The organism is Shimia fortis, assembly GCF_040225985.1.
In the GTDB taxonomy this organism is placed as follows: Bacteria; Pseudomonadota; Alphaproteobacteria; order Rhodobacterales; family Rhodobacteraceae; genus Shimia.
Map to the genome: position 1 here is coordinate 1 of NZ_JBBPEU010000011.1, position 57,671 is coordinate 57,671.

Annotated in this window: 53 protein-coding genes, 2 pseudogenes and 1 riboswitch (1 of these 56 running past the window's edge); of the genes and pseudogenes, 25 read left to right on the plus strand and 30 right to left on the minus strand. The window is 57.8% G+C overall.

Translation table 11 applies throughout. The features are described from left to right. Window positions 1-77 precede the first annotated feature (77 nt). A complete protein-coding gene (locus WNE31_RS15105; protein ID WP_349980783.1) occupies window positions 78-755 on the minus strand; it encodes a ParA family protein in 678 nt (225 codons plus the stop codon). Between the two features lie 87 nt (window positions 756-842). On the opposite strand from WNE31_RS15105, the gene WNE31_RS15110 reads away from it, so the two are divergent. The 4 genes and pseudogenes from WNE31_RS15110 to WNE31_RS15125 form a co-directional block, all read left to right on the plus strand. Continuing rightward, entirely contained in the window at window positions 843-1,094 is a 252-nt protein-coding gene (locus tag WNE31_RS15110) for a helix-turn-helix domain-containing protein (RefSeq protein WP_349980784.1), read from the plus strand. Between the two features lie 173 nt (window positions 1,095-1,267). After that, on the plus strand, window positions 1,268-6,373 hold the full coding sequence (locus WNE31_RS15115) for an NACHT domain-containing protein (RefSeq protein ID WP_349980785.1): 5,106 nt from the start codon (window positions 1,268-1,270) through the stop codon (window positions 6,371-6,373). 299 nt (window positions 6,374-6,672) lie between these two features. After that, the gene (gene dsr1, locus WNE31_RS15120) at window positions 6,673-10,410 is read left to right on the plus strand and encodes an anti-phage defense-associated sirtuin Dsr1 (RefSeq protein ID WP_349980786.1); all 3,738 of its coding nucleotides are present in this window, start codon (window positions 6,673-6,675) and stop codon (window positions 10,408-10,410) included. 453 nt (window positions 10,411-10,863) lie between these two features. Further along, a pseudogene (locus tag WNE31_RS15125) lies at window positions 10,864-11,028 on the plus strand (transposase); the annotation flags it as partial. 68 nt (window positions 11,029-11,096) lie between these two features. Here WNE31_RS15125 and WNE31_RS15130 read toward each other — a convergent pair. The 11 genes from WNE31_RS15130 to WNE31_RS15180 form a co-directional block, all read right to left on the minus strand. Further along, on the minus strand, window positions 11,097-12,212 hold the full coding sequence (locus WNE31_RS15130; protein ID WP_349980787.1) for an alanine racemase: 1,116 nt from the start codon (window positions 12,210-12,212) through the stop codon (window positions 11,097-11,099). Window positions 12,213-12,217: 5 nt separating this feature from the next. Beyond that, entirely contained in the window at window positions 12,218-13,372 is a 1,155-nt protein-coding gene (locus WNE31_RS15135; protein ID WP_349980788.1) for an amidohydrolase, read from the minus strand. Between the two features lie 10 nt (window positions 13,373-13,382). Further along, window positions 13,383-14,558 carry a thiolase family protein gene (locus WNE31_RS15140; protein ID WP_349980789.1) on the minus strand — a complete coding sequence of 392 codons (1,176 nt, stop codon included), beginning with the start codon at window positions 14,556-14,558 and terminating at the stop codon, window positions 13,383-13,385. A 10-nt stretch (window positions 14,559-14,568) separates the two neighbouring features. Then, window positions 14,569-15,861 carry an ArgE/DapE family deacylase gene (locus tag WNE31_RS15145; RefSeq protein ID WP_349980790.1) on the minus strand — a complete coding sequence of 431 codons (1,293 nt, stop codon included), beginning with the start codon at window positions 15,859-15,861 and terminating at the stop codon, window positions 14,569-14,571. A gap of 8 nt (window positions 15,862-15,869) precedes the next feature. Then, on the minus strand, window positions 15,870-16,502 hold the full coding sequence (locus WNE31_RS15150) for a 3-oxoacid CoA-transferase subunit B (protein WP_349980791.1): 633 nt from the start codon (window positions 16,500-16,502) through the stop codon (window positions 15,870-15,872). Between the two features lie 7 nt (window positions 16,503-16,509). Continuing rightward, a complete protein-coding gene (locus tag WNE31_RS15155; protein WP_349980792.1) occupies window positions 16,510-17,202 on the minus strand; it encodes a CoA transferase subunit A in 693 nt (230 codons plus the stop codon). Next, window positions 17,199-18,551: an aminotransferase family protein gene (locus tag WNE31_RS15160; protein WP_349980900.1), complete on the minus strand. Its 1,353-nt coding sequence runs from the start codon at window positions 18,549-18,551 to the stop codon at window positions 17,199-17,201. Before WNE31_RS15160 ends, WNE31_RS15155 begins: the two co-directional genes overlap by 4 nt. Next, on the minus strand, window positions 18,545-19,315 hold the full coding sequence (locus WNE31_RS15165) for an amino acid ABC transporter ATP-binding protein (protein WP_349980793.1): 771 nt from the start codon (window positions 19,313-19,315) through the stop codon (window positions 18,545-18,547). Before WNE31_RS15165 ends, WNE31_RS15160 begins: the two co-directional genes overlap by 7 nt. 15 nt (window positions 19,316-19,330) lie before the next feature. After that, a complete protein-coding gene (locus WNE31_RS15170; protein ID WP_349980794.1) occupies window positions 19,331-19,987 on the minus strand; it encodes an amino acid ABC transporter permease in 657 nt (218 codons plus the stop codon). An 18-nt stretch (window positions 19,988-20,005) separates the two neighbouring features. Further along, window positions 20,006-20,653, minus strand: a complete 648-nt coding sequence (locus tag WNE31_RS15175) for an amino acid ABC transporter permease (protein ID WP_093093685.1) — start codon at window positions 20,651-20,653, stop codon at window positions 20,006-20,008. A gap of 184 nt (window positions 20,654-20,837) precedes the next feature. Continuing rightward, a complete protein-coding gene (locus WNE31_RS15180) occupies window positions 20,838-21,614 on the minus strand; it encodes a transporter substrate-binding domain-containing protein (RefSeq protein ID WP_349980795.1) in 777 nt (258 codons plus the stop codon). 136 nt (window positions 21,615-21,750) lie between these two features. Here WNE31_RS15180 and WNE31_RS15185 point away from each other — a divergent pair, with 136 nt between their 5' ends. After that, window positions 21,751-22,713 carry a LysR family transcriptional regulator gene (locus WNE31_RS15185; protein WP_349980796.1) on the plus strand — a complete coding sequence of 321 codons (963 nt, stop codon included), beginning with the start codon at window positions 21,751-21,753 and terminating at the stop codon, window positions 22,711-22,713. A gap of 358 nt (window positions 22,714-23,071) precedes the next feature. On the opposite strand, the pseudogene WNE31_RS15190 reads toward WNE31_RS15185, so the two are convergent. Next, window positions 23,072-23,237 (minus strand): annotated as a pseudogene (locus tag WNE31_RS15190) (integrase); the annotation flags it as partial. Window positions 23,238-23,743: 506 nt separating this feature from the next. Then, window positions 23,744-23,946, plus strand: a riboswitch (cobalamin riboswitch). A gap of 148 nt (window positions 23,947-24,094) precedes the next feature. Between WNE31_RS15190 and WNE31_RS15195 the strand changes: the two are divergent. From WNE31_RS15195 to WNE31_RS15235, 9 genes are all read left to right on the plus strand, one after another. Continuing rightward, entirely contained in the window at window positions 24,095-25,960 is a 1,866-nt protein-coding gene (locus WNE31_RS15195; RefSeq protein WP_349980797.1) for a TonB-dependent receptor plug domain-containing protein, read from the plus strand. A 7-nt stretch (window positions 25,961-25,967) separates the two neighbouring features. Further along, window positions 25,968-26,822, plus strand: a complete 855-nt coding sequence (locus WNE31_RS15200; protein ID WP_349980798.1) for an ABC transporter substrate-binding protein — start codon at window positions 25,968-25,970, stop codon at window positions 26,820-26,822. Next, complete coding sequence (locus WNE31_RS15205) at window positions 26,822-27,802, plus strand: FecCD family ABC transporter permease (protein ID WP_349980799.1); 981 nt, start codon at window positions 26,822-26,824, stop codon at window positions 27,800-27,802. The genes WNE31_RS15200 and WNE31_RS15205 overlap by 1 nt, the downstream gene beginning before the upstream one ends. Continuing rightward, a complete protein-coding gene (locus WNE31_RS15210) occupies window positions 27,799-28,554 on the plus strand; it encodes an ABC transporter ATP-binding protein (protein WP_349980800.1) in 756 nt (251 codons plus the stop codon). The genes WNE31_RS15205 and WNE31_RS15210 overlap by 4 nt, the downstream gene beginning before the upstream one ends. Continuing rightward, a complete protein-coding gene (locus WNE31_RS15215; protein ID WP_349980801.1) occupies window positions 28,554-29,213 on the plus strand; it encodes an adenosylcobinamide amidohydrolase in 660 nt (219 codons plus the stop codon). The genes WNE31_RS15210 and WNE31_RS15215 overlap by 1 nt, the downstream gene beginning before the upstream one ends. 96 nt (window positions 29,214-29,309) lie before the next feature. Then, complete coding sequence (locus WNE31_RS15220) at window positions 29,310-29,915, plus strand: MotA/TolQ/ExbB proton channel family protein (RefSeq protein WP_349980802.1); 606 nt, start codon at window positions 29,310-29,312, stop codon at window positions 29,913-29,915. After that, window positions 29,915-30,292 (plus strand): ExbD/TolR family protein, encoded by a 378-nt coding sequence (locus WNE31_RS15225; protein WP_349980803.1) that lies wholly within the window; start codon window positions 29,915-29,917, stop codon window positions 30,290-30,292. The genes WNE31_RS15220 and WNE31_RS15225 overlap by 1 nt, the downstream gene beginning before the upstream one ends. Then, on the plus strand, window positions 30,289-30,678 hold the full coding sequence (locus WNE31_RS15230) for an ExbD/TolR family protein (RefSeq protein ID WP_349980804.1): 390 nt from the start codon (window positions 30,289-30,291) through the stop codon (window positions 30,676-30,678). Before WNE31_RS15225 ends, WNE31_RS15230 begins: the two co-directional genes overlap by 4 nt. After that, a complete protein-coding gene (locus WNE31_RS15235; RefSeq protein WP_349980805.1) occupies window positions 30,675-31,448 on the plus strand; it encodes an energy transducer TonB family protein in 774 nt (257 codons plus the stop codon). Before WNE31_RS15230 ends, WNE31_RS15235 begins: the two co-directional genes overlap by 4 nt. A 16-nt stretch (window positions 31,449-31,464) precedes the next feature. On the opposite strand, the gene WNE31_RS15240 is transcribed toward WNE31_RS15235, so the two are convergent. Genes WNE31_RS15240 through WNE31_RS15265 form a run of 6 tightly spaced genes read right to left on the minus strand, consistent with a single transcriptional unit; the run spans window position 31,465 to window position 36,860 of the window. Then, window positions 31,465-32,910 carry an aldehyde dehydrogenase family protein gene (locus tag WNE31_RS15240; protein WP_349980806.1) on the minus strand — a complete coding sequence of 482 codons (1,446 nt, stop codon included), beginning with the start codon at window positions 32,908-32,910 and terminating at the stop codon, window positions 31,465-31,467. Further along, window positions 32,907-33,650: a sulfotransferase-like domain-containing protein gene (locus WNE31_RS15245; RefSeq protein ID WP_349980807.1), complete on the minus strand. Its 744-nt coding sequence runs from the start codon at window positions 33,648-33,650 to the stop codon at window positions 32,907-32,909. The genes WNE31_RS15240 and WNE31_RS15245 overlap by 4 nt, the downstream gene beginning before the upstream one ends. Next, entirely contained in the window at window positions 33,643-34,464 is an 822-nt protein-coding gene (locus WNE31_RS15250; protein ID WP_349980808.1) for a hypothetical protein, read from the minus strand. Before WNE31_RS15250 ends, WNE31_RS15245 begins: the two co-directional genes overlap by 8 nt. Continuing rightward, window positions 34,461-34,904, minus strand: a complete 444-nt coding sequence (locus WNE31_RS15255; RefSeq protein WP_349980809.1) for a GFA family protein — start codon at window positions 34,902-34,904, stop codon at window positions 34,461-34,463. Before WNE31_RS15255 ends, WNE31_RS15250 begins: the two co-directional genes overlap by 4 nt. After that, complete coding sequence (locus WNE31_RS15260; protein ID WP_349980810.1) at window positions 34,897-35,976, minus strand: aromatic ring-hydroxylating oxygenase subunit alpha; 1,080 nt, start codon at window positions 35,974-35,976, stop codon at window positions 34,897-34,899. Before WNE31_RS15260 ends, WNE31_RS15255 begins: the two co-directional genes overlap by 8 nt. Continuing rightward, window positions 35,973-36,860 carry a MurR/RpiR family transcriptional regulator gene (locus WNE31_RS15265; protein ID WP_349980811.1) on the minus strand — a complete coding sequence of 296 codons (888 nt, stop codon included), beginning with the start codon at window positions 36,858-36,860 and terminating at the stop codon, window positions 35,973-35,975. Before WNE31_RS15265 ends, WNE31_RS15260 begins: the two co-directional genes overlap by 4 nt. 69 nt (window positions 36,861-36,929) lie before the next feature. Between WNE31_RS15265 and WNE31_RS15270 the strand changes: the two genes are divergently transcribed. The 6 genes from WNE31_RS15270 to WNE31_RS15295 are packed head-to-tail and all read left to right on the plus strand — an operon-like array spanning window position 36,930 to window position 45,105. Further along, the gene (locus WNE31_RS15270) at window positions 36,930-39,380 is read left to right on the plus strand and encodes an FAD-dependent oxidoreductase (protein WP_349980812.1); all 2,451 of its coding nucleotides are present in this window, start codon (window positions 36,930-36,932) and stop codon (window positions 39,378-39,380) included. Further along, window positions 39,377-40,459 (plus strand): alcohol dehydrogenase family protein, encoded by a 1,083-nt coding sequence (locus WNE31_RS15275; RefSeq protein ID WP_349980813.1) that lies wholly within the window; start codon window positions 39,377-39,379, stop codon window positions 40,457-40,459. The genes WNE31_RS15270 and WNE31_RS15275 overlap by 4 nt, the downstream gene beginning before the upstream one ends. Window positions 40,460-40,511: 52 nt before the next feature. Further along, a complete protein-coding gene (locus WNE31_RS15280; protein WP_349980814.1) occupies window positions 40,512-41,618 on the plus strand; it encodes a mandelate racemase/muconate lactonizing enzyme family protein in 1,107 nt (368 codons plus the stop codon). Next, window positions 41,615-42,721: a mandelate racemase/muconate lactonizing enzyme family protein gene (locus tag WNE31_RS15285; RefSeq protein WP_349980815.1), complete on the plus strand. Its 1,107-nt coding sequence runs from the start codon at window positions 41,615-41,617 to the stop codon at window positions 42,719-42,721. The genes WNE31_RS15280 and WNE31_RS15285 overlap by 4 nt, the downstream gene beginning before the upstream one ends. Beyond that, on the plus strand, window positions 42,718-43,821 hold the full coding sequence (locus tag WNE31_RS15290) for a mandelate racemase/muconate lactonizing enzyme family protein (protein WP_349980816.1): 1,104 nt from the start codon (window positions 42,718-42,720) through the stop codon (window positions 43,819-43,821). The genes WNE31_RS15285 and WNE31_RS15290 overlap by 4 nt, the downstream gene beginning before the upstream one ends. Window positions 43,822-43,824: 3 nt before the next feature. Then, window positions 43,825-45,105, plus strand: a complete 1,281-nt coding sequence (locus WNE31_RS15295; protein ID WP_349980817.1) for an aspartate aminotransferase family protein — start codon at window positions 43,825-43,827, stop codon at window positions 45,103-45,105. Between the two features lie 5 nt (window positions 45,106-45,110). Here WNE31_RS15295 and WNE31_RS15300 read toward each other — a convergent pair whose 3' ends face one another. Then, window positions 45,111-46,031, minus strand: a complete 921-nt coding sequence (locus tag WNE31_RS15300; RefSeq protein WP_349980818.1) for a LysR family transcriptional regulator — start codon at window positions 46,029-46,031, stop codon at window positions 45,111-45,113. 102 nt (window positions 46,032-46,133) lie between these two features. On the opposite strand from WNE31_RS15300, the gene WNE31_RS15305 reads away from it, so the two are divergent. Further along, window positions 46,134-47,369, plus strand: a complete 1,236-nt coding sequence (locus tag WNE31_RS15305) for a urate hydroxylase PuuD (RefSeq protein ID WP_349980819.1) — start codon at window positions 46,134-46,136, stop codon at window positions 47,367-47,369. A gap of 28 nt (window positions 47,370-47,397) precedes the next feature. On the opposite strand, the gene WNE31_RS15310 is transcribed toward WNE31_RS15305, so the two are convergent. After that, on the minus strand, window positions 47,398-48,336 hold the full coding sequence (locus WNE31_RS15310; protein WP_349980820.1) for an ABC transporter transmembrane domain-containing protein: 939 nt from the start codon (window positions 48,334-48,336) through the stop codon (window positions 47,398-47,400). A gap of 170 nt (window positions 48,337-48,506) precedes the next feature. Between WNE31_RS15310 and WNE31_RS15315 the strand changes: the two genes are divergently transcribed. Both WNE31_RS15315 and WNE31_RS15320 read left to right on the plus strand, forming a co-directional pair. Beyond that, window positions 48,507-49,340, plus strand: a complete 834-nt coding sequence (locus WNE31_RS15315) for a universal stress protein (protein ID WP_349980821.1) — start codon at window positions 48,507-48,509, stop codon at window positions 49,338-49,340. 45 nt (window positions 49,341-49,385) lie between these two features. Then, the gene (locus WNE31_RS15320; protein ID WP_349980822.1) at window positions 49,386-50,129 is read left to right on the plus strand and encodes a YbaY family lipoprotein; all 744 of its coding nucleotides are present in this window, start codon (window positions 49,386-49,388) and stop codon (window positions 50,127-50,129) included. A 16-nt stretch (window positions 50,130-50,145) separates the two neighbouring features. Here WNE31_RS15320 and WNE31_RS15325 read toward each other — a convergent pair whose 3' ends face one another. After that, on the minus strand, window positions 50,146-51,114 hold the full coding sequence (locus WNE31_RS15325) for a YheT family hydrolase (RefSeq protein ID WP_349980823.1): 969 nt from the start codon (window positions 51,112-51,114) through the stop codon (window positions 50,146-50,148). A gap of 179 nt (window positions 51,115-51,293) precedes the next feature. Between WNE31_RS15325 and WNE31_RS15330 the strand changes: the two genes are divergently transcribed. Then, window positions 51,294-51,671 carry a DUF983 domain-containing protein gene (locus tag WNE31_RS15330; RefSeq protein WP_349980824.1) on the plus strand — a complete coding sequence of 126 codons (378 nt, stop codon included), beginning with the start codon at window positions 51,294-51,296 and terminating at the stop codon, window positions 51,669-51,671. Between the two features lie 88 nt (window positions 51,672-51,759). Here WNE31_RS15330 and nqrM read toward each other — a convergent pair whose 3' ends face one another. The 3 genes from nqrM to WNE31_RS15345 all read right to left on the minus strand — a co-directional run bounded on the left by nqrM (window position 51,760) and on the right by WNE31_RS15345 (window position 53,313). After that, entirely contained in the window at window positions 51,760-51,996 is a 237-nt protein-coding gene (gene nqrM / locus WNE31_RS15335) for a (Na+)-NQR maturation NqrM (protein WP_349980825.1), read from the minus strand. Window positions 51,997-52,014: 18 nt separating this feature from the next. After that, window positions 52,015-53,043, minus strand: a complete 1,029-nt coding sequence (locus WNE31_RS15340) for an FAD:protein FMN transferase (protein ID WP_349980826.1) — start codon at window positions 53,041-53,043, stop codon at window positions 52,015-52,017. 84 nt (window positions 53,044-53,127) lie between these two features. Continuing rightward, window positions 53,128-53,313, minus strand: a complete 186-nt coding sequence (locus WNE31_RS15345) for a hypothetical protein (RefSeq protein ID WP_349980827.1) — start codon at window positions 53,311-53,313, stop codon at window positions 53,128-53,130. A gap of 104 nt (window positions 53,314-53,417) precedes the next feature. Between WNE31_RS15345 and WNE31_RS15350 the strand changes: the two genes are divergently transcribed. Then, window positions 53,418-53,939 (plus strand): CBS domain-containing protein, encoded by a 522-nt coding sequence (locus WNE31_RS15350; protein WP_349980901.1) that lies wholly within the window; start codon window positions 53,418-53,420, stop codon window positions 53,937-53,939. Between the two features lie 141 nt (window positions 53,940-54,080). Here the strand turns inward: WNE31_RS15350 and nqrF are convergent, their stop codons facing one another. The 5 genes in view from nqrF to WNE31_RS15375 are tightly spaced (at most 12 nt apart) and all read right to left on the minus strand, a layout consistent with a single transcriptional unit that may run on beyond the window. After that, window positions 54,081-55,304: an NADH:ubiquinone reductase (Na(+)-transporting) subunit F gene (nqrF, locus tag WNE31_RS15355; RefSeq protein ID WP_349980828.1), complete on the minus strand. Its 1,224-nt coding sequence runs from the start codon at window positions 55,302-55,304 to the stop codon at window positions 54,081-54,083. Between the two features lie 12 nt (window positions 55,305-55,316). Next, window positions 55,317-55,925, minus strand: a complete 609-nt coding sequence (gene nqrE, locus WNE31_RS15360) for an NADH:ubiquinone reductase (Na(+)-transporting) subunit E (protein ID WP_349980829.1) — start codon at window positions 55,923-55,925, stop codon at window positions 55,317-55,319. Then, window positions 55,925-56,578: an NADH:ubiquinone reductase (Na(+)-transporting) subunit D gene (locus WNE31_RS15365; protein WP_349980830.1), complete on the minus strand. Its 654-nt coding sequence runs from the start codon at window positions 56,576-56,578 to the stop codon at window positions 55,925-55,927. The genes nqrE and WNE31_RS15365 overlap by 1 nt, the downstream gene beginning before the upstream one ends. Beyond that, window positions 56,578-57,393, minus strand: coding sequence for a Na(+)-translocating NADH-quinone reductase subunit C (locus tag WNE31_RS15370; RefSeq protein WP_349980831.1), 816 nt, complete (start codon window positions 57,391-57,393; stop codon window positions 56,578-56,580). Before WNE31_RS15370 ends, WNE31_RS15365 begins: the two co-directional genes overlap by 1 nt. After that, window positions 57,386-57,671, minus strand: the 3' portion of a protein-coding gene (locus WNE31_RS15375) for an NADH:ubiquinone reductase (Na(+)-transporting) subunit B (RefSeq protein ID WP_349980832.1). The gene runs 923 nt beyond the window's last position; only the last 286 of its 1,209 coding nucleotides appear in the window; the start codon falls outside the window, past its right edge; the stop codon is at window positions 57,386-57,388. Before WNE31_RS15375 ends, WNE31_RS15370 begins: the two co-directional genes overlap by 8 nt.

Below are 57,671 nucleotides of genomic sequence, written 5' to 3' on the forward strand. Positions count from 1 at the left end.
TACCGCCCGCCGGCGCCGGAAACCATCATCCCGATGGAACCCAGGCCAATCATGCACTAACATTCAAACTGGACCACTTAGGTGGGGCTGATCACTTCGGAGTAGGCGGCATGCGCCGCGCGATAGCGTGCATATCCCGGTTGGCCGGACTTGCAGGCCAGCATCGTGGTGAAATGTGCGACATCGCCATGCAGAATCTGTTCAGCCAGCGCTTCGGAGGCAGAGAGCTCTGAGTGGAATACGGGAAGAGCGCCAAAAGCTGTGCGTATCTCAGAAGCTTCGGCAGCACCGTGACGATGGCCGGTGATCAGGCCAATGATGTGTTCGGGGCAGTCAAATTGTTCATTGATGCTCTGTGATGAGAAGCCCGCCTCTATCGAACCTGTAGCGGGCACGACAATCAGATCAGCCTTCGCAAGTGCCATCGACAAAGCGTCTTCAGGATAGGCCTGTGTATCGATCAGGACGATGTCAAAGCCGCGTGTCACGGCAGCAGCCAATGCATCCTCTACGCGCTCGTCTCTTGAACATTCCGCCAATTCCAACTGATGTGGCCGGAACCGGCAAGCCGCCATCGCAGCCAGCCATGTCTGTAATGTGGAAGGGTCGTGACACTTGGGGCCCCTGCAGGCTTGACTGGTGCAATCCATCACCATCACACGCTTACCCAAGGCCAGAAATCCCGACGCCAACGCCATAACTGCCGTCGTTCGACCGGACCCGCCCTTAGCTGCATGAATGGTGATGGTGTGCATACTGCATGTCCTCGTTAATTCACAGAATACTTCATTATTCATAAAATACTTCATGGTTGCAATGGGTCAATTCCTGACCCTTGCGTTATGAAGAACGAACTTGAAAATGATGCTCTGTTGGACGCGTTCAGCCGTGAACTGAGACGAGCGCGAACCGAAGCGGGGATTTCACAAGAAGAACTGGCTCATCGCGCCGGTAAGAGTATCCGGTACATTTCCTTGCTGGAAAGCCGTAAACATCAGCCGAGCTTGGCGACGCTTAAAAGTGTTTGCGAGGGGTTGGGTGTTTCGATGTCCGCGTTCGTTGCCAAAATCGAGGCTAATCTGAGTTCAAACTGATAGTGCTCAATCGCTCGTCAAAGCTCTGCTAGGACAGCACGTGCACGGAGTTATCTGCTCATGATACTTATTTCTGCAGCTATCGCGTTAGTGCTGGTCTTGAGTTTATTCTTTTGCGATAGTTCGACTTAACTTTTATTATTTAAAAATAGTTACTTATTGGAGGCGGCTTGATGGCGTCTTACACTTCTACGGGGCCAGCAGGTGTCGATGCTGAGATGACCTTCTCTGCTGTGATGGCGGCACACCTGATATCAGAACAAACTCACCCTATACTTCCGTATGGAGCGATCCCAGCCACGATTTCTCTCCAGAGGCGCGATGGCCCAGCTGGCTTTGATGACCTGGTCATCGAGTGGGTTCGAGGTGACGATTCTGGAGTTGTTTACGTTCAGTCAAAGCGTCCCATCGCCATCGGTAACAATTCAACATTCCGTTCATTGGCCCGTGCGTTGGCAGAATACGACTGCGAAGGAGAATGGTCCGCCGCAATTGTTGCTACTTCCATCACGCCAAATCTGGAGGACGTTCAGGCGCTCCTTGAATCTTCGAGATTGGCAACAAGCCACAGCGAGTTCACTTCTAGGTGGTCAGAGCCTGGCGTTCTCAATGATGCGAAGCGAACTGTGTTAGAGGGTTTTGAGTCCGCCACTGACGGCCTGAATGAAGACGCTGTGTGGAACGCTATGCGTCGCCTCAGAGTTTTTGAACATGACTTAGCACTTGGTACATCGCGTGACCGTTCGATGTGCATCCAAATGCTATCGCAACGATTAGCCAACCCTTTTGATGCTGAGGCTAGCTTTGACGCAATCCGGGCCAAGTTTCTCGCTTCCGCACATCTTTCGCCCACCTATGATCGGGTAAAGCTGGCCTTGGAAGTCCCAACTCTTGTGGTCCAGCCACGAGAACGCGACCTTAAGGCAATCGACAAAATTCATGCGGAATCCAGTAATTCAATAGTTGCAATAGATGACCGGATTGAAGGGGCTGGATGTTCAATATCACTGTTGCGTCCAGAGATTTTAAGAACACTCGAACAGTCTTTCGCTTCCCATAAAACAGTTCGACTACAAGGTGATGCAGGTTCGGGGAAATCGTCACTGCTCAAACGATACTCAGCTACTTCTAGTAAAAGCAAACTGGTGCTGAACGAACGGCGGGTTTCAGGTCGAACTTGGTCGGAAGTGACCGCTAAATGGGGGAGTTCGATATCAGCACAAGAAACAATAGATGCAATGTCTTTGTCTGGGGATTGTTTGTTGGCAATTGATGGTGCTGATCGAATGCTGCTGGATCACCGCCGTGGCGTCGTAATGGACTTGTTTCGTGCTATCGCTGGGTCACCCTTTAGAGAACGCTGGTCAATAATTACCAGCGCTCGCGACTTTGGCCCACAGGACATCATCCACAACGCCCTTTCAGAAACGAACCTCGAAACAGGTAAGGTGATCACAGTTGGGTCTCTTAAAGAAGAAGACTTAGATGCTGTTGCGAAGGCCTTTCCCAACATAGGTGCACTAGTAAAACGTTCTGATCTGGCGGGCCTCAATAACAATCCCTTCATGCTTGGGCAGTTGCTGGCAACAAAAGATGTATCGAAGGCATTGACGGAGGTTGAATTAGCGGAAGCTTGGGCCACACGTGGCTCAACGTCCACGCCGGCAGATCATCGCCGAGACCGGGCCGTAGCCCAACTCGCAGCGTCTCGCCTCTCAACGCCAACAATTGTTGCTGGTAGCGCTGATTTAGATGCGGAAGGTGTTGCGACGCTCATTGCCGAGGGAACCGTGCAGCGTCAAGTTCTGAGTGGTGGCATACAATTTTCCCATGATGTCTTTGACGATTGGGCTTTGGCACGTGAGATGGCTCGTGATTGGAGATCTTTACCAACGTTATTGAAGAAAGCCGATGAACCCTTGTGGTGGCAACGCGCGGTGCGACTTGTAGCGCTAATCAAGCTCGAACAGGGTTTGTACGATGAATGGGGTACACTCCACTCGATACTAAAGAGCGAAAAAGATCTGGACCCCGCTTGGGCACGAATTGTGCTTGCAGCGCCTTTGCATTCCGAAAGATCCGGGGAACATTTATTGAACCTAAACTCGATGCTTATGGATCAGCAAGGTAAACTCCTATCGGAACTTTTGGAAACCTTAAGGATCTTCGAAACTCGCATTGATCAGAACTACCTTGGGTCGCCTGTATTCGTAGACATGACCGAAGCCGAGCGCTTGCAAATGGCCAGCTATTTCAAAGAACCTGTTTTGCGTCCCTGGCTTGCATTTTTTCGCTGGTCGATCGGTGATTGGACAGAATGGCCCGAAAATCACATTCCGGCTCTTGTCGAAGTGTCAACGATTTGGACTCAGCACTATGAAAGACTCCCCAATTGGATTTCTAAGCGTATCGGAACTCTGATCAAAAACTGGCTATTAGCTGTTGAAGATTATGAGCACCCGAAGGGGCGTTGGCGCTATGACGCGGAGAGAGAACCTCCGTTTGCCCTTGAGCTCAGGTATGACGGCTGGGAAAAGCTTGAACGTGATCTTCAGCGAACGCTCACAATGTGTGCGGCTTCAGCCCCTGACATCCTAAAGTCTTATCTCTGTCGCTTAACAACCAACCAACATCTTCGAGCACCTCGCGAACGATTGTTGGAAGCGCCTCGGCAGCTTCCAACACTTATGCCGGAAGAATGGGTGGACATGCTGAGTGCCTCCCTTCTTCGCAGAGAGCGGCAGCGTCGAGAAGGGATTCTAGGTCCGTCTAGCTGCTTCGAATCGCCAACGTCATTTCACGACGCCGGAATCAGTGATGAATACCGTTTTTCCAACAGTTCCCCTCATCAACTGGGATGGGATCAACTGTTTGCCAACAACCCTGAAATAGCTCTAACCATGATGCATCGCCTTGAGATGCGAGCGGCCGTTTACTGGCGCAATCGAGAGAAACGGAGGGAAGGACGAAAACCGCGCCCGCTCATACTTCACCTTAATGGTGATAGGCTGCAGCTCTGGGGAGATGAAACGGTTTACAGGTGGTCAAGAGCAATACTCGGTCCTCATTCATTGGGTTCAGCATATCTTGCGTTGGACAACTGGCTTCATGAACAACTTGGAAAAGAAACCGATCTCAAAGAGCTTCTGCCGAAAATATTTCAAAACAACGGCCTTGTTTCTACAGCCGCTCCAGTGATCAACGCCGTCGCCCATTATCATAACAACCGTCCCGCACTGTCGGCTATTGCGCCGCTGTTGGCAGCTCCACGCCTTTGGAATTTCGACATTCGCCGTCATATGGATGATCGTAGCCCTACGCATCGCATCGGAGGGTTTGGGGCAGGTCAACATCATCAAGAAGCCACCGAGGAAATCTGGAAAAGATACCACGACAGAGAACCTTTTCACCTCCAACTTCTCCTGCCGTTCCACCTTATGGCGGATCAAGAAGCCCAAGCCTTTTTGCAAGAACGCCGTGTTCGTTGGGCCCTCGACGATCTAGCTGATTTCGAACACGAGCTCGAGAGTGAAATCTGGCGAGCTGAAACTCAAGGAACACTTGAACGATATCTGAGTGATGCAGACCCAAAGTCTGTTCGCGTTGATGAAACCCACGAAGCTGACAAAATTGTTGTTCGGTTGGAACCTCCGAAGGATGTTGCCGCAGAGCTAGAGACACAAAATGTTGAGCATGCACGTGCCAACTCGCTAAGCGAGTTAGCAGTTTGGGCCGAACGCTCAGCAGAAGCTGGGGAGGTTGACGATGCGTTTGAGCTTCAGGAGGCAGTAGATCGCCTAAATGAACTCGTGTCTGAAGAAGATGCACTAAGAACTGACTTCTCTGGCCGGATGATACAGGCGGCATCTGCTGGTGTAGCCTCTGTTCTGGCAACACTTGGCCCATCCGATATGATTCAAGTCGATACCGACTGGGTACGTGATCGTCTACTTAACGCGATACATCGGGTTCGGCCGAATGAGGAGGCAATGTTTCTTGTTCCAGAATCGTTGATGTCATTTGACCCACAAACGATTGCCGCGAGCGGCATTGCCGCCCTTGCTTCACGTGGGTTTGCCACGGATCTGGATACGATCGTTGCTGAATTGGCGACTCATCAACTGCATGCTGTGGAAGCTGCTACTTTAAAAGGGCTTGATTGGGATCGGCGACCTGATTTTTCTTGGCGTTGTGTAGTCGCTGCACTGGACACTTGTGTTTTCAATTCAAGCTATGAATGGGATTCTCCCAGACGAAAAAAGCGCGCGCAGAGATCAAATATTCGGCGTCACAAAAAGGCAGTTAGGTTTGTGATCGGTCGCCGGCAACTTCGTGGCCCCGTTTTGCCTCCGAAGCCCTTTCACACCCGCTTAGTTCGAACCCGGAAGGCTTGGCCTCCCGTTACCAATGCAAGATTTAGGGTTCAGACATACTATCACTGGGGAAAATTTAAGACGCTGGTCGAAACTGTTCCCTTCGATAAGTTGGGGGAACCGGAAAAAGGCTTTCTCTTCGAGTATTTCCTGGGATTGGTTGAGTGGGCACGATTGCTAAGAGATGAAGATGAGAAGCCAGGCGGCTACAGAAGCGATTTTCCTCACGAATTGGTGCACACGCTAGCCAAACAGATCGGCCGGCTTGCCGCAGTTTCGCCTGATAACGATGCTTGGAAGGCACTAACAGACCTAGAAAGATGGCAGTACAAGGGTGATTTGATCGGAACCTACCTTGATGCGGTTACCCATGATCTCATTGCAAGCGAGCGCGCCCCAGACGATCGCTTTTGGAGAGCTTGGCAGCCTGCAGCGGACTGGGTTTTGCGTAATCTTGTTCCAGAGCGCAAAAATGATGGCAGGCAAAGCTTGGGGGACGCGGTGAGAGCAGCGGGGTTCGTGGGTCCGTATATAACCCCAATTCCACCGAATTGGCCGCATTTGGAACTCCTTTTGCCGAGGATAGACGGCTGGGTAAAGGTCACGAAGCACAATGCATCGGCCGCCAATGCCGTGCTCTCAATATGCGAGCGCATGTCGTTAACTCAACTAGAAGAGTGGTTTGTTCCCTGGCTGGCATTGTATAATCATGAGCATGGGAGCGATGCCGACTTTTGGCTGTACGCTGGTTTCTCCGACAAGGCCGCTGGGTTGCTGGCCCTACTGGAAGGCCAATCCAACGGCACACGGATTCAGGTTAGAAGAATTCTATCTGTCATGGCCGATTCTGGATCAATAGCGGCACGGGAAGTATTGCCTCGATTTGCATCTCAAAGACCGCGTTAAAGGTATGATTTTAGTAAGATACAATGGCCATTAGAGGTGTTTCGCCAGGTGCACTGCGAATGTGGGCGAAGCAGACCAAAAATGCGGCATACTGACCAGGTAATTAAGCGCTGTTTTGCGCCAAAAACGTGGGGGGTTTAGATAAAAGATGGCAGCCCAATCCGGCCTTTTAGCGCTTCGCATTCCAACGTCCGTTACCAGGTTTTCTACCTGACACAATACCTACGCATCCACTTGCCATACAACCATGACGACACTACGACTGCTGTAGTCCAATCCCGATTATTTTTGAGTTTTCCATGCAGTACATTGCCAATGGCCCAGATATTCCCGAAGCACTTCTTGAAGCCCACGAAGACGGAAACGTCGTGTTCTTTTGCGGTGCCGGAATATCTTACCCAGCAAAGCTGCCAACCTTCTACGGTTTGGTGAAAGCTGTATACGACGAACTTGGGGAGGATCACGATAGCGCCGAAGCCGAAGCAATGAAGGCGTACAAATATGATACAACTCTTGGCTTACTGGAACGAAGGCTGCCTAAAGGGCGTTTGAGAGTGCGTGAAGCAATTGCTAGCGCGCTTCGACCAAATTTAGCTGGGAAGAAAGCGACGCAGACACATGAGGCGCTCCTTCGGCTTAGCAAGACACGCTCCGGCGCCACGCGGCTCATAACGACGAACTTTGATCGGGTTTTTGAAGAAGTCATAGAGACGAAAAAGACCAATACACCAACTCACGCTGCCCCACTGCTTCCAGTTCCAAAGAACAGGTGGGATGGGCTGATCTACCTTCATGGCCTTTTGGACGGCACGGGTTCCGAAGCGAACCTAAACAGTCTCGTTGCCACAAGTGGTGATTTTGGCTTGGCTTACCTCATTGAGAGATGGGCTGCGCGCTTTGTGTCTGAACTGTTTCGCAACTATACAGTCTGTTTTGTTGGGTACAGTATCAACGATCCCATTCTCCGCTACATGATGGACGCTTTGGCAGCCGATACCATGATGGGTGAAAAGACCCGAGTCGCATATGCGTTTGGAAACTATACACCAAGCAAAAAGGATCAAACCGAATCCGAGTGGGCAACCAAAAACGTAGTTCCCATCCTCTATAAAAACCGCAGCCATCACTATTACCTGCACGAAACGCTTCATGCATGGGCCAACAGCTATCGAGATGGCATCAATGGCAAGTCAGCCATTGTGGCGCGTCATGCACACCACAAACCAAGTGGAAGCACAGTGCAGGATGATTTCGTGAAGCGGATGGTTTGGGCGCTAAGCGATCCAACAGGTCTACCCGCGAAGCATTTTTCTCAACTCGATCCTGTCCCACCAATCGATTGGTTAGAGGAGTTCTCCAAACGGAGATTTGGCATTGATGATCTCCCGCGATTTGGTGTGCCAAGGAGTGATCTCTTCAACACAAGCCATAACCCAGAGTTCAAATTCAGCCTTCTGTCCAGACCTTCCCCATCCCATTTAGCCCCTCCAATGTCGCTGGTTGATCCCAATGCTGGACGTGGACCCGATTGGGACAAGGCAATGGATGCTCTAGCGAGGTGGATGGCAAGGCACCTGGAACAACCCGAAGCCCTTTTCTGGGTTATTGGACAAGGTAGCAATCTAAGCCCGCGTTTCGAATGGCACCTTAAGAGAGCTTTGGAGAATGCAAACCACCTTAACCCGACCATGCGAAAGCTTTGGGAATTTGTAGTTTCAGGGTACGCCCGATCACGCCACTACAATGGCGGTCTTTTCGGGTGGGAAGATCGCTTGAAGAAACACGGGAACACACCGTTTGTAAGGCAGGAGTTCAAGGAGGCACTGCGCCCCTCACTGAAGATATCACGTCCATATTCTTTCAGAACAGATCCTTCAGGAGATACTAGTGAAAGGATTTCTACGATTGCCAACGTTGAAGTGGCGCTGGCATCCGATCACGTTCATTCAGCATATGAGCGCATTCTGAAAATCGAACAATTCGAAGGATTTTTAGCACATATCTTGACCGACATGTCGGAGCTGCTGTCAGAAACGCTCGGGCTTATGTGCGAAGCTGAGATTTCATCCGAGCTTGACGACTACAGCTACATTCAACTCCCGTCGATTTCAGACCATGATCAAAACAAGGACTACAACGACTGGACACTCTTGGTGACCCTGTGCCGCGACGCTTGGTTGGCGACCGCAGATCAAAACAGCGAAAATGCGAAAGCGATGCTAACGATCTGGGCAAGTTCCAAGCATCCAGTATTTCGTAGGCTGGTCTTTTTTGCGTTGGCACAGAGACCTGACCTAGTTTCGTTCGAGACATCGCTGTCGTGGCTCTTGGATGACGGCGGACATTGGCTTTGGGCAACCTCCACAATGCGAGAGGTGATGCGCTTGCTGGTTGCATTCGGTCCAACTTTGACTGCTGGTCATATGCAGAGGCTCCAGGGAGCAATAGTCGAAGGACCTCCTAGGACGCGGTTCAGAGATGATATTAGCGACGAAGATTTTGAACGTTTTTCAGATCGCATGCGCTGGTTGAGATTGAAAAAACTCCTTTCAAATGGAGGAACCGCAACAGAAAACGCGGACGCTTTCATCGCGTCGGTAGAAGCGCGCTATCCTGAATGGCAATTGGCGCGTGATGACCGCGATGAATTTCCTATGTGGAGTTCCAATGGTGAAGAGCAACCAATCGAACAATCACCTAAGAACATAAAGAAGCTGGTTGAGTGGCTTCGAAACAACCCTTCATCAGAAAGTGCTCTCACCGGAGACAACTGGCCTGAGAGATGTCGCCACGACTTCAGGCGTTCGTTCTTTGCCTTAAAGAAACTGGCAAGCGAAAAGGTGTGGCTCCCTCAACGATGGGCTGAAGCCTTGTACGCATGGTCTAGTGATGAGCTTCTAGATCGTTCATGGAAACATGCTTCCTCCGTTATTGTGGGAATGCCAGACGAGTACTTTGTTGATGCTCTGCACGCGATTGCGTGGTGGGTAAGTCGAATATCAAAAAACGTTGGGCGGCGTGAAGAGGCGTTCTTTGCGATTGTTGATCGAATAATAGAAACTGGGACCAAAACCGTCGAAGCTTCTGAAGATTTTTCGCTCAATCACGCTTTAAACCACCCGGTTGGCCATGCCGCAAGTTCACTCTTGAACTGGTGGTTCTTGCGGGAGCTGGAAGATGATCAGGGACTTCCAGATGAGCTGAAGGGGCGATTTGCAGAGATGTGCAATGCTGATAATCAGCCCCTTTGGATCGGCTCGGTTATTCTTGCGCAACAAATTATCCCGTTACTGCGTGTGGATCAGGATTGGACCAAAGAGTACTTGATACCAGCGTTTGAATGGGATGCCGACGTTACAAAGGCCGCCGCGATGTGGGATAGTTTTTTGCATGCCCCGCGAATCTACCTACCACTGCTTGAATTACTAAAATCGCCATTTCTAGCAGTTCCTGACCACATTGGTGTTCTGGAAGAACCGTGCCTAAAGCAATACACGAGGTTCCTAACCTACATTGCTCTAGGCGAAGCTTCGGTCTTTAGTCCCACGGAACTTAAGGACGTATTTTCCAAGCTTCCTGCCGAATACCTCAATACTGTCGCTGAGACTTTGTTCCGTGCCTTGCAGGGAGCGGGAGATCAACAAGCTGAGTACCTGAAAAATCGAATTATTCCATTTATGAAAAGGTTTTGGCCTGGCAAACCGGAAGCACGAACACCGGAGACCTTTCGATATTTTGCGCAAATATGCGCTATTTCTGCGGGTGAGTTATCGTCAGCCTTTGAATGCTTTAGAGATCACCTGGGGCAAACAGATCACTTCGGATATCTTCTTCACCTTCTAACCGAAGGTGGTGTCGCTTCGGATTATCCTAGTGAAGTCTTGAATATTTTGAACGCCACGATTCCACAGCAGATCCAGTATTTGCTCGATGATCTGAAGCCACTTTTGGACGCGATACAGCTGGCTAGCCCGGCCCTCGCAGAAAATCCACAGTTCATTCGGCTGTCGATCCTTTCTCAACAACACGAAAACTAGAACAACAAAGGCGGCGCAACGCAGCTATATGAAGCGGCCGCAGTGAATGTCAGCTGCCCATCCAAACATGCGAGTACGGCTGGAAAGTACACAGATCAAAGCGCGTGTTTTAATGAAACACAAATCACGGTACTGCCGCTCGCCTCAGGCCTTACAGTCGACAATGAGGTATGAAGTGAGGTATGTTTTTATGTTTTTTGAAAAATATTAATAAATAACAATAAATTATAGAATTAGATATACTCCCTTCGTCTCCGCCACCCACAACTGTTTGGTTATAGATTTTCAATTAGAAATGGGCACTGGCACAATTTCGTTCCCACACATATTCCAACACCTTGCGTTTGTATCTTTTTGATCAGTCGTCCAATACTGAGCCACCCCCGAAATTCGGACACTGACGCAAACTACGATTTGTTGTCTGCTGATCTTCAACGAAGTGGAAATCAGCAGATGTCGAAACGGAAGAACCATTCGCCTGAGTTCAAGGCGAAGGTGGCGCTGGAAGCGCTGAAGGGTGAGCGGACGGTTGCTGAACCAGCAAGCCAGTTGGGCGTTCACCCGACGATGATCCACAGCTGGAAGCGTGCGCTGCTTGAAGGCGCGTCTGGCGTTTTCGAGCGTGGCGGCAAGAAAGCCCCAGAGATCGGCATCCTGCGGGTGGTTGTTCGTTGCGCTAACACTTGTCAGCGGTACACCCGATGATTACGCTGTCCCCAGTCCGTGTAGAGGTCTGCCATGATAGTTCGGAACTGTGTTTCCGCCTGCTTGGGCGGGATGTCTGCGGTATCACCTTCTCCGAACACTCCGACGATATCACCAACAGCGACATCCTTGATGCCGGTCACATCCGCTACGATGGCATTCATAGAAACCTTTCCCAAAACGGGCGCCAGTGTATCCCGGATCGCAACAGTACTGCCCTCGTGCGCGAGGCGTCTGAACCCGTTTTCATAGCCAATCGAAATACAGGCCAGACGACAATCCCTTTCCAGACGGTGCGCTCGGTCATAACCAACCGTCATTCCCCGCGGATAGTCCTGCAGGCTGACGACGCGGGCCTCGAGATCCATTGTCGGTCGAAACCCCAGATCAGGCCGCAAAATCCCGTAAAGGATCGCACCACAGCGATACATGTCGGTCGCAACATCCACTTCTGAGATCAGCGACAGGGAGCTGCCCGCATGAATCAGCATTTCACAGCGTTTCAGATCACTGTTTTCAAAGACCCACGCGGCCTGTTGCTGAAACTGATCCGAACTTTGCTTGAGATGTGTGGGATCATTGGATGGAAAATGCGAACAAATCCCATGAATATCCGACCCCAGAGTGGCAAGGATTTCGTGGCATGTGTTCTGCCCGTCCGCCGTCGAAATCTCCAACGCGTCGCGCGACATGCCCGCTGTATTCAACGCCAGATGGGCACCGGTGCGCAGTTTTCCTGCATCCAAAAGGGCGCGCAGCTGCTGCGCGGTGGTGACTGAGGCGACCTGTTCTTCGACACGATCAGCCAGCGCGCCCTCGATTTCCTGCAGTGTCGCTGCGCGCAAACGGATCAACGTGCCGTCGAACCCTGCGTCCCGAACAGCACGCGCTTCGGCATTAGATGTAATGCCGACTGTCTCTACTCCCTGCTCCCGGATCAAGGGCATGACTTGCGCAATGCCATGCCCATAGGCATCTGCCTTTAGCACCGCACAAAACCTGCGGCCGCCAGGGACAAGACCCAGCGCGATCTCCAGATTTCGCGAAATCCGGTCGCGGTGAATGGTGCACCAGGAGGTCGGGCTTGCGTCGCGCATGGTGACTACGTCTCGGACCCCAGCATGTCCTGCACAACTTGGCTGAACAGATCTACCGCGACAGGGACGAGGGCATCGGGGAAATCATAGTCGGGGTTGTGAAGTTGGGGGATATCTTCGCCAGCCCCAAGATAGAGCAAGGCAACTTTGGCCCCATCGTCGCCAAACCGCCCGAAATCTTCGGACCAGCGCATGGGTGTCGGCATCTCATGGCAGCGCTGCCCCAAGGCCCCGGCTGCGGTGCGGGCAATGCCGATGGCCTCGACATCATTCACCACGGCGCGAAACACATCATGCCACAAGATATCGACGGAAAGCCCCTCAGCGTGTTTTTCAACTATGTGCAGCGCCTCTTGCATCAGCGCGTCCATGCGCTCATTGGTCATCGACCGCAGTGTCACGCGCAACTCGCCATCCGCCGGGGCGATGCCAAAGGTTGGTTCGCCCAGATTGGCATGGGTCAAGGTCGCCAGCGAGAACGCCTCATCCCCGATGGTGCCAAAGCTCAGTTCGGGTAGGCAGTTCATCAGAGCCGCCATAGCTGGCCCCGGCGACACGCCATCCTCGGGTGCAGCGGCGTGTGAGCTTTTGCCCTCAAGAAGGATCTGCATGCCGCGTGAGGCACAATTGCCGGGCCCTTCGCGAAGGCCCACTTCTCCCATCGGACGACCGGGCACGTTGTGATAGGCAAAGGCAAAGTCGGGCCGAATTTCTGGCCAGCGTGGATCATCTATCACCGCCTGAGCACCAGCACCGGTTTCTTCGGCGGGCTGGAACAGCAGAATGACGCGCCCCTTTTGCGGACGTGTCGCCAACCGTGTCGCGACGCCCAACAACGACACCATATGGCCATCATGCCCGCACAGGTGCCCCTTACCGGGAATGGTCGATTTGTAGGGCAGGTCCGAAATCTCGCGGATGGGCAATCCGTCCAGCTCACATCTCAAGAGAACCGTTGGGCCTTTCTCGCGCCCAGCAAACTCAGCAGCAACACCATGCCCGCCCAGCCCGCGCCAAAGCCGATCTGCCCCCAGTTTGGTGAGTTCTGCCGCGATGCGCTCTGCTGTCTGAACCTCTTCACCGGACACTTCGGGCGATTGGTGCAACGCGTAGCGCAGGGCCACAAGATAGTCTAACTGTTCAGATGAAAGAGCCTGCACCTGTACGACCTCAGAAAATCTCAACCAGGCCAGCGGCGCCTTGCCCACCGCCGACACACATGGACACCACGCCCCATTTCGCGCCACGTCGGCGCCCTTCCATAAGGATATGACCCACCATGCGTGCACCGGACATGCCATAGGGGTGACCGATGGAAATCGCGCCGCCGTTGATATTCAGCAGGTCGTCAGGAATACCCAGACGATTGCGGCAGTACAGCAGTTGCGCGGCAAAGGCTTCGTTGATCTCCCACAGATCAATATCCTCCATGCGCAGTCCGTTGCGCTCTAAAAGACGGGGCACCGCGACGACAGGCCCTATGCCCATTTCGTCAGGCGCAACGCCCGCCACGGCAAATCCGCGCAAGGCGCCGAGCGGCGCAAGGCCCCTGCGGCTAGCCTCATCAGCCTCCATCACAACCAGCGCGGCCGCACCATCCGAAAGCTGACTGGCATTGCCTGCGGTAACGGTCATGCCTTCGCCCCGCACGGCAGCGAGACTGGCCAGCCCCCCTGCCGTAGTGCCCGGGCGATTGCATTCGTCGGCGGTCAGCGTGATGGTTTCCTCGAAGGTTTCCTTGGTGGTCTTGTCCGTAGAGGTCTTTGTGGCCGTGACTGGCACGATTTCATCGTCAAGCAGACCATCAGCTTGCGCTTTGGCGGTGCGAATCTGGCTCTGCAGGGCATAGGCATCCTGCGCCTCACGGCCGACCCCATATCGCTCTGCCACCAATTCGGCGGTATCCAGCATAGGCATGTAATAGGCCTCTGCCACCGACGGATCGTTATAGCGATACCCGTTCCAATGCGCGTTCTGCACAAGCGAGATGCTCTCCAGCCCTCCGGCGAGCGCGACATCCACTGCTTCGCCCTGCACCATATGCGTGGCGATGGCGATGGCGTTCAGACCCGAGGCGCATTGCCGATCCACGGTGGCCCCCGCGACGCTGTCGGGCAGACCCGCGGCTTGCACAATGTGGCGCGCGACATTGACACCGGACGACCCCTGCGTGAGCGCAGATCCGAACACAGCCTCTTCCACCTCCCCACCGCTCAGGCGCGCGCGGGCCAGCGCGGCCTGGACCGCCGGGGCGGCAAGGCTCGGCACTTCAAGGTTGTTGAACGCACCGCGATAGGCCTTGCCAATCGGTGTGCGGGCATATGAAACGATAACGGCCTGTCGCATGGGCAAATCCTCAGATGCTTTCAACGCCGCACCAGTCGGCTATAAACATGGCCGTGGCCTTGGTCACGCGGCGCATGCTTTCCAGTTCGACACGTTCGTTGAACCCATGAATGGCCTCGGCGCGCGGGCCATAGACCAGTGCGGGCGTATCGGCATAAAGGCCAAAGAACCGTGCGTCGGTTGTGGCCGTGATGGCTTCGCGCACGAGGTCTTCGCCAGTGGCAGATCGGTGCGCATTTTCCAGCGCCGCAATTGCCGAAGTGGCCTTGGCTGAACTGTCCTGTGACAGGGCGTAACCCTCGGCATGAAACCCGTGATAAACGATCTCAGGCAGCGAGTTGCGCAGGAAGTCGTTCTGCCGCGCCGCATCCAGAATGACCTGTTCAATCTCGGCCTTTGCGGCGTCAATTGACTGTCCCGGGAACAACCCCATGCGCACGTCAAACACACACCAGGCCGGGACCGAGCTTGTCCAGTCACCGCCTTCGATCTTGCCGACATTCAGATTGAGCGCGTGATCCATATGAGCGTAGTCGCTGGTCCGGTTTTCCGCCGCGTTCCAGCGGTGTTCCATATCATGCAGCGCGGTGATCAGAGGAACGGCCGCCTCAATCGCGTTGGCTCCGCTGCCGGCATAGGCCACATGGGTGGGCAAGCCTTTGAGATGCACTTGGAACCACAGGACCCCCAACTGCGCCGTGACCAAATGTTCCGAAAACGGTTCGGGGATCAGTGCGGCATCAGCGGTATACCCCCGAGCGAGACAGGCCAGCGCGCCATTGCCGGTGCACTCTTCCTCGACCACCGATTGGTAGAACACATCCGCAGCGGGCGCGAGGCCACAGGCGTTGAGCGCATCAAGTGCAAAGAGGTTCGAGGCCAGCCCGGCCTTCATATCACCGCCCCCCCGGCCATAGAGCCAGCCGTCCTCGACCCGCGGATCGAACGGCGGGGAATCCCACATGTCCAGCGGTCCGGCGGGCACCACGTCGATATGCCCGTTCAAGATCAGCGATCGACCCGCCCCGGTTTTGGACCGGTGCGTGCCCACGACATTCACGGCATCCTCATACGGCCCAATCACCGGAGAAAACCCGGGCAGGTGCTGAATCTCGGCCACGTCAATCTGCCATTGATCGAGTTCATAACCCCGGTCAGCTAACGCGTTGGCCATGAAAGCCTGCGCAGATTGCTCCTGCCCTCTGGTCGAGGGATGCGCGGTGAGGTCGGCAAGAAAGGCGACCTGCCGGTCAAAAGCGGCATCCACGGCATCGCATAAACGGGTGTTAAGTTCGGTTTGCATACATAACCTCAGAAAACGGGCAGTGTGGTATCTGGGACAATCAGGGGCGCGCCGGTCGCTTCGCGGACCTCGGCAAGGCTGATCCCTTCGGCAATTTCGACAAGTGCATAGCCTTTTGGCGTGACGTCAATGACCGCCATATCGGTAAAAATTCGCGACACACAGCGCCGCGCCGTCAGTGGCAGGGTGCATTCATTCTTGAGCTTCGGATTGCCGACTCGATCGGTATGGGTGGTCACAACCACAACCCGGCGCGCCTTTTGCGCCAGCTCAATGCCGCCGCCTACACCGGGACTGAACTTGCCCGGGATCTTCCAATTGGCCAGATCTCCCCGGCTGCTGACCTCAAACGCACCGAGCATGGTCAGATCCAGACGGCCCGAGCGCACCATGGCAAAGCTGATCGCGCTGTCGAAAAAGGCCGACCCCGGCACGGTCGAGACATAGGCCCCGCCCGCGTCAATAAGGTTCCGATCGGCCCTTTCCGGGGGCAGAGAGGGACCAATGCCGGTCAATCCGTTTTCCGTATGCAGACAAACCGGAAAATCGGCCGGAAGATGGTCGACGACCTTGGTTGGCAAGCCAATGCCCAGATTGACTACCATGCCGGGGGCAATCTCGCGCGCAGCGCGAGCAATCATACGGGTTCTAGCGCTGGACAACGGCGTATTCCCTTGAAAGCGCACCCAATTCGGTGACGTGATCAACAAACACACCGCTTGTATGAACGGCGTCCGCGTCCAGAGCGCCCAATGGTGTGACGGTTTCGGCCTCGGCAATCACGCAATCCGCGGCCATTGCCATCAGCGGATTGAAATTCCGCGCGGTTGCGACGTAAGCCAGATTGCCAAAAGTATCGGCGCGATCGGCATGGATCAGTGCAAACTCAGCGCGTAACGCCGTTTCGACAAGATGCGGCTTACCGTCCACCTCGACCACCTGCTTGCCATCTGCCAGTTCAGTGCCGATGCCGATATCGCTCAGTACGGCGCCAATCCCGGCGCCTCCTGCGCGGATTCGCTCGGCGAGGATACCTTGGGCGTTAAACTCGACCTTGATCCGGCCGCTGTTCATCAGGTCGATGGCATGGCTGTTAAGCCCCAGATGCGTGGTGATCAGGCGCGCTACCTGACCGCTTTGCAAGAGGTGATCGATGCCCATGCCCGGCTCGTTGGCGTCGTTCTTGATCAGCGTCAGATCGCGGGCGCCATGATCAACCAGCGCATGGATCAATGCCATGGGCGTGCCGGGAACACCAAAGCCGCCCACCATGACCGTATCGCTGTCTTTGATATGGGCCACGGCTGCGGCCATGTCACAGCGTTTGTCCGGCAGTCTCATGCCTCCACCTCCAGAGGCAGGCCAACCTCAGCAGCAAACGCATCAAGCGCGTCGCGTAGAATGGTCATCAGTTCAGCGATCTGCGCCTCGGTAATGATCAGCGGCGGTGCAATCAGGAAATGATCCCCGGCTGTACCGCCGCGGGTGCGACGGGAATAGATGATCAGCCCCCGTTCGTAGGCAAGGTCGACAAGGCGATCATAGGCATTCAGACTTGGGTTCAACGGTTCCATCGTGTCACGGTCGGAAACAAGTTCGAACGCGGTCAACAACCCCTTGCCGCGTACATCGCCGATGAAGGGATAGCGATCCATCAGCGCGCGCAGCTCATCCATCAGGACCTCGCCCATCGCGGCGGCATTGGCGATCAGGTTCTGGTCTTCCAACTCTTCCAGCACTGCCAGCCCAGCAGCGCAAGCCAGGGGGTTGCCCGCATAGGTGAAACCATGGGCGAAACCACCGGCATCCAGGATCGGTTCGACAAGACGCTTACCAGCGACAACAGCCCCCAGGGGTGCATAGCCCGCCCCAAATCCTTTAGAGAGCGCCACGATATCCGGGGTGATGCCCCAATGCTCGGCAGCCAGAAACTTGCCCGTGCGGCCCGCACCGGTCATCACTTCATCATAGATTAGTAGCACGCCGAATTCGTCGCAAATGTCACGAATGCGTCCATAATAGCTGTCAGGAGCAACCAAAGCGCCGGTGGACGCCCCTCCGACAGGTTCCATCAAAAAGGCCAACACGTTATCCGGTCCTTCGGCGAGAATCTTGTCGCGAAGCAGTTCAGCGTATTTCAAACCGCGCGCGTCTTCGCTCAGGTTGTCGCGGTCCAGATAGGTTGCAGGGGCGGCGATCTTGGGCATGCCCTCCAACATCGGCGCGAAAGGCTCGCGCAGCGGGTCATATCCGGTCAAATCCAGCGCCCCGAAAGTACAGCCGTGATAGGAGGGAAAGCGCGAAATCACCTTGTAACGATCGGTTTGTCCTTGCGTGACTGCATATTGCCGCGCCAGTTTCACGGCGCTTTCAACCGCCTCGGAACCACCGGAGACAAAGAACACGCGGTCCAGCCCGTCAGGTGTCATGGCGACAGTTTTCGCAGCCAGATCCTCGGACGGATGCGTGCGAAAGTGCAGCCGGTAGCCAAATGTCGCGCGATCCATCTGCGCTTTGATTTTCTCCAGCACGCGCGGGTTTGAATGCCCGATATTCGACACCATCGCCCCCGAAGAGCCGTCGATATAGCGCTTGCCGCTTTCGTCGAACAAATAGATGCCTTCCCCCCGATCCAGAAACGGGCGTGGGTTGCGGCTTTGGTAGAACAGGTAGGACTCGTCGCTCACGATGCACCTTCAATGTGTTTGCGTAGGAATTCGCGGGTTCTGTCCTGGGTCGGATTTTTGAAAAGAACGCTCGGCGGGCCTTCTTCAACCACGACGCCCTTGTCCATGAACAATACGCGGTCACAGACCGAGGCGGCGAAGTCCATCTCATGCGTAACGATGATCATGGTCATGTGCTCTTCGGCCAGCTTTTTCATTACCATATTGACCTCTTCCACCAGCTCCGGGTCGAGCGCCGAAGTGGCCTCGTCAAACAGCATCAGCTTGGGTTTCATGGCCAAGGCGCGGGCAATCGCAACCCGTTGTTTCTGGCCGCCGGAAAGCTGCGAGGGGTAATAGTCGATCCGCTCCAGCATCCCGACCTTGTCCAGTTGCTCTTCGGCCAGCTTGTCTGCTTCGGCCTGAGACAGGCCCTTGAGCAACTTCGGCGCCATAGTGACGTTTTCACGCGCGGTCATATGTGGAAACAGGTTGAAGTGCTGAAACACCATACCGACGTGCTGACGCATTTCGTTGATATGCTTTTCATATTGGCGATGCGGCAGGGTCTTGTTGACCTGCACACCGTCCAGCCAGATTTCACCACCAGTCAGCGGGTCCAGATCGTTGATCGCGCGCAGCAGCGTGGATTTGCCAGATCCGGACGATCCGATGATCCCGACAATCTGGCCACGCTCGACGTTCAGGCTGATGTCCTTGAGCACCTCAAGCGAGCCAAAGGATTTCTGGGCGTGACGGATTTCGACAAAGTGTGTCTGTTCGGTCATGATTTGCCTCTTTGGTCAGCGCGAGATGGAAATGCGGCGTTCGATCTTGCGCTGCACCCATTCCATGCAAAGGTTGATGACATAATAGAAAGCGGCGGCGAGGATGTAGAACTCGAACGGGCGATAGGTCTTGCCGATCACCCTCTGCGCCGACAGCGTAAGCTCGCTGACACCGATCACCGAGACCAGCGCGCTGTCTTTCAAGAGCGCGATCATGTTGTTGCCGATCGGCGGGATGACGGCGCGCACCGCCTGAGGAATGACCACTTTGCGCAGTGCCTGCGTGCGGCTCAGACCCAAAGTGCGCGCGGCTTCCATCTGGCCCTTGTCCACGGCAAGGATCGCAGTCTGGATCAGTTCCGAATTATAGACCGCAAAGTGCAGCCCCAACCCGATGATCCCGGCCACAAAGGCAGGCAGGTCAATGCCGATCTGCACCAGCCCGAAATAGATCAGGAACAGCTGTAACAAGAGCGGTGTTCCCATGAACACCCATTCGATCAATCGGAACGGCTGGCGAACAAGCCAAGGGGCGTAAAGAGCGATCACCGCAAAGATGATGCCGCAGACAAAGCTTAGCAAAGCGGCTGCAACCGTGATCCCGATGGTCCAGCCAACACCCAGCAGGATGATGTCCATGTATTTGGGAATAATCGAAAAATCGAGGCCCATTTGTCTGTCCTTTTCCGATCAGGTGATCTGTACTTTGCGATCAAGCCAGGCAACGCCACGGCCGACCACGTAGATGATGATCATGTAGAGAACCCCCGCGAGCAGGAACATTTCGAAGGGCTTGTAGGTCGATCCGATATAGCGCTGGGCCGTGTAGGTCAGCTCGACTACCGCAATCGCGGCCACCAGCGCGGTGGCCTTGATCAGCATGTTCAAGTTCACACCCAACGGGCGCACCATCAGGCGCGCGGCCTGCGGCAGGATCACCTTGTAGGTGGCTTGCCAGCTGCTCAGCCCCAAAGTGCGGGCCGCTTCGCGTTGCCCCTTGTCGATGGCGATAATCGCACCACGGATCGTCTCGGTCATATAGGCGCCGGCATTGATGCCCAGGCCGATCACGCCGGCTTCGAAGGCGTCCAACTGAATTCCGATCTGGGGACCGCCAAAGTAAAGAATAAAGAGTTGGATCAGCGCGGGCGTGCCGCGAAACAGGCTGACATATGCGGCTCCAAGAAACCGAAGGACCGCGAATCGCGAGAGCCGGGCAGCGGCGCCCAACGTGCCACAGATCAACCCCAGGATCGCTGTCAGAACCGACAGCAGAATGGTGACCCACGCGGCCTCCAGAAAGAAGGGATAGACCTTCAACATCAGGTCAATGTCCATGAGTCACTCCTTTTGGGTATCCGACCCGAAATCGTCCGGACGGCGCAAAGGCTGCCTCGGCACATATTGCGTAAAGTATCGGATAACTTTGGCGCCCGTGGATGGGGCAGTAAAGGATCCTCGCTCCTTCAACAGCCACCACGTTGAATATCCCCGCCGCTGTCGGTCGGCGGGGAGAGGTGTCTTAGCGAATGTCTGCGCCAATCCACTTTTCGGCGATGGCCAGATAAGTGCCGTCATCCATCATGGATTGCAGAGCAGCCTGCATTTCTTTGGCGAGCTTCGGATTTCCTTCACGGATAGCGATGCCTGCGCCAAACGGCTCCGTGGTCGGGTCGCCAAACATCTCGAACTCCTGACCCTTTTCGCCCATGGCGAGGATGGCCGCGATCGAGTCGTTGACAATGGCGTCCACACGGCCGTTTTCCAGTTCCAGCAGCAGTTCGGGCAGACCTTTGTAGGTGTTGATGTCATAGCCTTTTTCGCGCGCCCAATCTTCGTGGGTTTCGCCAAGGGTCAGGCCAACTTTCTTGCCCTCCAGATCTTCAAGGCTGGAAATGCCCGAGCCCGGCTTGCTGAAAATGGCGCGCTTGTCCGAGTAATAGGGACCAACAAAATCAACCACTTCATCGCGCTCTGCAGTAATGGTCATCGATCCGACGATGGCGTCATATTTGTTGGCCAGCAGGCCGCCAATAATGCCGTCCCACGCGGTGGTTACAATTTCCACTTCCATGCCCATACGCTTGGCAATCTCGGTGCCAATGGCCGGGTCAAAACCAACAACTTCGTTCTGATCGTTCACGAAGTTGAACGGAGGATAGGCGCCGGACATCGCAATGCGGATTACGCCTTTTTCTTTCAGCGCGTCGAGCTCTTCTGCAACTGCAGTGTTCAAGCCAAACACCGCCAGACCGGCGGCGGCAATTGCGGATTTCAAGATGGTACGGCGAAAAGTCATTTATGTCTCCCTGTGAGAATCATGCCGGGGTGTTTCCCGATCAGTGCCTGCGGGCGGACCCGCTTGTGAAAAAACTTGCATAACCCGCCAATATTGCGCAAACAGATAATAGCTACATTCAATATAGATTTTGTCTATGAGCCTTCCGCAACAACAACGCTTTCCCTGGAACCTTGACTGGAACCTTCTGCGCACCTTCATGGTTGTGGTCGAGCAGGGCGGCATATCCAAAGCCGCCGACTTTCTGGGTCTTAAGCAGCCCACCGTTTCTGCAGCCCTCAAACGCCTTGAGCAATCGACAGGCAAGCAGCTTGTCATTCGCAAGCCCAACGAGTTCACCATCACGCGACCCGGACAGGCGCTTTATACGGAATGCGCCAATATCTTTGGCACTATTTCACAGCTTCCCTCGCTGCTTGATGTCGACCGCGCCGAACTCAGGGGGCATTTGTCGATCGCTATCACGAGTTCCGTGATATCCGAGCATTTCGACGAGATCCTGAGTAATTTCGCCAAGACCCATCCACATGTCACCTATTCTTTCTCGGTGCATGAAAGTGAAGATGTGGAAACGATGGTGAACCAGAATCGGGCCAGCTTCGGAATTTGCCTACTTTCCAAGCTGCCTAGAAATCTGGACTCTGTAATCCTTTATCGAGAGTTTTTCGGCCTTTACTGCGGGGCCCGTCATCCATTGTTCAACGCCAAGGAAATCAATCCCAATGATCTGCAAGGGGAACCATTCGTCGCCTTTCAGACTGAGGCCGAGGGGGGACCCTTGCATGCCATTTCACGGCTTCGCGCACGCTTGGGCTTGGCCACCAGCTGGCGTGGTGTGTCCTCAAGCCTTAATGAAATCCGCCGTCTGATCATGGCGAATGTCGGAATTGGCGCCCTGCCCCTTCATGTGGCTAAACAGGACGTTCTTGCCGGGAGTATCCGGCAGTTGCCACCCTATGACGACCTGCCAATGGTCAACATCTACCTCATCACCAACCCGGCACGCCGCCAGTCAGATGCCGAAACCGAGTTCCTGTCGGCATGCACAGCCGAATTGGATGCGATTGATATTGAAGAACGAACCTATGGCCTGAACTGAACCTCCATTAGACACATGTTCCGTTTTCGATCAGCGTGCTCGGCCAACTCCACCAAACGAATGTGAATACACAGCAGGCATTTTTTGAAGTCGAGCTGCCACGCTCGGTCTCCTTGACAGACGGCTTGCTCGAACGCTTGCGAGACTAGTCTGCAGCGCTGTCTTACAGTGGCTCGAAGTTATGCGAACACAGCGAACGTCCGGAATGATGGGCCGCGGTGAGCCGAAAACAAATACAGCGAGTACCCGATCTAGGCCAAACTTACCAACGCCAGTGTCTATAATCGGTGCTGCGCAGTTGTGAGTGCATGATGCAGCATCCAACACTTTTGGGCTCGAAATTAGTTTTCGCCGCTGTTCAGATGTCGATCCGCTCCGCAATACTCAGAGCATCTTCCAACTCCACCCCAAGGCAACGCACTGTGCTATCGCACCGTCGTGTGGCCAAGCAGAAGTAGCAAGGCGCGAAGGTTGCCAGTCTTTCGGTAGATCTCAGCGGCTTTGGTTCGGCGCAGAGAATGAGTTCTGAGAGGCATTTCGTTCCCACACCCAGCGTTGGCTTAGGGTGAACGCGCGTGAGCCGCAATAGCAGCGTGTGAATTTCATCTGTTGTAATAGCTTTATTAAAATAAATTCCGACGAACGGAGAAAGCACGAGACAAACATAGGTTATACGGACCTCGTCTCCGCCATTACCAAATGCAAATTCGATTTTTGTCCGAGCTGAAACCTATGGCGGTTGGATCGGGCTGTTGGGGAACCGTCACACAGTCTGAAACCGGCTTGGCGTTCCTGCCGGAAACTGGGGAAAAACGGGAGTTCAATGAACCTACCTGCTGACGGAGGGATGCCGAAATCGATCGTTGCGGATTCGCGTATGCGCAGATGCGCAAGCGGAACCCCAGTTGGCCCACCGGTTCACAGGCTCGATTGGCGACCTCTTGTGTCCGCTTTGCGGCGGGGGGATGGCAAATTGTCCGGATCACAGCCCATGGCGGCCACCTGTTGTTGACAGACTCAGGATAGTTTGACTATGTGCCCGTGTTCTGGTCCGGGTGGGATTCCACCTGGTGAAAAGGGAACGAGGTGCGGCGTATGCCAAATCCTCGACTGCCCCCGCAACTGTAAGCGGCGAGCTAGCCCGGCAAAAGCCACTGTTCCTTTTGGGGATGGGAAGGCCCGGGTGGGCGATGACCCGCAAGTCAGGAGACCTGCCAGAATGATCACCCTGTCCGGACGCGGGGCGCGTCATGGGCAACGGTCCTTCCGTAGTGGTGGCATCTAGCTTCACCGTCTGCGGAGTCCACCTCCAAGGACATTCTAATATGCCTGACAAGGGCAAAAGGAGGAAAACCAAAATGGGTTTTCCAAAGGATGGGACATGAAATCCAAGTTTTACATCGCGAGCAGTGTTCTCGCTCTGTGTTACGCGCAAGGGGTCCACGCACAAGAAGATATCGATCTGGGCGAGATCGTTATTAGTGGTGGCTTCACGCCGATCGATGAGGCTGCATACGGACGTTCGGCCACCGTCATCACCGCAGAAGAGATTGAAACCCGTGGCATCCGCACCGTTCAGGATGCGCTGCGTGCCGTTCCGGGTGTGTCGGTCAGCGGGGCGGGTGACAGCTTTACCCAAGTCCGTATTCGCGGCGGCGAAGCCAACCATACGCTGGTTCTGATTGATGGCGTGCCTGCCGCTGGCGGCAATGCGCAATACAACTTCTCGGGTCTGGAAACCGCGAATATCGAACGCATCGAAGTGCTGCGCGGCCCACAATCGGTGTTCTATGGCTCCAATGCCTCGTCCGGTGTGATCAATATCATTACCAACAAGGGTGGGCTCGGGCGCGAACTGTCTGGGACGGTCGAGGCCGGTGACGCGAACTCGGCCAGCATGCGCTATTCGTATCGCGATGACCGCGGCGGTGCGGCTGTCAGCCTCTCTTATGCGGATGACAAAGGCTATGACATTTCCGGTGACGGCGGCGAGAAAGACGGCATCAAACGCGCAACAATCAACCTGAGTGGCGACTATCTTGTGGCCGAGGGGCTGAAGCTGGGCTTCACCTACAGCCATTCCGACGAAGAATATGAATACGATGCGACGAATTTCGCGGCGACGGACGCCGCCACCTATATCGTGGACGATCCGACGCTGTTTTCCGATCGCACCGAAAGGCTGGGACAAGTCTTTGCCGAGTACGAAGCCATGGGCGGGCGCATGATGCACCGGTTCTCGCTGGAAGGCAGCGAGTTTTCGAATTCCAACAATGGGGGTGCCACCTCTTCGGCAGACCGCAAGACTGCGCGCTACCTGCTGAGCTATGCGCTTGACGGTGCAACGACCACCGAGACCAACCACCTGCTGAACGTCATCGCCGAATATACCGAGCGTCGTTCGGACACCGAGCCGGGGTACAAGCCCAACCGCGCGTCCTATGCGCTGGAATATCGCGGCACGTTCGACAACGGGCTGAGTCTTCAGGGCGGCCTGCGCTATGACGACAACAGCACTTTTGCCGATGACGTCACCTGGAACATCAGCGCGGCCTACATGCTGGCATCGGGCGTGCGCCTGCATGCCTCGGCGGGTGAAGGCAGCGTCGATCCGTCCTTCTTTGAACTGTTCGCAAACTCGTTTGGCTATGTCGGCAACCCGAACCTGACACCGGAAAAGAACCAGAGCATCGATCTCGGGGTTGAAGTGCCGTTCTGGCAAGGCCGCGGCGTCTTTGACGTCACGCTTTTCGCCGAGAACCTTGAAGACGAGATCACCGACTACTTTGATCCAATCTCGGGCAACTTCACCTTCAGAAACCAGGCCGGCACGTCCAAGCGGCGCGGCGTCGAGGTGTCGAGCAACGTCCAAGCGACCGATACGCTGGACCTGCGTCTGTCCTATACCTATCTGGATGCCGAAAACCCCGACGGGTCGGTCGAGGTTCGCCGTCCCCAGCATGAGCTTATGCTGAGCGCGACCCAGCAATTCATGAACGGGCGTGGCAGCGTCAACGCAGACCTGCGTTATGTGGCTGAGAACTATGACACCCAGTTTTGGGGCGCGTTCCAGACAGCGAAATTGCCTGACTACGTAACCTTGGATCTCTCTGCCCGCTATGCGATCAACGACACGCTGACCCTGACCGGTCGTGTCACCAACCTGTTCGACGAAGACTATTCCGACGTGTGGGGCTATGCCAAACGCGGGCGTGCTGTCTATGTCGGGTTGGCCGCGACTTTCTAGGATGCGCATGCGCGGCATCATAACAACCATGGCGGCCCTGCTGATAAGCGGGGCCGCCATGGCCAACGATGCATCCGCGCCAACCAGAGATACCCCGACACGGGTTGTGTCCATGAACCTTTGCACGGACCAGCTTGCCATGATGCTGGCGGGTGAAGGACAGCTGATGTCGGTGTCGTTTCTGGCCCGTGACCCGCGCAGTTCTGCCATGGTCGACGAGGCCATGTTTTATGAAATCAACTATGGCCGCGCCGAAGAGATCTATCTGATGCGGCCCGACCTTGTGCTGGCCGGGGCCTTTTCAGGACGGGCGACGGTAGACCTATTGCGTCGGATGGGCGTGCCTGTGGCCGTGATCCCCCCTGTCCTATCCCTTGAAGAAGTGCCCGAGCGTCTTGTGGAACTTGGCACGCTTCTGGGCCGCGGCGCAGAGGCACGGGCCATGGCGGCCCGTTATGAACAAGACCTTGCAGCGTTGCGCCGCGCCATCGAGAACGGCCCTCGCGCCGTTCTCTACGAGGCGCAGGGCTGGACCGCTGGGGCCAACACTCTGACCGGGCAAATCCTGTTGGCAGCGGGTTTGCAGAACGTGGCCGCCGAAATGGGCTATGACTATGGCGGCGCCATGCCGCTCGAGGTGCTGGCGATGGCCGATCCCGATATGGTGATCTCGTCTGCGCTGTATGACGGCCATTCGCGCGCCGAGGAAATCCTGTTGCATCCGGTGGTCGAGTCCTTCCGCCGGGAAGGCGCGCGCGCCCATATGCATCACAGCGACTGGGTCTGTGGCACGCCGCATGTGCTGCGTGCTGTGGAACGCCTGATCCTAGACAGCCAGCCCTTTCGGCAAGGGGGCGATTGATGCGCCTTGAACTTGCTTTGTTTATCGTGATGTCGGGCCTGTTTGTCCTGTCGCTGACCATCGGGCCGGTGGCGGTGCCGGCCATGGACAGTCTGCGCGCCCTGTTTGATACCTCTTACGGTGCGCTAACCCTCGTGATGCAGGAAATCCGTTTGCCGCGCGCCATCCTGGCGATCCTTGTCGGGGCCGGGCTGGGACTGGCCGGGGCTGCAATGCAGGGATATCTGCGCAATCCGCTGGCGGAGCCGGGATTGATCGGTGTGTCAGGTTCCGCCGCCCTTGGCGCGGTACTTGCCATTCAAACGGGCATGTTCGCGGCATCCTCGCTGGGCTTGCCGCTGTCGGCACTGGCGGGCGCGTTGGTGGGGGTATTTCTGGTCATGACGCTGGCCGGTCCACGGGGGGGATCGCTGACGCTGATCCTTGCCGGGATCGCGATTTCGGCACTGGCCGGTGCACTCACGTCCTTGGTGCTAAACCTGTCGCCCAACCCTTTTGCCGCCAACGAGATTGTGTTCTGGATGATGGGCTCACTGGCGGACCGGTCGATGACCCATGTCTGGCTGGCCTTGCCTTTCGTGCTGATCGGGGCCTGTGTGATTGCCATCACCGGGCGCGGGCTGGATGCGCTGACCCTAGGTGAAGACGCCGCCCAGACCATGGGTATCAACCTGTTCCGCCTGCGCCTGCTTCTGGTGTTCGGCACAGCGGCCATCGTCGGTGGCACCACGGCCGTGGCGGGCGCCATCGGCTTTGTCGGGCTGGTCGTGCCGCATATCCTTCGCCCGTTGGTCGGCGCACGCCCGTCGCGGTTGCTTTGGGCCTCGGCCATCGGTGGCGCGATCATGGTTCAGGTCGCGGATATAGCCGTACGGTTGATCCTGCCGGAACGTGACCTGAAACTGGGGGTTGTCACGGCGCTGGTTGGCGCGCCACTGTTCCTGCACCTGATCTACAAAACCCGGAAGGACCTGCCATGAGCCTTCTATCCGTGCAAAACCTTGGTGTCACATTGCGTCAGCGTCCGGTCTTCCGGGACGTGTCTTTTGACCTGCACGCAGGTGAATTTGTTGGTCTGATCGGCCCGAACGGTGCCGGGAAGACCACCCTCATGCGCGCCTGCCTCGGGTTATTGCCGCATGCGGGACAGAGCTCTCTGTCCGCACTGTCGCTAGCTGAGCGTGCCCGAACGGTCGCCTGGATGCCGCAGGCCCGCGAAATCGCCTGGCCCGTCTCGGTCGAACGAATCGTGGCCCTAGGGCGCCTGCCGCATCTGCCCGCGGGACAAGCCCTGCCCCCAGCGGACAAGGTGCTTGTCGATGCAGTCATTTCCCGTCTGGGGCTTGACGCGTTCCGCGATCGCGCCGCGTCACGCCTGTCGGGCGGGGAACAGGCCCGCGCCCTGATCGCCCGCGCACTGGCACAGGACACGCCCTTGCTGATGGCAGATGAACCGATTGCCGGTCTCGACCCGGCCCATCAGATTTCCACGATGCAGGTTTTCCGCCAGATCGCAGACGATGGGCGGGCCGTGATGATGTCGATCCATGACCTGGGTCTCGCTGCACGCCACTGCACACGCCTGATCCTGCTTGCCGAAGGCGGGATCCTTGCCGATGGTGCCCCGCAGGACGTGTTGACCGCCGCCCTGGTCGCGCGCGCTTTTGGCATCACGGCCTGGCATGGCGACACGCCGGACGGCCCCGTGTTTCAACCGCTGGAGGTGGTGTGATGAACCGTGTCACCGTTTCCGAACCTTGGCTGGACATGGATCTTGGCGGCGAGATGAACGTCCTGAGCTGGGCCGTGAACAAGCCCGGTTTTGTAAAGGCTCACCGTATCCTGTGGCGCGAGGTCAAGAATGGGGATCTTCCCCCGTTCATGGATGTGCATGATTGGCTGGACCGGCAACTGGCCGCGCGACAGGCGCGAGACGCCGTGACCTTCCTGACCTCGCGCAGGATCACCGCCTTTGAAGAAACCGAAGCGACCGTGGGCCAGACCACCGCCCATGCTGTGGCCACCGTCGGCCTGTCAAATGCCGAGCACGTCGGGCAGCGCGTGGATTATTCCAAGCGGGACTGGGGCACGATCAACGTGGCCCTGCGGCTGAACCAGGGTCTGAGCCAGACCGGCCTGATCGAGGCCATGAGCATCGTCGTGATGGCGCGCACCGCCGCGGTGATGGACATGCGCTATGACCTGCCGACCGGCATCGCCACGGGCACGGGCACCGATTGCGTGGCCGTCGCCGCCCCCGAGGGGACGACCGATTTTGCCGGCATGCATACCGAAATCGGCGAGACCATTGGCCGCGCGGTCTATGACGCTGTGCAAGCGGGCGCCCGGAAATGGGGCATTGAACAGTGGGGGACCAGCAAAAGTGCTTGACCGCAACCAAGCCCTGCCCTGTCTGCCCGCACAGAGCGAAACCCGAACTCTGCCGGGTTTTCCGGTAGATTGCGGCCACTCAGAAAGGTGACACACATGGACCTGACTGCCCTGTTTGATTTTCTGGCCAAAGGAGGACCCGCGCTCTGGGTGATTTTCGGCCTGTCCGTCCTGACGATGGGCCTGTTCCTATGGCGCCTGACGGAACTCTCGCTGTTGGGGGTATGGCGTAGCCGTAAGGGTGACGAGGCAACAAAGGGCACGCCCAGCGGGCGCGTGGCCTTGGCAGCGCGGGGCGCGTTGGAAAACCCCGGTTTTGACCGCGAAATGGCGCTGAATGAAACCACACGCGTGGCCAAGCTCGAAATGATGGAATTGCGTCGTGGTGTACGCCCGCTGGAACTCGTGGCGGCGATTGCCCCGCTGGTGGGTCTGCTGGGCACCGTACTGGGCATGATCGAAGCGTTTCAGGCATTGCAAGAGGCTGGTTCGGGGGCGGACCCCTCGGTGCTTGCCGGTGGCATCTGGGAGGCGCTGCTAACCACGGCGGCAGGCATGGCTGTCGCGATCCCCGCTTCGCTTCTGTCTAGCTGGTTCGAGAGCATTTCCGAACGTGAACAAGCCCGCATGGAAGACGTCGCCGTGCGCGTCTTCAACGCGGTTCCTGCCTCTGCGCCCGCGAAAGAGAAAGCTATCGCCTGATGCTATCCCTGTCCTCACCCCGCCAGCGAAAACGCCCCAGCCTGACACCGATGATCGACGTCGTGTTCCTGCTGCTGGTGTTTTTCATGCTGGCCTCGCAATTTGGCATGGACAGGGTGTTGCCGCTTGCCGCGGGCGGGGGCAGTGGCGAATATTCCGGCCCGCCGCGTCTGGTGACTCTGACACCGGACCGGATCTTGCTGAACGGGCGAGCTGTGGAACTTGACGAACTCGTGGCCGAGGTTTCGACGCTGACACGTGACAAGGTAGACGCCATCGTCCTCAAGCCCGATGACAAGGTGTCCCTTCAACGTCTTATGGATGTGGCCACCGCGTTGAACGCGGCGGGCTTTTTCAATGTGGTGGTGCTGGAATGATCGTGGATTTCTCGACCCCCAGAAAAAAACCATCGACCGAGGCCGTGCTGCCGATGATCAACGTCGTGTTTCTGTTGTTGATTTTCTTCCTGATGACCACGCGCATTGCCACACAGGCGCCTTTCGCGGTCGTGCCGCCGGTGACAGAGCTTGAATCCCAATCCGAAAACACGCCGGTCATCTTCATGTCGGCAGAGGGGGTGCTTTTCTTCGAGGGTATCGAAGGCGATGCGGTGCTGGGTCTGCTGGAACCACGCGCAATCGCCCCTTACCCCTTGACACTGCGGGCGGATGCCGAGGTTTCGGCGAAAAATGTTGCGGCTCTTCTGGCAAGGCTGCGTGATATGGGCATCACCAGCATTAATATCGTGGGGCAAAACGGATGACGGGGGGGCTGCGCCTTTTGGCCTTTCTGGGCCTCTCTTGCGCCCTGCACGCCGCCCCGTGGATGGTCTGGGGCACCAGCGGGCAACAGGCCGCCGGTGGCGGCGGTGAGGATCAGATCACACTGTCTGCCGCCCCGCAGAGCCTTGGGGCGTTGGTCGAAAAATGGGAACGGCCTGTCGAGACAAGCCCTCAGCCCCCCGTATTGCACCCGCCGCAAATCATTCAAAACACTCAACCGGCCCAACGGTCGAAAATGCAGATGAGCCTGCCCGACTCGACCACCGCAATGCACGCGCCGGCGACCGAGGCATTGCCACGGGTCGACACCACGCCCCCGCCGCCCCCGAAACCCGCGCCGAAAAAGATCGAAAAGAAAGCGCCGAAGCCCGCCGCCGCCTCAACACCCAGAAAGGCCGAAAAGGCGAAAGGGCCCGGCAAGGCCGTGGAACAGGGCAATGGGGGCAAGGCAGCGGTCAGCACAGGCAACAGCAAGCGTGAAGCCAAGCTGTTGCACCAATGGGGCGCGCAGATCAAATCGCGCATCGAACGTCAGAAACGCGCTGCCGGTGCACGCGGCAAGGTCCGCATTCGCGTTGTTGTGCACACTTCGGGCAAGCTGGCCTCGGCGACGGTCATAAAGTCTTCGGGCGTTGCGGCTCTGGATGCTGCCGCGTTGAAGACCGCCACCCGTGCGCGCCTGCCCAATGCACCAAAGGCGGTTGCACCGGGCACACATGCGTTCACCCTTTCCCTGAATTACAACCGATAGGGTGCTTGCAGGAGCACTACCCCTTCAGTCGGATCGCGACATTCTTGGTCTGGACATAGTTCCACAGGGCCTCGCGCCCTTTTTCGCGGCCATAGCCCGATTTTCCATATCCGCCGAACGGGGTTTCCACGCCACCGGCATACCATTCGTTCACGAACACCTGCCCCGCCCGGATCCGGCGCGTCGCCGAGGTTGCGCGGTCGAGGTCGCGGGTGAACACCCCGCCGACCAGACCGTAAGGCGTGCCATTGGCAATTCTGAGCGCGTCTTCATCTGACGAGAATTTCAGGACGCACAAAACCGGACCAAAGACTTCTTCGTTGGCGATGGTCATGTCCGGGGTCACACCGGTCAGGATCGTCGGTTCAAGGAAGGCACCCGGAATGTTCATCTTGCGCCCGCCGGTGGCCACCTGTGCCCCCTGCCCCTGCGCGGCCGAAACCATGCCCGCGGCGCGGTCGCGTTGCCCTTCGGACACCATCGCCCCCATGGTCGCCGCGAACTCGGTCTGTTCGATGCCCGGTTTGACCTCAAGCGATTTTGCAACACCCACCATGCGTTCGACCAGTTCGTCATGCACGCTTTCATGTACGATGACGCGGCTCATCGCCGAACACACCTGACCCGCGTTGAAATAGATGCCCCACCGGACGTCGTTTTCAAAAGCCGCCAGATCGGCGTCATCATGCACGATCGCAGCGGATTTACCGCCCAGTTCAAGCACACACGGCACAACGTTGCGCGCAGCCGCTGTGGCAATGGCAACGCCGGTCGGTACCGAGCCGGTGAAGACGATCTGGTTGACCCCCGGATGCCCTGACAGGGCGGCCCCGGCTTCTTGTCCCAGGCCGCATAGGATGTTGACCGTTCCCTTGGGCAATCCTACCGCTTCGGCTGCGTTGGCAAACCATGCATTGCTAAGCGGTGTCAGTTCCGGAGTCTTGATCACGCAGGTGTTGCCCGTCGCCAGCGCCGCCGACAGCGACCGCGCGGTCATTTCCACGGGGTAATTCCACGGGATGATCTGGGCGGACACACCGAACGGCTCATAGGTCGTGAAATCGAAATAGTCTTTGCCTAGCGGGATCGAGCGCCCCTCAACCGTTTCAGCCTGATTGCCGTAATATTCGAAATACCGCGCAGCACCTTCGATCTCGATCCGAGATTCCCAAAGCGGTTTGCCCTGTTCAAGGGTCAGAACCTCGGCGAGTTCCTCGATATGGTCCAGAAGGTAGCGCCCCATGGCCTGCACCATGCGCCCGCGATCGACTGGGCGTAGATCAGACAGCACGCCAGACTGGTGCACCCGTTGGGCCGCCATCACGGCGCGGTCGACATCGGCGGCATCGGCCAGGGCGTGTTCGGCAATCTTCTGCCCCGTCCCGGGGTTGATCACGTCGATCCGTCCGGCGCCCCCGTCTACCCAGGTCCCGTCGATATAGTTTTGCCAATAGGTCTTCATGCAGGTGTGATCCGTTGTTCATATAGATGGTCGTAATGCGGCTTCATGCGGCGATAGACACGTTGCACGCGTTCAGGGGCCTGCGCAACTTCGATATAACGGCGTTTCTGGGGTTTCAGCCCCGTGGACCGCGCAAGGTTGGCATGGAATGATCCACCGTCCCACCAGCTATGCGCGGACGGGTCGCCCCCTGCCTCCCATGTCATGGCTTCGGGCAGGAAAGGAATATCCACCGCATTGCAAAACGCCTCGACCATGGCGGCGGGGTTTTCCAGCAGATCGTCGCTGTCGATCACTGGGGGCGGTGTGCCGTTCAGTGCCGTCAAAAGGTCGAACAAGGCGCGCTGCTCGGGAAAGCCTACTTCAAGTTCGTCAAAACCGGGCCACTTGTCATACATGGAAGAAATCGTCTTGGCCGGATCGCGGATCAGGAAGGCATGAGTGAAATGCCCAAGAAACGCGGGCGTCCACATATGATTGATATAATGCGGAAAATCCTTGAGGAACACTGGGGCTGTCACTGCGCGGGTGCGGATATCTTCCCACACGCTTTCGAGGGTCAGGCCCGGCGTGGTTTTCTCACCCTCTTTGAAACGGGGCCAGAGCGGGTCTTCACCCTGATACCACGCTTCGCCGAAGGGTTCGTGCAAACAGTCCATGTCTCCGCGCTGGCGCATCATCCATTCAAACGCGGTTGAGGTCGAGCGCGGGATGGCCCAGAGGGCAACGATCTTATGCATGAAGGCTCTCCAAGAGGGCGCTTTGGGGTGTCGCGGGCGCGATGCCGAGGTCTTTCATGATCCGCCAGTAAAGCGCGGTGTCGTGGCCGATCACGGGCTTGCCCAGCTTGGCCTCCATATCCCGCGCCAGATGAACAGGCCGCCGGGGCAAACCATCGGGTCCGCTGCGAAAGTTGCACATCCCGTTGATGAGATAGGCATCTGCAGTCGGGGCCTGCTCGGCCACGAAGGCAAAGCTCTTCTCGAACAGATCACCGTCAAAAACCCAGCGCTTTGCGTTCACCGAGTCCTGGTTCGGAAACCATCCCTGATCGACAAAGTTGCCGGCCCAAAGCACATCAAATCCGGCTTCACGCAGGAAGCCTGCAGTGCCCTGCCACCAATCGGGCCAGTGATAGGCCGCATTAAGCGCCACTTTTTCAACGTTCATGGCGCGCAGCGCCTCGACCATGGCATAGCCGGCCATGTGGAAACGGGTCTCGTACTTGTCGGACAGGTCCGCGCAATGGCGGCGGATGCCTTCCACCCCGAGACCGCTGGCATGGACCCAGTTCGAACCGACCTGCCCACAGACATCGACCCCGTTGCGCGCCATGCAATGCACGAAGTCTTCCATCATGCCGAAGTTCTGTTTGCGCTGGTCCAAACCGTGAGCATAGTCGGGCACGTGCAGCATCCAGCCATGCACGCCGACGGTTTCCGGGCTCATCCGCAGAAAATCCGAGGGCGCCGCATCATAATCAAACGGCGGACAAGTGAACCCCACCTGATGCGGGAACAGCTTGTGCTCTGGCTGCCAGCTTGCGGGCATCATGCGCGGACATCCTCGTCGGCGGAATGCGGATAACGCGGCAAGCTGTCCTTGATGTGGAGCCAACCCAAGTGCTCGGCATGGTGACAATGCAGCTGAGGTGCGTATTCGGCGGGGTCATCCAGTGACGCCGCATAAAGGTGGATTTCGCCGGGCCAGCGCGTGCTTTCAAAACTCATCTGCGTACCGCACCTGTTGCAGAACCCGCGCAGGGAAATACCCGACGACCGGTAGAAGCTGCGTTCGCCGGTCCAGGCCACCGCCTCGGGTGCAAATCCCATCCACGCCACCACCGGCGCTGAACAGGCTCGTCGGCAGCTTTCACAGTGACACAGCGCAGTCCATTTCGGCGGCGTGGACAGGCGATAGCGGATCGCCCCACAGAGACACCGTCCGGTGGTGCCCGGCTTGAGGCTGCCAGACTCGATGCTTTGCTCAACCATCTACGGCCTCGCGCATCCAGCGTTGCAGGTGCATCACCGGATGCTCCGAATTCACCCCACCGCGCGGATCGACGACAAGGGGGCCGGGTCGGTATCCGCGGGATTGCAAGCCACGCTGCACCGACTCCACAAGGTGGATGTCTTCTTCGACCGTAGTGTCGCGATCCTGCACGGCCAGCTTTCGCACCTTCGCGTCCTCGGCCCCACCCACGGAATACCAGCCGCGCCAAACCACCACGCGCCCCGCATCAATGGCACGCCAATGATAGGTGTTGAGCACATTTCCGGGATAGACTTGGAACGAGAACATGGGCCACAGGAACCAGCTCGAATATTCATGGCTGTGGGCAAATCCAGAGTTGATGTCATAGGTCATGTCCTCGACATTCTGGCACTGTGTCGTGTGGCGCAAGCACATGCCTTGCGGCTGGATGTCATAGGTCTCGGGTTTGATGACGCCGTTGGAAAAGGTCGGGTGGTTGAGGCTACAGTGATAACATTCCGAGTAGTTTTCGACCGACACTTTCCAATTGCAGGATTCAGGAATTTCCACCCACTCAATGGGTTTCAGATCGGCCCAGTTGGGCACCCATTCCTCCAACTCGGCGCGGGCGTTCGGGAACCAGTCTTCCATTGGCATCGCGTTCGGGTCGAGATTGACAAACACGAACCCCAGGAATTCTTCGGCGCGCACCTCGGTCAGGCAGACAGTCGATTTATCAAACCCTTCAACCGCCTTGATATTTGGGCCAGAGCGCAGCTCTCCCGTCAATTCGTAGGTCCATGCGTGGTAAGGGCAGACAACCACGCGGGTGGTGCCGGACCCGCTCACCAACTGGTGCGCGCGGTGTTGGCAGACGTTGTAGAACACACGGATTTTCTCATCCCGCCCCCGGATCGCGAACAGGCTTTCACCAGCGATCTCGAATGTCGCATAAGCCCCCGGCCCTGCCAACTCGGAGGCGTGACAGCCGAATTGCCACGTGCGCGCCAAAAGCCCTGCACATTCCAGATCGAACACTTGCGGATCCGTGTAATACCGCGCGGCAAGAGACTTGATGGGAAGTGTCACGTCGGCTCCTCATGATACAGGCCCAACTCGTGGCGCCTTGCGTGGAAGGTAGTGACGCGCTCAACGATTTCGTCGCTCGCCACCGCAATCACGAATGACAACAACGTCTCAAGCAGCGCGACTGTTGTCACCGATGAAGGGAAGAACTGCGGCGTGTCGCAGGCAATGACGAACCCATGATCGGCATCGCGGATGATCGGACTGGCCGGACTGTCGGAAATCGCCACGATCCGCATCCCTTGGGTGCGGGCCCGCTTGACCGCTTCGACCACTTCGGCCCTGTAGGGTTTGCAGGTGATGGCGATCAGAACGTCGCCATCGCCGGCCCAGGCCAGATCGTCAATCGCGTTGGCCCCCGCGCGCGGGATGGCGTGGAACCGGACCATACCCGTTGACGCGAGATAGGTAAAATTCCGGGCGCTGGAGTTGTTCACTCCCACCCCCAGCGTGAACACGTTGTTTGACTCCCAGATCAGCTCGGCCGCGTCTTGCAGGTCATCGGCAGAGATGCCCGAAAACGTCTCTTCGACATTGCGCAGCATCCCCTGAACCATATCAGCATAAAGCCCCCCCAGATCGCCGGATTTCCGGATGTCCTGCAGCCACTTGGCGCGCTCGGGGAAATCGGCGGCCCCGCGTCGGATGGCCTCGCGAAACGGGGCGCGAAAATCCTCGTACCCTTCAAAGCCCACTTGCCGTGCCATGCGCACAACTGTGTTGGGTTTCACATTCGCGGCCTCGGCGATTTCGCGCACGGTCGAGACCCCGACATCGCGCGGATTTTCCAGCACATAGGTCGCGGCCTTACGGGCCTCGGGCGTCAACTCGCCCAGTTCACCCGCAAGCCGTTTCAGAATCGAATTTGATACATTTGTCCCATTCATGATTGACTGTGGTATATTTGTTTGCAAATGCTGTCGAGACAAAAATCGACTCACATCAGGAAAAATGCCGTGGCAACCGAATTTCCAAATCAGGCCCGTGTCGTCATCGTAGGAGGCGGCGTGATGGGCGTCGGCCTTGCATACCATCTGGGACATGAAGGCTGGGGCGCCGAGACCGTCCTGCTTGAAAAGGCCGAACTCACCTCGGGCAGCACGTGGCATGCCGCGGGCCAGATTACGCACTCCACATCCAGCTTCGGCCTTGGCAAATGCGTTGATTACAACATCGGGCTTTATTCCGGCGGGCTGGAAGCCGAAACCGGTCAGCCAGTAACATGGCATGGTTGCGGATCATTCCGGCTGGCCTATACCGAGGACGAGATGGACTGGCTACGCCACACCCTGTCCGTGGGGCGCTCGCTCGGGTTCAACATCGAACTGGTTGGGCCTGAAGAGATTGCCAAACTGCACCCGTTCTACAATCTCGACGGCGTTCTCGGGGCTTTGCACACGCCGGATGACGGCCATGTGGATCCGACCAATGTGACCATGGCGATGGCGGCGGGGGCCCGTCAAAAGGGCGTGCACATCATTCGCCAGTGCCGCGCCACCAACATCACGCAACTGCCCTCGGGGGAATGGCAGGTCGAGACCGAAAAGGGCACGATCACCTGCGAACACGTGGTCAACGCCGGCGGCACTTATGCCCGCCAGATGGGCGAATGGTCAGGGCTGCAACTGCCCATGACATCAATGACACACCACTATTTCGTCACCGAACCCGTACCGGAGTTCGAGGCGCTGGACACCGAGCTGCCGGTGATCCGCGACGACAAAAAAGTGTCGGGATACATCCGCATGGAGCAGAAACGCGGCCTGATCGGGATCTACGAAAAAGAGAACCCGAACTCGGTCTGGCATGACCATTGCCCGTGGGACTATGAAAACTGGCTGTTTGACGCCGACTACGACCGCGTCATGCCCTATCTCGAAGAAAGCCTGAACCGGATGCCGATCTTTGCCGAGCTGGGCATCCAGCGCGAGGTGCACGGCGCGATTTCGCATCCGCCCGATGGCAACCCGCTGATCGGCCCTGCCCCCGGCGTGCGAAATTACTGGTGCTGTTGCGGTACACAGATCGGCATCGGCTGGGGGCCGGGCCTGACGCGGGAGCTTGCCCGCTGGATGGTGCACGGGGCGGCCGATATCTCGATGCGCGACTATGATCCGCGTCGCTTTGGCAGCTATGCCACCAAAGACTGGCAGGTCATCAAGGCCGAAGAAGACTATTGCCTGCGCCACGAAATTCCGTTCCCGCATTTCAACCGCCTTGCGGGGCGCCCGATTAAACCGTCCCCGCTGCACGAGCTGTTGCATGCCAAAGGGGCCGTGCACGAAGAAGTCTACGGTTTCGAACGCCCGCGGTTTTTTGCAAAAGGGATCGCGCAACAGGATCACTATTCCTTCAACCGCACGCCGGTGGATGACATGGTCGCAAACGAGGTGCGCGCCGTGCGCGACCGCGTCGGCATCATGGATGTCACGGCATTTACCAAGGTGTTGGTCAGTGGCCCCGATGCCTACGCCCTTCTGGACCGGCTGACAGCCAATCGGATGCCGCAGAAAACGGGGTCGATTACCCTGACCCACATGCTCAGCCGGGGGGGACGCATCGAACTTGAAACCACGATCGTGCGCATGGCCGACGACAAGTTCTACCTTGTCTGTGCCGCCTTCTTTGAACAGCGCCTGCTGGATCATCTGACCCACCAGAAAGCGGACGAGGACGTGACAATCACTTCGCTGTCCTCGGATTGGTCTGCCCTGTCATTAAATGGTCCACGCGCCCGCGATGTGCTGGCGGCCTGCACCGACGCCGATTTGTCAAACGCAGGTTTCCGTTGGCTGTCCGCACAGCAGATTACCGTCGCCAGTCACGAGATCTGGGCATTCCGCATGTCATATGCGGGAGAGCTTGGCTGGGAATTCCACATGCCAAACGCCGCCTGTCTTGATGTGTATAGCGCGCTTTGGGCCGCGGGCGCCCCCCACGGGATCGCGGACTACGGGTCTTTCGCCATGAACGCAATGCGGATGGAAAAAGGTTTCAAAGGCGCGGGTGAGTTGACCAACGAGGTGACTCTGGCCGAGGCCGATGTGCTGCGCTTTGCCCGCACCGACAAGAACTATCTGGGTCGTGATGCAACCCTTGATCCCAATCTGCGCTGGATCTGCGCCTATCTCGAAATCGCACCGGACGGCAAGGCGGATGGCCATGGCGGGGAAGCCGTGCTTCTGGATGGAAAAGTCGTCGGATCAACTGCCTCGGTGGCCTATGGCCCGACGGTCGGCAAGATACTTGCCTTTGCCTACCTGAAACCCGATGCGGCAAAACCCGGCACCGCGCTTGAAGTTATCATCCACGGCGCTCCGCGCCCGGCCAAGGTGCTGGGGGCGCCCGCCTATGATCCGGAAAGCCTGTTGCCGCGCACCGATAGCATCAAGGAGGCCGCAGAATGACCCTGCCCAAGACGATGACCGCCATGGTCACCATGGGACATGGTGATCTTGACCAAATGGTGCTGCATACGGACTGGCCCCGCCCCGAACCCGGACCGGATGACGTGCTGATCCGTGTAGGCGCCTGCGGGCTGAACAACACCGATGTGAACACGCGCTCGGGCTGGTATTCCAAGACCGTATCCGACGCCACAACCGGCGGGGCCTATTCCGAGGTGGGCGAGGAAGACCCCACATGGGGCGGCGCGCCGATTACCTTTCCCCGCATTCAGGGCGCGGATGTCTGCGGCACGATTGTCGCCGTTGGCGCCAATGTGGATGCGGCCCGCATTGGCGAACGCGTCATCACCGATGGCTGGTTGCGTGATCCGCAAGACCCAGAAAACATGGACAAAACCGGATATTACGGGTCCGAACGGGACGGCGGATTCGCCGAATACGCCACCACGCCCGCACGAAATGCCTTGGCAGTGACCTCTGATCTGAGCGATGCCGAACTCGCCACCTTTTCCTGTTCCTATTCTACGGCGGAAGGCATGCTGACGCGCGCCAATGTCGGCGCACATGACACTGTTCTGGTTCCCGGCGCATCCGGCGGGGTCGGTGGCGCGTTGGTACAGCTTGCCAAACGGCGTGGCGCGCGAGTCATCGCCATGGCCTCGGACGCCAAACACGACGACGTGGCCGAGCTGGGGCCCGACCGCATTCTGCCGCGGGCGCCTGACAATCTGCGCGCGACCCTCGGCGACGAGAAGATTACAGTCGTCGCGGATGTGGTGGGCGGCCCCTACTGGCCGCAACTGATCGACATTCTGGAACGCGGCGGGCGCTATACCTGCTCCGGCGCAATCGCGGGGCCGATGGTCACGCTGGACCTGCGCACCTTTTACCTGCGCGACCTGACCTTTACCGGCTCTACCGTGATCCCGCCGGAAGTCATGCCCAACCTGATACGATATATCGAGAACAAAGAGATCAAACCGGTGCTCGCCGCGAGCTACCCGCTGGCGCAATTGCGCGACGCGCAGGCCGCCTTTATCGCCAAGACCCACACGGGCAACATCGTGGTCGAGCCATGACACGTGTCATCTTTGACACGCCGCCCGCTCTGGTCCCGGCAGAGGCGATGGAATGAAAATCACCCGTATCCGCATATACAAGACCGCCCTGCCCTATGTTGGTGGCGCCTATCGCTGGGGGGCTGGCAACGTGATCGAAACCGCCATGGCCAGCGTTGTCGTCATCGACACCGACGCAGGACTACAGGGATGTGGCGAATTCACCCCCTGCGGCGAAAACTACATGGTCGCCCATTCCGAGGGCGTTGAGGCTCTCGCGCGGCTCGTGGCGCCGCGCCTTCTGGGCGAGGATCCCCGCCAACTGGGCCGGATTGAGGAGATCATGGACCACAATGTGCAGGGCCATGGCTATGCCAAGGCCCCGTTTGATGCGGCCTGCTGGGACATTCTGGGACAAGCCTGCGATCAGCCTGTCTGGATGTTGCTTGGCGGGAAGCTAACCGACGGGGCGCCCATGTACCGCGTGGCCCCGCAAAAGGATAACGATCAAACCCGCATCGAGATGGAAGGCTATCGCGCACAAGGTTACCGGCAGTTCCAAATCAAGGTCGGCGCAGACTGGCGGTCGGATATCGACCGGATCGAGACAGGTGTTGCCCTTGTGCACCGGGACGAATCCGCCATGGCGGATGCCAATCAGGGCTGGCGCGTCGACAATGCGATCCGCGTGGCCCGCGCGACCCGTCACCTGGATTTCATCCTGGAACAGCCATGCCGCACCTACGAAGAATGCCAGCAGGTCCGCCGCGTCGCCGAACAGCCCATGAAACTGGATGAGTGCCTGACCGGCATGGCGATGGCCCAAAAAATTGTCGCTGATCGCGGGGCCGAGCTTTGCTGTCTCAAAATCTCTAACCTTGGTGGTCTGACCAAGGCCCGGCGCGTACGGGATTACCTTGTCGAAAACCGGATGCCCGTGGTGAGCGAAGACAGTTGGGGCGGCGAGATCACCAGCGCCGTCGTCGCGCATTTCGCGGCCTCGACCCCTTCGGACTATCTGCAAAACACCACCGACCTTATGAATTACAACACCCGGTCCACCGGCATCGGTGGCCCGACCGCCCGACAGGGGCGCCTTTATGCGACGGATGTGCCCGGTCTGGGAGTCACGCCGGATTTCGGCAGTCTCGGGGCACCGGTCGCGGAGTATGTCTCATGAAGATTTCCCGGATATCCGTTTATCAGCGCGCCCTGCCGCTGGAACACCCTTATTGGCTTTCGGGCGGGCGGCTTAAATTCGAAGTGCTTGATGCCACGTTCGTCAAGATCGAAACTGACGCGGGCATTACCGGGTGGGGCGAAGGCACGCCCTGGGGCCACACCTATGTGCCAGCCCACGGACCGGGCATTCGGGCGGGCCTTGAAACCATGGCGCCCTTTGTTCTGGGGCTTGATCCACGCCGCCTTCTTGCGGTCGAACGCGCGATGGACATGGCCCTGCCTGGCCACCTTTATGCCAAAAGCCCGATTGACATGGCCTGTTGGGACATTGCCGGTCAGGCAGCGGGCCTGCCGATTGCCGACCTTATGGGCGGCGGATCCCGCACCCCGCGCCCAATCGCGTCGTCTGTAGGGGCCAAGACGATCGAAGATACACGCGCAGCGATCGACCGCTACCGCCAGCGCGGCTACATCGCACATTCGGTCAAGATCGGCGGGAACGTGGCGCGTGATATCGCCCGCATCCGCGATGTTGAAAACATCCGCCGTGAGGGCGAAATCGTGCTGTACGATGTCAATCGGGGCTGGACTCGCGCGCAGGCATTGCAGGTCATGTCGGCCACTGAAGACCTGAACGTCATGTTCGAACAACCTTGCGAAACGCTGGACGACATCGCGGCGCTGTCAGGGAAACATGCCGCGCCGGTGTCGGTGGATGAGGCGTTGGTTACCCTTCAAGACGCCACCCGTATCGCGCGCGACGGGATCGCCGAAATCTTTGGCATCAAGCTCAATCGCGTTGGCGGATTGACCAAGGCGGCCCGGATGCGCGACGTCGCACTTGCCCATGGCATCGACATGTTCGTGATGGCCACTGGCGGGTCAGTTCTGGCCGACACCGAGGCCCTACACCTTGCGGCCACCATACCGGATGAAAACTGTCATGCCATCTGGGCATGTCAGGACATGATCACCGCAGAGATCGCTGGCGGGCGCGGCCCGCGCAATATCAACGGACATCTGCACCTTCCCGAAACCCCCGGCCTTGGCGTGCATCCGGACGAGGACATGCTGGGCGATCCCGTGGCAGTTTATACATGAAAATCAAACGCATCACATTGTGGTCCGTCGACCTGACCAGCCACGAAACCTATTACATGGCCGAAGGCAAGACCTGCGACACGGTCAAATCGCATGTGCTTTGTCTGGAAACAGATGCCGGCCTGCGGGGCTGGGGCGAGGTGTGCCCGATCCCCCATTACCTGCCCGCTTATGCCGATGGTGTACCGGCCGCCCTGGTCGAGATGGTCCCGCACATTCTGGGCATGTCCCCGTTTGGCGTGGATGCCCCCATGCAAAAGCTGGACGAGGTGCTGCAAGGACACGCCTATGCCAAATCCATCATCGACATGGCCCTGTGGGATCTTTTCGGGCGGGCGACGGCGCAGCCGCTTTATGCCTTGCTGGGCGGGCGAACGTCCGCCGACATGCCGCTTTACCACTCGATCACCTGTATCGCACCGGATGACATGGCTACGATTGCCCGCGAGGCCTATGCCACGGGCATCCGGCAGTTTCAGGTCAAGCTGGGCGCGGATGCCAATTGGGAAGCGGATGCCGAGCGCCTGATCAAGGTGCGCGAGGCTGTTGGGCAAGGCCCGCTGGTCTATGGCGACTGGAATTGTGGCGCGACCAAGCTGCAGGCCACAAGGACAGGCCGCGCGGTGGCCCATCTGGACGTGATGTTGGAGCAACCGTGTAAAACACTGGAAGACTGTGCCGCCGTGCGCCAGGCGACCGGCTTACCCATGAAAATCGACGAAGGGGCATATGATCTGGCGTCGTTGATGCGGGCTGCAGAACTGGGCGTTCTCGATGCGGTTGCGCTCAAACTGTCCAAGTTTGGCGGCCTATCCGCGATGCGCCGCGCCCGCGACCTGACGGTGCATCTGGGGGCGGAGATCTGCGCCGAGTGCACATGGGGGTCGGATATCGTAACCGCCGCATCGCTGCATTTCGCGGCTTCGACGCCACAGCGGGCGCTGCTCAACACCTGTGACCTGTCGTCTTACGTCGGCCCACGCATCGCGCCGGATTGCCCGACACGGCAGAACGGACGCATCGCCCCACCGGAAGGTCCGGGGCTTGGCGTTGCGCCCGATATCGCAACCCTTGGAAAACCCCTGCTGGAACTGGACTGACCCATGCTAAAACTCAACTCCCAAGCCGAATGGATCGCGCGCGCCCAAACTGTGCTGCCCGCAGGGGGCTTTGGCAATTTCGACCCCGGCATTGTGATCGCGCGTAGCGAAGGCAGCCACGTCTGGGACGAAGACGGAAATGAATATATTGATTATCTGATCGGGTCCGGCCCCATGCTTCTGGGGCATGGCCACCCCGAGGTGATCGAGGCCGTGCTTGAACAATTGCCCAAAGGCATGACCTTTTTTGCCAATAACGCAAAAGGCATCGAACTGGCCGAGGCGATTGTCGACGCCGTGCCCTGCTGCGAACAGGTGCGCTTTGTCGCGTCCGGGGGCGAGGCGGACATGTACGCCATCCGGCTGGCCCGGGCCTACACAGGCCGTGACAAGATTCTAAAATTCGAAGGCGGCTATCACGGGATGAGCGCCGAGGCCCAGATGAGCCTCGCGCCCGAGAAACGCGTCAATTTCCCACAGGCCGTGCCCGACAGTGCCGGAATTCCGCAAGGCGTCGCCGAGCAGATGCTGATCGCGCCGTTCAACGATCTTGACGCCGTTCAAGCGCTTTTGAGCGAACATGACGACATTGCCGCGATCATTGTTGAACCCCTGCAACGGATCATTCCCGCCGCGCCGGGGTATTTGCAGGGACTGCGCGATTTGTGCGACCGACATGGTGTGCTGCTGATCTTTGACGAAATTGTCACTGGCTTCCGGCTGGCATATGGCGGCGCGCAGGAACGCTATGGCGTGACACCGGACATCTGCACGCTGGGCAAGATCATTGGCGGGGGCTTTCCGCTGGCCGCACTTGGGGCCAGTGCAGAGATCATGCGCCACTTCGACAAGGCCGCAGTCGGGGCTGAGAAATGGCTGATGCAACTGGGGACGCTGTCGGGCAACCCCATTGCGGCAGCGGCTGGTCTCAAAACCATGGAAATCCTGCGTCGCGACGGCACCTATGACCGTCTGCGCACCATCGGGCAAGACTTGCAGGACATGCAGCGTGACGCACTGGATGCGGCAGGAATCGCCCATCAGATTTGCGGCGACACCACCTTGTTCGACCTGTACTTCACCACGGCGGCCTGCCGCGATTACCGGTCCGCGAAACACGACGATCCGGCCCGGAACGCAGCCTATAATGCCAGCTTGCGCGCCCACGGGATATTCAAATCACCGGGCAAGCTGTACCCCTCGCTGGCCATCACGCAAGCCGATCTGGACCAGACCCGCGAGGCAGTGAACGCGGCGGTCGCATTTCTTGTCGCGTCTGGATAGGATGCTCAGACCGTGGCGGGGGCGGCTCGGACGGCCTGCGAAATGCGGTCGATCATGAACTCCATGAAAAGCCGCGTTTTCGGATCCTGCATCCGTCGATGGGTGAACAGACAGGCCATTTGAATGGGCTCCGGTGGCGTGTCTGTCGCCACCGGCACCAAGGCTCCGGATTTCAGGTGCTCGGCCACTTCGAACACAGGCTTCATCGCCACCCCATGGCCCGCCAGCGCCCAGTCGGTCAATACATCCCCGTCATCCGACTCGAAGCGGCCCGACACGCGGAACCTTTGCGGCCCGTTCGGGGTGGAAAGCAACCACTGGAATTCCGTCGCGCCGGGAAATCGCAGGTTCAGGCATTCGTGCCCATCGCGCACCAGATCTTCGCCCTCGGCCGGCATCCCCCGTTGCGCGACATAATCCGGCGCAGCACACAGCACACGCGGCACATCGGCAATCTTGCGGATGCGCAGGTTGCTGTCCTCGGGCTGACCAAGGAAAAAAGACAGGTCCAGCCCTTCGGTGGTCAGGTCAACATTGCGATCTGTCAGACGCAGGCGCACGCTGACTTCGGGGTATTCTTTCAGGAAATCCGGCACCTGTGGCGCGATCAGACGCCGGCCTACTCCCAACGGCGCCGCAATATGCAAGGATCCTTTGAGGTTCTCGGTCATATTGACGATCTGCGCTTCGGCACGCTCGACGGATTCGAGAATTTCCGTGGCGCCCCGATAAAAGGATTTACCCTGTTCCGTCGGCGTCAGACTGCGAGTCGTACGTTGGAACAACCGCACGCCGAGATGTTCCTCGAGCTGGGAAATGCGTGAAGAGGTTACTGCGGGCGACACCCGCAGATCCCGCCCTGCAGCAGACATACTGCCCAATTCGTAGACACGCACGAAGGTCCGGATGTTGTCGAAGTAGGACATTATTTCGCTTTTTTTGATACTGCTTGGCTTTTGACCGCAATACCAGAATAAAAAAGGCACGGATAGAGTGTTCGTAAATTCGAATCTTGGGAGAAAGACGCCATGTACGACCTGGCAATACTGTGGGACTGGATCGCATTTTCGGTGCGGTGGCTGCATGTCATTACCGCAATGGCGTGGATCGGCGCGTCTTTCTATTTCATCGCGCTTGACCTGATGTTGAAACCCGCAGACCACCTGCCCAAGGGCGCTTATGGCGAAGAATGGGAGGTCCATGGCGGCGGGTTCTATCACACCGTGAAATACCTCGTGGCGCCGTCTGAAATGCCGGAACACCTGACATGGCACAAATGGCAAAGCTATACGACGTGGCTGTCCGGTGCGGCGCTGTTGATGATCGTCTACTGGGTGGGAGGAGAGCTTTTCCTGCTGGACCCGACCAAGGCCGATCTGTCTCTGTGGCAGGGCATCCTGATCTCGGGCGGGTCGTTGACCATCGGCTGGCTGGCCTATGATTTTCTGTGCAAATCCCGCCTGAGCGAACACCCCACTCTCCTCATGCTGCTGCTGTTCGTGATCCTTGTCGCAATGTCCTGGGGATATAACCAGATTTTCACCGGGCGGGCGGCACTACTTCATCTGGGGGCGTTCACGGCCACCATCATGACGGCAAACGTATTTTTCCAGATCATGCCGAACCAGCGCATTGTTGTTGCCGACCTCAAGGCCGGGCGCACGCCTGACGCCAAATACGGAAAGATCGCCAAGGTACGGTCAACCCACAACAACTATCTGACCCTGCCGGTCGTGTTCCTGATGCTGTCGAACCACTATCCGCTGGCCTTTGGCACCGAATACGCATGGATCATCGCCAGCCTGATCTTCCTGACCGGCGTGACCATCCGGCATTACTTCAATACCATGCACAAAACCGGCAAGGGGCCGAACTGGACCTGGGCAGTGACGGCGCTGCTGATGGTTATCATCGCATGGCTGTCCACCGCATCGGACATGGAAAGCTATGAAGAATCCGAGACGCGCGCGTTGTCCCCCTATGAGGCAAAATATGCGGCGGCCACCGGGTTTGAAGACGCCTATTATGCGGTGACCGGCAACTGTTCCATGTGCCACGCGCGCGAACCTTCGTGGGAGGGTATGCACTGGGCCCCGAAGGGCGTGTTTCTGGAAACCGAGGCCGATGTGGCGCGTCATGCCGATCAGATCTATCTGCAGGCAGGTCGGTCCCATGCGATGCCGCCCCCCAATGCCATCGAGATGGATCAGGACGCTCGTGACCTGATCGTGGCGTGGGTGCGCGAGGTCCGCTCAGGAAAGTAACCCCTGCCCTGAGCGGCGCGAGAGGGCGCTACGCTGACGGCGTCCCTGCGCGGGCAACGTCGCGGGGATCTACCCCCGCTGCATCCCGCAGCAGTTCGTATTTCACGCGTGTGGCACTAACCTGCCGATAAAACGCGATCAGAAAGGCCGTCGGCGCCTGCAGCCGCCCCAGCCCCATGGTCGCGGCCACCACGGTGCCCACGTCCGTCTTGCCGGTCAGCACCAATCCGCCCCCCAGCAGAAGCACGGCAACTGTGCCCGCGCCGTTGACGCTGCTTAGGATGAACTTCGTCGACAGCTTCCATTTGAAAAGGGATTTGCGGGTCTCATAAATCCGGTCGAAATCCCGCCCGATCTGTTCGGCAGCTTCGGCAATATGTTCGTTCGAAATCTCGGATGTCGCCCCCCGAAGGATATGTACCCGCTCGGAAATGAGAGCATTGACGCGGCGTTGCGTGAAGAGCACGACCACAACCTGCGGCACGATCATGCAGAGCGCGATGACCCCCAACCCGGGCTGCGTGGCGACGATGAAACCGATCACACTGACCAGTGTGCCCAATTGCATCACCGGTTCGGAAAAGGCACTGCCGGTAAACTTGCCAAGGTCCTCCGCCTCGGCCGAAACCATGGTCGCCACGGCCCCCGATCCGCCCGGCACGGGATGATCCAGAAAACCTGACACGATGCGGTTGCGGATCCGGCGGATCACGTCTTCGCCCAAAGTGTTTGAAAGATAACCCGAAATCCATTTCAAGGTCAGGCTCAACAGGATGGCCCCCATCATTCCCGCGCACATCCAGAGCAGGACAGACTTGTCGATATTGCCATCTGTCAGACCGTTGATAATGTCTTTCTGATAGTTCAACGGCACGGCTGCAAGCGCCGCTATGGCCATTGAAATCAAGATCAAGAGGATCTGCTGCCGCCCGCTGACCTTCCAAATCGCCGCGTAGAGATCAAACACGTATTTTCTCCAGTTGAGTTTGGCCCGAGTTTGGTCATGCCTGCACATATTGGCAAGGAACAGGTGGGAAACGCAAAGAAATGTCACCAAGGGGGATTTTATCTGACCGCAGATGACATATCTTTGGGTTGAACGCACCGCGTAGACCCAACGAAAGGGAGGAGTTCTTAATGAAATCCATTGTCGTCGCAACCGATCTGTCTGAACGCTCTGACCGGGCGGTGCACAGGGCCTTGTTACTGGCCGCAGAACACAAAGCCCGGTTGCACGTGATTTCAATTGTGGACTCGGCCCTGCCCGACGACCTTGCCCGTCCGTTGCGTGTTTCGGTACAGGAACGTCTGCCCCGACAGATCGACGCGCTGAACACTGGCGCTGCGTATGACGTCACCGTCAAGATGGGGGATATCAGCCAGGTCCTTGGCGAATTCATCGTTGAAAAAGAGGCCGATCTGGTGGTGCTTGGCCTGCACCGCCCGCGCACCTTTCTAGATAGTCTGCGTGAAACCACCATGGAGCGGCTTGTCGCCTCGAGCACGGTGCCGGTGCTGCTGGTCAAGGATGCGGCTGATCACGCGTATGACTCGGCGCTGAGCCTTGTCAGTTATTCGCCCGCCTGTGCAGTCGCGTTGGAGTCGGCCCATGTTCTTGCACCCGAGGCCAGCCTGACAGCGCTTCATGCGCTTTACGTACCCTATGCTGGGCTGACCGGCGGCGACAAGGACTCGGAAATGGCACGTGCCGTCCTGCAAGAGGCCGAGGCAGCTTCGGCCAAATGGCTCAAGACCGTGTCGGTGCCACAGGACGCGTTTGAAACTGATATTCGCACCGGGGGCCTGCGCGGAGTCGTTCATCAGGCAATCTCGACAGACAAGCCGGATCTTCTAGCGATCGGCGCACACAGCCGCTCGGGGCTGTTTCTGCACCGGATCGGTGGCTTTGCCGCCGAACTTGTCCGCGAGCCGCCGACCGACCTGTTGATTGCACCGCCGATTTCTACGTGATCGTGGCCCCACCCGCACCGTTCAACACCAAAAGGGAAGCTGAAAATGTTTAAGAGAACCTTTGCCGCGATGGTGGCCGCCGCCAGTGTGATGATGAGCACCTCCGCCTTTGCAGGGACGGTATCCGGAACGGCTACCTATCTTGAACGCATCGCGGTCATGCCCGGCGCAGTGCTTGAGGTGAAACTGGTCGATGTCTCGCGCGCCGATGCGGCCGCGATCACGCTTTCCTATCAGCGCATGGCGCTGAAAAGGGTGCCGATGGCTTTTGAGCTGGCCTATGATGACGCCCTCATTGACGAGCGGATGCGGTACAACGTCGAGGCAGCAGTCTACGTGAAGGACAAACTGGCGTTCCGCAATACGACGGCCTATCCGGTATTGACCAATGGAAACGGAAACACGGTCGAGATCGTAATGCAGAAAATGCCCGAACCTGCCAAGGAGACCCCGCGTTTTGAAGGCACCGAATGGGAGGCCTTCGAGGTCGGGGGCAAAATGCTGATCACCGATATCAAACCAACCCTCACCTTCATGGAGGACGGAGGCGTGGCCGTTTATGCGGGTTGCAACCGCTTTCGCGGCAAGGTCGAGGTTGATCCCGATATGATGGCGTTCCCCGGCCCCATGGCCGGTACGATGATGGCCTGCCAGGACCCTTATGAAACCTTGGAAAAGACCGTTTTGAAGAACCTTGAAAAGGTGTCGGGATACGTGCTGACGGACAAGGCGCTTGCGCTGACCAACAAAAACGGCGTGACCGTAATGCGCCTGACACTCAAGGAATGATCTGCGATACCTGCGCCTAGGCCGAGAGCCGGCGCAGGATCAATTCGTCATAAAAAGTCGGGCCGCGCAGCGACTGAAAGAACCCGTTGTGGCCACCATGACGCGTCAGGATGATTTCTAGGTTCGGGTCTTTCGCCAGCGCCCCAAGATCGGCGCCGGGAACGATCGGGTCGTCAAGCGATCCTATCGCCATTACTGGCACAGGACATCCCTTTAGGTCCTCTACCCCCAAGGCATAGCTGTTAAAATAGGTGATGGCGTCAGGATAGTCGCCATAGCGCTGCATGAATGCCTCGGTCGCGCCGGTGATGGTCGGCTGCGCTATCAGCGGCGTCATGTCATAGAGGTCGGGAAAGGCACTTTGTTTGCTTCGGAATGTCCGGTGCAGTTTGCGCCGGAAATAGCGTCGTATCAGCGGGGCCGCATCGATCTTTTCCCCTACGACCGCCGGATGTACAACCGGGCTGATGGCAAAGACCCGCGCCATGTCTGGCAGCGGATCCCGTTTCAGGTGCCGTGCCACGCGCAGTGCGAAATTCCCCCCGAGCGAAAACCCCAGCAGAGACACCGGCCCATGGGGGGCCAGCCCCGTTGCATGAGCGATGGCGTTGAACACTTCGTCAAAGTGAGCCGCATGATAGGCTTTGGGGTTCAGGTTCAGTGTATCCCCATGATCCAGAAGGTTGATGCGCAGGATCGAGAACCCCTGATCAAAAAGATATCGAGATGTGGACACCACATAGGTCGACTCCACATGACCCAACCATCCATGCAGCACCAAAACCGTGCCCCGCCCTTTCGGGTTTTCCGATAACATCCCGGTGGTGCGCACCCCGTCCCCACAATCCAGAACAAGCGGTTTGGCCGCCTCGTCCATGGCCCCGCGTCCCCGTTTGCGCAGGGACATACCCGCCAGCATCGTTTGCACAAAAGCTGGGCGCAAATGGCGTGGCGGGATGTAATGCAGGTCGTCAGTTTGGGTCATCGTGTCAGATCGTTCCGGGCCTTTTAACGTAACATAGCGCCGGTGCAGGTTTTCGCCCAGTACCGCAAAGGGTGTAATTTCCAACCTTCCGACGCGTCAAGGCAGCGCAGCCCGCTGTCGCCGGATTGCAATCAGTTCAGAATCATTCTAACCAAATAGGCATTCTGGAGACAGGTTTTATGACAGATAGCTACGCCCCCCCACAAGAACGCCCCCTTGGTCAGGCCATTGGCCGCGGGCTGCGCACGAAATGCCCCAACTGCGGCAAAGGCAAATTGCTGCACAGTTACCTCAAGGTAAATGACAGCTGCTCTGAATGTGGCGAGGACTTTTCCCACCAGCGTGCGGATGACGGTCCGGCCTATCTGACAATCCTGCTTGTCGGGCACGTGCTGGGCTTTGCGCTGCATATCCTTTATGTGCAGTTCCGCCCAGAACCGCTGACCCTGGCGCTGGTGCTGACGGCAGTCACGGTATCTGCGTCTTTGTTCCTGTTACCCCGGATGAAGGGGCTTGTCGTGGCCTATCAATGGGCCAAGCGGATGCACGGGTTCTGAGCACCGCCAGGCGTCTACCTTGAGGTCACATCAAAACAAAAAAGGCGGCTTCCAAGCCGCCTTTCGTCTTTTTCAGATCTCTCGAAGATCAGGTCTCGGCTTGCATCCGCTCCAGCATCTCGCGCTGGCGCTTGCACATCAGCTTGTCCTTGAGCGGGCTGTTGGGGTCGATATCCTTAGAGCAGACCACACATTTGTCTGCGCCCGAAATCGCATTCAGGCCACCACAGCTTCCCTTGATCTTCTTGCCCATCAGCATCACGCCAAGGCTCATGCCGACCATGACGAGTGCGAACAGGATGAAAGCGAGAATGAATGTGCTCATAGGACCGATTTCCCGAAGTCAGTTGCTGGATTGCGCGGCGGCAAAGCTATTGCTTTGGAGCGTGATATAGTCACCTTCGGCGTCGTTTGCACTGCGTGAAATGAAGTAAACCGCCAAATTGTGATCATTCGCGACCTTTAGTCCGCGCTCGGCCCCAAGAACCAGCATCGCCGTGGCCCAGGCATCCGCTAGCATGGCGTTTTCAGACAACACCGTGACCGATGTCGTACGGTGTGTGATCGGGCGCCCCGTGGTCGGGTCAATAATATGGGAATAGCGCACGCCATCCTGTTCAAAGAAGTTCCGGTAATCCCCGGATGTGGCCATGCCCTTGTCGCTGACCGGCACTATCAGCTCCAGACCACCCTGCGCGCCCGGCTCGGGCGTCTCGATCCCGATGCGCCAGGGATCACCGTTCGGATTTTTCCCGCGCGCATAAAGATCGCCGCCGATTTCGACCATGTAATGCTCAACCCCGGCATCAGCCAGAACGGCGGACACCGCATCAATGCCGAAACCCTTGGCAATGGCCGACAGGTTCACCCCGACATCCGGCGCGGCCTTGGCCAGCGTGGGGCCTTCGGGGTTGAGACTCAGCAGCCGAGCCTGCCCGACGCCGGATAGCGCCTCGGCAATCGCGACATCCGACGGGATGGGATCCTCGGGCTTGCGCGGGCCAAAACCCCAGAGTTCAATCAACGGTCCAAGGGTTACGTCAAACTGCCCGCCACTGGCCACATGCACCTCGCCGGCCGCACTCATCACCTTGGCGAAGTCCGCTGAAATGGATTGGGGCAACGTGCTGGGGGAATTCGAGAAGGTCGAGACTTCGGAATTGGGATCCCAGTTCGACAGTTTTCCATTCACATCTGCCAGCGCCGTTTCGATCCCGGTCCCCAGGGCCCCCTCGTCAAGATCCACGCCAATCGCGACAACGTTATAGGTCGTGCCCATGGTTTCACCCGAGAAGCGCAAGGTCTCGGGTTTGTCTTCGAAAAAACATCCGCTTAGAAAAACAAGGGCTGCAATCGGGGTCCAGCGCATCATGTGAAGGCTCCTGTCAATCAAGGTGTCCTATGCCACCCGCCCGCATTTGAGTCAAATCGGGGCCCGCGTGGTGGCGTCGCTTGTTCAGAATTTCAGGGGTACGAAGCCCAAGGCCAATAGCCCCATCATGGCCGGCACACCAAAAAGCCAGGCACGCGTCTGCCAGCCTTCGTCCTGCTCTTTCCAGGCTTTGCGAAACCGATGGCCGCAAAACGCGACCAGCACTACAAGGATCGTGCCGGTCAATGGGGTCAGATAGAGATCACTCATTCGTTTTTTCTCCGCTCGGGGCGCCCTCGGGTGGAAAACCACTGGTCAGATCAAGATGCGGCGCTAAGATGGACGCGTTAGCGCGCTGTATGGAGGATATGACATTGGCACCAAGCTCTTACCAAGCCCCGTCCCGTGGGGACAAATCCGAAAAAACCTATAGCCAGACCAAGCAGTCAAATCTAGCCTCGTCCAGCACGACGATCGCCAAACTGCTGGCGGAAAAGGGCAGCGATGTCATTACCGTGCGCCCGAACGACACTATCGCCAATGTCGTCACCATCCTGCGCGACAAGGGCATCGGGGCCGTGGTCGTCACCGACCAGAACCGCGCAGTGAAGGGCATTCTGTCAGAGCGGGACATCGTGCGCCGCATGGCCGACACCCCAGGTCAAACCCTGCCCCAGGCAGTCGAGGACCTGATGACCAAAGAAGTCCAATCCTGTGCCCCCGGAGATTCGATGATCTCGGTCCTGCAACGCATGACCGACGGTAAGTTCCGGCACATGCCGGTGATGGAAGGTGACTCGCTCGCCGGAATGATCACCGTGGGCGATGTTGTGAATTTCCGCCTCAAAGAGCTTGAATACGAAGCGTTGCAGATGAAACAGATGATCGTCGGCTAAATGCAGGTGTCCGGCATTCGATGATGCCGGAAAAATAGAAACGGCCCGGACAGCATATCGCTGAGCGGGCCGTTTTCTTTTGGCTTTCCTGACAAACAGGGCGAACCGAGGTCCGCCCTGTTTGAAACCGTTTGTCGAAGATCAACCGCCGAAATCGTCAAGCATGATGTCTTCGCGATCCACGCCCAGGTCCAGCAGCATGTTGATCACCGATTGGTTCATGATGGGCGGACCACACATGTAAAATTCGCAATCCTCGGGGTTCGGGTGATCCTTGAGGTATTGTTCATACAGCACGTTGTGGATGAAACCGGTCAGACCGTCCCAATCATCGTCAGGCTGGGGGTCGGACAGGGCCACGTGCCAATCGAAATTGTCGAATTCCTTGGCCAGGCCGTCAAAGTCTTCGACAAAGAACATCTCTTTCTTCGAACGCGCGCCATACCAGAAGCTGATCTTGCGATCGCGGTTCTCAAGGCGTTTGAGCTGGTCAAAGATATGCGAGCGCATTGGCGCCATGCCAGCACCCCCGCCGATAAAGACCATTTCCTTCTGGGTGTCGCGGGCGAAGAATTCGCCGAACGGACCCGAGATTGTCACCTTATCACCCGGTTTCAGGTTGAAGATATAAGAAGACATCTGACCGGCCGGAATACCGGTTGAGCCTGGAGGCGGCGACGCGACACGCACGTTCAGCATGATCATGCCTTTTTCGTCCGGATAATTCGCCATCGAATAGGCGCGTTCGATCGGTACAGTGACCTTCGAGTCATACTGCCAAAGGTTAAACTTGTCCCAGTCCTCGCGATACTCTTCTTCGATGTCAAAGTCGGTGTATTTCAGCTCGTGCGCAGGGGCCTCGATCTGAATATAACCACCGGCGCGGAAGTTGACGTCTTCGCCTTCGGGCAGGTCCAGTACCAGCGCCTTGATGAAGGTCGCGACGTTTTCGTTGGAACGCACGGTGCATTCCCACTTTTTCACGCCGAACACCTCTTCTGGCACTTCGATGTCCATGTCCTGTTTCACGGCCACCTGACAGGACAGGCGATCGCCGCAGGCGGCCTCACGCTTGGTGATGTGGCTTTCCTCGGTCGGCAGGATCGACCCGCCGCCCGAATGAACCTTGACGCGACATTGCGCGCAGGTGCCGCCACCGCCACAGGCCGACGGCACGAACAGTTTCTGGTCCGCAAGGGTTTGCAAAAGCTTACCACCCGCCGGCACCGAGACGGTTTTCTCGCCGTTGATGGTGATCTGTACGTTCCCGGTCGACACCAGTCGCGAGCGCGCCAGCAGGATGATGGACACCAGGGCCAGAACGATCAGGGTGAAAAGGATGACACCCAGAGAAAAGGTTTCCATGTTTCCGCCCCCTTACAGTTTGACGCCCGAGAAGGACATGAAGGCCATTGCCATCAGACCTGCGGTGATGAAGGTAATGCCAAGCCCTTGCAGACCATCCGGCACGTCCGAATATTTCAGCTTTTCGCGCACACCCGCCATCGCGGTGATGGCCAGCGCCCAACCAAAGCCAGACGACAAACCATAAGTGGTCGCCTCGGCAAAGTTGTAGTCACGTTCCACCATGAACAGCGACCCACCCAGGATGGCGCAGTTCACCGTGATCAGCGGCAGGAAGATCCCCAGCGCGTTGTAGAGCGGCGGGAAGAACTTATCGAGGATCATCTCGAGAATCTGCACCATGGCCGCGATTACGCCGATATAGGAAATCAGACCGAGGAAGGTCAGGTCCACATCGGGGAAGCCCGCCCAGGCCAGCGCACCCGGTTTCAGCAGGTAGGTCAGCAGCAGGTTGTTGGTCGGCACGGTGATGGCCTGCACCACCATGACCGATATCCCCAGCCCCAGCGCGGTCGAAATCTTTTTCGACACGGCAATGAATGTACACATGCCGAGGAAGAACGACAGTGCGAGGTTTTCAACGAAGATGGCCTTTACGGCCAGGGAAATGAGCCCTTCCATCAGTGCCCCTCCACCGTCTGGATTTTGAATTCACGCTCTTCAACCTGTTTGGGTTTCCATGTGCGGAAGGCCCAGATGATCAGACCGATCAGGAAGAACGCCGAAGGCGGCAGCAGCAACATGCCGTTAGGCACGTACCAGCCGCCATTGTTGACAGTTTCGAAAATGGTGATCCCGAAAAGTGAGCCGGCGCCGAACAGTTCACGCACGAAGCCAACCAAGAGCAGGATCAGGCCATAGCCCAAACCGTTGCCCACACCGTCAATGAACGACGCAATCGGCGGGTTCTTCATGGCAAAGGCTTCGGCGCGCCCCATCACGATACAGTTGGTGATGATCAGACCCACAAAGACCGACAGGGTTTTCGAAATCTCGAAGGCATAGGCCTTGAGCACCTGGTCCACCAGGATCACGAGCGAAGCAATGATCACCATCTGCACAATGATCCGGATCGAGCCGGGGATCTGGTTACGCAGAATCGAGATGAAGAAGGATGCAAACGCGGTCACGAACGTTACCGCCAGCGCCATGACGAAGGCCACCTGCAGCGACGAGGTCACGGCCAGTGCCGAACAAATGCCCAGCACCTGAAGGGTGATCGGGTTGTTGTCGACCAGAGGGTCGACCAGCATTTCTTTCTTGGTCTGGCTCATCAGAGGTCTCCCGCTTTGAGTTTGGCAAGGAACGGGGCATAGCCTTCGTCGCCGAGCCAGAATTTCACGAGGTTATCGACACCCACCGAGGTCAGGGTCGCCCCCGCTAGCGCGTCAATATGATAGTCGGGGCCAGCCGGCGATTGTGCCTTTGAGACGTTGATCTGCAGATCGCCGCCTTCATCGCGCAGTTTCTTGCCATTCCAAAGCGCCTTCCAGCGGGGGTTGTCCACCTCTGCGCCAAGGCCCGGCGTTTCGCCGTGCTGATAGAATTGCAGACCGAAGATGTCGTTGCCGTTTTCTTCAAGCGCAATGAAGCCGTACAGCGTGGACCACAGGCCATAACCGTGGATTGGCAGAATGACCTTGTCGATGGCACCGGCATCGTCTTTCAGAAGATACACGACACGGTATTTCGACTTGCGACCAATCCCGGCGGGGTCATCGCTCAGGCCGACGCTCAGCTCGGGGTCGGACGCGGCGGCGATATCGTCAAATGTCGCGGCATCAAACTGGTCCGTGAAAGTGCCGGTCTCCAGTTCCAGAACCTGAGGTTCAAATGCGGCGAAGGCCTCGGCCACGTTCATGCCCGGCTCGTAAACACCCGCTACTTGCAGAACGTTGAGCTGCTTGTCACGCAGCTTGTTCGCTTCTTGCACGGGGCGCAGGTTCACGGCGGCCAGCGACACGATCATAGACGCCGCAAGGCAGAGGGCAACGGCCACGAAGATGGTCTTGCCGACCGAGTCGGGCGGCGCGGCCAGAAAACGGGCGATGGCGCCCTTGGGTTGATCAGGCGTTTGCGTATCAGACATGGCGACGCGCCCTCCGTTTGATGTTGGCCTGCACGACGAAGTGGTCGATCAGAGGCGCAAAGACGTTGCCGAACAGGATGGCCAGCATCATGCCTTCGGGGAAAGCCGGGTTGATCACGCGGATCATCACAACCATCACCCCGATCAGCGCGCCATAGATATAGCGGCCCATATTGGTGTGGCTGGCCGAGACGGGTTCGGTGACCATGAAGGCCAGACCAAAGGCATAGCCCCCCAGCACAAGGTGCCAGTACCACGGCATCGCGAACATCGGATTG

Coding starts and splice junctions, on each gene's coding strand:
- WNE31_RS15105 (WP_349980783.1), bottom strand. CDS start 755: ATGCACACCATCACCATTCATGCAGCTAAGGGCGGGTCCGGTCGAACG.
- WNE31_RS15110 (WP_349980784.1), top strand. CDS start 843: ATGAAGAACGAACTTGAAAATGATGCTCTGTTGGACGCGTTCAGCCGT.
- WNE31_RS15115 (WP_349980785.1), top strand. CDS start 1,268: ATGGCGTCTTACACTTCTACGGGGCCAGCAGGTGTCGATGCTGAGATG.
- dsr1 (WP_349980786.1), top strand. CDS start 6,673: ATGCAGTACATTGCCAATGGCCCAGATATTCCCGAAGCACTTCTTGAA.
- WNE31_RS15130 (WP_349980787.1), bottom strand. CDS start 12,212: ATGCGCGACGCAAGCCCGACCTCCTGGTGCACCATTCACCGCGACCGG.
- WNE31_RS15140 (WP_349980789.1), bottom strand. CDS start 14,558: ATGCGACAGGCCGTTATCGTTTCATATGCCCGCACACCGATTGGCAAG.
- WNE31_RS15145 (WP_349980790.1), bottom strand. CDS start 15,861: ATGCAAACCGAACTTAACACCCGTTTATGCGATGCCGTGGATGCCGCT.
- WNE31_RS15150 (WP_349980791.1), bottom strand. CDS start 16,502: ATGATTGCTCGCGCTGCGCGCGAGATTGCCCCCGGCATGGTAGTCAAT.
- WNE31_RS15155 (WP_349980792.1), bottom strand. CDS start 17,202: ATGAGACTGCCGGACAAACGCTGTGACATGGCCGCAGCCGTGGCCCAT.
- WNE31_RS15165 (WP_349980793.1), bottom strand. CDS start 19,315: ATGACCGAACAGACACACTTTGTCGAAATCCGTCACGCCCAGAAATCC.
- WNE31_RS15170 (WP_349980794.1), bottom strand. CDS start 19,987: ATGGGCCTCGATTTTTCGATTATTCCCAAATACATGGACATCATCCTG.
- WNE31_RS15175 (WP_093093685.1), bottom strand. CDS start 20,653: ATGGACATTGACCTGATGTTGAAGGTCTATCCCTTCTTTCTGGAGGCC.
- WNE31_RS15180 (WP_349980795.1), bottom strand. CDS start 21,614: ATGACTTTTCGCCGTACCATCTTGAAATCCGCAATTGCCGCCGCCGGT.
- WNE31_RS15185 (WP_349980796.1), top strand. CDS start 21,751: ATGAGCCTTCCGCAACAACAACGCTTTCCCTGGAACCTTGACTGGAAC.
- WNE31_RS15195 (WP_349980797.1), top strand. CDS start 24,095: ATGAAATCCAAGTTTTACATCGCGAGCAGTGTTCTCGCTCTGTGTTAC.
- WNE31_RS15200 (WP_349980798.1), top strand. CDS start 25,968: ATGCGCGGCATCATAACAACCATGGCGGCCCTGCTGATAAGCGGGGCC.
- WNE31_RS15205 (WP_349980799.1), top strand. CDS start 26,822: ATGCGCCTTGAACTTGCTTTGTTTATCGTGATGTCGGGCCTGTTTGTC.
- WNE31_RS15210 (WP_349980800.1), top strand. CDS start 27,799: ATGAGCCTTCTATCCGTGCAAAACCTTGGTGTCACATTGCGTCAGCGT.
- WNE31_RS15215 (WP_349980801.1), top strand. CDS start 28,554: ATGAACCGTGTCACCGTTTCCGAACCTTGGCTGGACATGGATCTTGGC.
- WNE31_RS15220 (WP_349980802.1), top strand. CDS start 29,310: ATGGACCTGACTGCCCTGTTTGATTTTCTGGCCAAAGGAGGACCCGCG.
- WNE31_RS15225 (WP_349980803.1), top strand. CDS start 29,915: ATGCTATCCCTGTCCTCACCCCGCCAGCGAAAACGCCCCAGCCTGACA.
- WNE31_RS15230 (WP_349980804.1), top strand. CDS start 30,289: ATGATCGTGGATTTCTCGACCCCCAGAAAAAAACCATCGACCGAGGCC.
- WNE31_RS15235 (WP_349980805.1), top strand. CDS start 30,675: ATGACGGGGGGGCTGCGCCTTTTGGCCTTTCTGGGCCTCTCTTGCGCC.
- WNE31_RS15240 (WP_349980806.1), bottom strand. CDS start 32,910: ATGAAGACCTATTGGCAAAACTATATCGACGGGACCTGGGTAGACGGG.
- WNE31_RS15245 (WP_349980807.1), bottom strand. CDS start 33,650: ATGCATAAGATCGTTGCCCTCTGGGCCATCCCGCGCTCGACCTCAACC.
- WNE31_RS15250 (WP_349980808.1), bottom strand. CDS start 34,464: ATGATGCCCGCAAGCTGGCAGCCAGAGCACAAGCTGTTCCCGCATCAG.
- WNE31_RS15255 (WP_349980809.1), bottom strand. CDS start 34,904: ATGGTTGAGCAAAGCATCGAGTCTGGCAGCCTCAAGCCGGGCACCACC.
- WNE31_RS15265 (WP_349980811.1), bottom strand. CDS start 36,860: ATGAATGGGACAAATGTATCAAATTCGATTCTGAAACGGCTTGCGGGT.
- WNE31_RS15275 (WP_349980813.1), top strand. CDS start 39,377: ATGACCCTGCCCAAGACGATGACCGCCATGGTCACCATGGGACATGGT.
- WNE31_RS15280 (WP_349980814.1), top strand. CDS start 40,512: ATGAAAATCACCCGTATCCGCATATACAAGACCGCCCTGCCCTATGTT.
- WNE31_RS15285 (WP_349980815.1), top strand. CDS start 41,615: ATGAAGATTTCCCGGATATCCGTTTATCAGCGCGCCCTGCCGCTGGAA.
- WNE31_RS15290 (WP_349980816.1), top strand. CDS start 42,718: ATGAAAATCAAACGCATCACATTGTGGTCCGTCGACCTGACCAGCCAC.
- WNE31_RS15295 (WP_349980817.1), top strand. CDS start 43,825: ATGCTAAAACTCAACTCCCAAGCCGAATGGATCGCGCGCGCCCAAACT.
- WNE31_RS15300 (WP_349980818.1), bottom strand. CDS start 46,031: ATGTCCTACTTCGACAACATCCGGACCTTCGTGCGTGTCTACGAATTG.
- WNE31_RS15305 (WP_349980819.1), top strand. CDS start 46,134: ATGTACGACCTGGCAATACTGTGGGACTGGATCGCATTTTCGGTGCGG.
- WNE31_RS15315 (WP_349980821.1), top strand. CDS start 48,507: ATGAAATCCATTGTCGTCGCAACCGATCTGTCTGAACGCTCTGACCGG.
- WNE31_RS15320 (WP_349980822.1), top strand. CDS start 49,386: ATGTTTAAGAGAACCTTTGCCGCGATGGTGGCCGCCGCCAGTGTGATG.
- WNE31_RS15325 (WP_349980823.1), bottom strand. CDS start 51,114: ATGACCCAAACTGACGACCTGCATTACATCCCGCCACGCCATTTGCGC.
- WNE31_RS15330 (WP_349980824.1), top strand. CDS start 51,294: ATGACAGATAGCTACGCCCCCCCACAAGAACGCCCCCTTGGTCAGGCC.
- nqrM (WP_349980825.1), bottom strand. CDS start 51,996: ATGAGCACATTCATTCTCGCTTTCATCCTGTTCGCACTCGTCATGGTC.
- WNE31_RS15340 (WP_349980826.1), bottom strand. CDS start 53,043: ATGATGCGCTGGACCCCGATTGCAGCCCTTGTTTTTCTAAGCGGATGT.
- WNE31_RS15345 (WP_349980827.1), bottom strand. CDS start 53,313: ATGAGTGATCTCTATCTGACCCCATTGACCGGCACGATCCTTGTAGTG.
- nqrF (WP_349980828.1), bottom strand. CDS start 55,304: ATGGAAACCTTTTCTCTGGGTGTCATCCTTTTCACCCTGATCGTTCTG.
- nqrE (WP_349980829.1), bottom strand. CDS start 55,925: ATGGAAGGGCTCATTTCCCTGGCCGTAAAGGCCATCTTCGTTGAAAAC.
- WNE31_RS15365 (WP_349980830.1), bottom strand. CDS start 56,578: ATGAGCCAGACCAAGAAAGAAATGCTGGTCGACCCTCTGGTCGACAAC.
- WNE31_RS15370 (WP_349980831.1), bottom strand. CDS start 57,393: ATGTCTGATACGCAAACGCCTGATCAACCCAAGGGCGCCATCGCCCGT.